The organism is Bradyrhizobium prioriisuperbiae, from assembly GCF_032397745.1.
Classification (GTDB): Bacteria; Pseudomonadota; Alphaproteobacteria; order Rhizobiales; family Xanthobacteraceae; genus Bradyrhizobium_A; species Bradyrhizobium_A prioriisuperbiae.
Genome location: NZ_CP135921.1, coordinates 3522501 through 3578633 on the forward strand (window position 1 = coordinate 3522501; position 56133 = coordinate 3578633).

Annotated in this window: 57 protein-coding genes and 1 tRNA gene (2 of these 58 running past the window's edge); 26 read left to right on the top strand and 32 right to left on the bottom strand. The window is 59.6% G+C overall.

All coding sequences use genetic code 11. The features are described 5' to 3' along the window. Positions 1–1036 carry the 5' portion of an ABC-F family ATP-binding cassette domain-containing protein gene (locus RS897_RS16555; protein ID WP_315837595.1) on the bottom strand. It extends 494 nt beyond the left edge of the window, so the window shows 1036 of its 1530 coding nt (coding positions 1–1036); it begins with the start codon at positions 1034–1036; the stop codon falls past the left edge of the window. Between the two features lie 538 nt (positions 1037–1574). On the opposite strand from RS897_RS16555, the gene RS897_RS16560 reads away from it, so the two are divergent. Next, complete coding sequence (locus RS897_RS16560; protein ID WP_315837596.1) at positions 1575–2195, top strand: hypothetical protein; 621 nt, start codon at positions 1575–1577, stop codon at positions 2193–2195. Positions 2196–2329: 134 nt separating this feature from the next. After that, positions 2330–3643 carry a M20/M25/M40 family metallo-hydrolase gene (locus RS897_RS16565; RefSeq protein ID WP_315837597.1) on the top strand — a complete coding sequence of 438 codons (1314 nt, stop codon included), beginning with the start codon at positions 2330–2332 and terminating at the stop codon, positions 3641–3643. A gap of 109 nt (positions 3644–3752) precedes the next feature. Here RS897_RS16565 and RS897_RS16570 read toward each other — a convergent pair whose 3' ends face one another. Both RS897_RS16570 and RS897_RS16575 read right to left on the bottom strand, forming a co-directional pair. Further along, positions 3753–4841 carry a Zn-dependent alcohol dehydrogenase gene (locus RS897_RS16570; RefSeq protein WP_315837598.1) on the bottom strand — a complete coding sequence of 363 codons (1089 nt, stop codon included), beginning with the start codon at positions 4839–4841 and terminating at the stop codon, positions 3753–3755. 126 nt (positions 4842–4967) lie between these two features. Then, positions 4968–6221, bottom strand: coding sequence for a M20/M25/M40 family metallo-hydrolase (locus tag RS897_RS16575; RefSeq protein ID WP_315838661.1), 1254 nt, complete (start codon positions 6219–6221; stop codon positions 4968–4970). A 251-nt stretch (positions 6222–6472) separates the two neighbouring features. Here RS897_RS16575 and RS897_RS16580 point away from each other — a divergent pair, with 251 nt between their 5' ends. Continuing rightward, a complete protein-coding gene (locus RS897_RS16580; protein WP_315837599.1) occupies positions 6473–7057 on the top strand; it encodes a methylated-DNA--[protein]-cysteine S-methyltransferase in 585 nt (194 codons plus the stop codon). After that, positions 7057–7905, top strand: coding sequence for a helix-turn-helix transcriptional regulator (locus RS897_RS16585; protein ID WP_315837600.1), 849 nt, complete (start codon positions 7057–7059; stop codon positions 7903–7905). The genes RS897_RS16580 and RS897_RS16585 overlap by 1 nt, the downstream gene beginning before the upstream one ends. A 23-nt stretch (positions 7906–7928) precedes the next feature. Here the strand turns inward: RS897_RS16585 and RS897_RS16590 are convergent, their stop codons facing one another. After that, positions 7929–8411, bottom strand: coding sequence for a MarR family winged helix-turn-helix transcriptional regulator (locus RS897_RS16590; RefSeq protein ID WP_315837601.1), 483 nt, complete (start codon positions 8409–8411; stop codon positions 7929–7931). A 109-nt stretch (positions 8412–8520) separates the two neighbouring features. On the opposite strand from RS897_RS16590, the gene RS897_RS16595 reads away from it, so the two are divergent. The 3 genes from RS897_RS16595 (at position 8521) to RS897_RS16605 (ending at position 9850) form a co-directional block, all read left to right on the top strand. Further along, positions 8521–8928, top strand: a complete 408-nt coding sequence (locus tag RS897_RS16595) for a VOC family protein (RefSeq protein WP_315837602.1) — start codon at positions 8521–8523, stop codon at positions 8926–8928. A gap of 148 nt (positions 8929–9076) precedes the next feature. Continuing rightward, entirely contained in the window at positions 9077–9439 is a 363-nt protein-coding gene (locus tag RS897_RS16600; protein WP_315837603.1) for a VOC family protein, read from the top strand. 12 nt (positions 9440–9451) lie between these two features. After that, on the top strand, positions 9452–9850 hold the full coding sequence (locus RS897_RS16605; protein ID WP_315837604.1) for an SRPBCC family protein: 399 nt from the start codon (positions 9452–9454) through the stop codon (positions 9848–9850). Between the two features lie 46 nt (positions 9851–9896). Here the strand turns inward: RS897_RS16605 and RS897_RS16610 are convergent, their stop codons facing one another. The 5 genes from RS897_RS16610 to RS897_RS16630 all read right to left on the bottom strand — a co-directional run bounded on the left by RS897_RS16610 (position 9897) and on the right by RS897_RS16630 (position 14111). Then, entirely contained in the window at positions 9897–10664 is a 768-nt protein-coding gene (locus RS897_RS16610; RefSeq protein ID WP_315838662.1) for a transporter substrate-binding domain-containing protein, read from the bottom strand. Positions 10665–10705: 41 nt separating this feature from the next. After that, on the bottom strand, positions 10706–11323 hold the full coding sequence (locus RS897_RS16615) for a glutathione S-transferase family protein (protein WP_315837605.1): 618 nt from the start codon (positions 11321–11323) through the stop codon (positions 10706–10708). Between the two features lie 32 nt (positions 11324–11355). After that, positions 11356–12198, bottom strand: coding sequence for a fumarylacetoacetate hydrolase family protein (locus RS897_RS16620; RefSeq protein WP_315837606.1), 843 nt, complete (start codon positions 12196–12198; stop codon positions 11356–11358). 96 nt (positions 12199–12294) lie between these two features. After that, positions 12295–13140, bottom strand: a complete 846-nt coding sequence (locus RS897_RS16625) for an MBL fold metallo-hydrolase (RefSeq protein WP_315837607.1) — start codon at positions 13138–13140, stop codon at positions 12295–12297. A 188-nt stretch (positions 13141–13328) separates the two neighbouring features. Then, positions 13329–14111 carry an SDR family oxidoreductase gene (locus RS897_RS16630; protein ID WP_315837608.1) on the bottom strand — a complete coding sequence of 261 codons (783 nt, stop codon included), beginning with the start codon at positions 14109–14111 and terminating at the stop codon, positions 13329–13331. A 356-nt stretch (positions 14112–14467) separates the two neighbouring features. On the opposite strand from RS897_RS16630, the gene RS897_RS16635 reads away from it, so the two are divergent. From RS897_RS16635 to RS897_RS16660, 6 genes are all read left to right on the top strand, one after another. Then, positions 14468–14544 (top strand) — tRNA-Met (locus tag RS897_RS16635). Positions 14545–14798: 254 nt separating this feature from the next. After that, the gene (locus tag RS897_RS16640; protein WP_315837609.1) at positions 14799–15656 is read left to right on the top strand and encodes an alpha/beta fold hydrolase; all 858 of its coding nucleotides are present in this window, start codon (positions 14799–14801) and stop codon (positions 15654–15656) included. A 70-nt stretch (positions 15657–15726) separates the two neighbouring features. Beyond that, entirely contained in the window at positions 15727–16230 is a 504-nt protein-coding gene (locus RS897_RS16645) for a TetR-like C-terminal domain-containing protein (RefSeq protein ID WP_315837610.1), read from the top strand. Between the two features lie 282 nt (positions 16231–16512). After that, positions 16513–16653, top strand: coding sequence for a DUF4260 family protein (locus RS897_RS16650; protein WP_315837611.1), 141 nt, complete (start codon positions 16513–16515; stop codon positions 16651–16653). Between the two features lie 20 nt (positions 16654–16673). Next, entirely contained in the window at positions 16674–17456 is a 783-nt protein-coding gene (locus RS897_RS16655) for an alpha/beta fold hydrolase (protein WP_315837612.1), read from the top strand. Positions 17457–17576: 120 nt separating this feature from the next. Next, the gene (locus RS897_RS16660) at positions 17577–17963 is read left to right on the top strand and encodes an ester cyclase (RefSeq protein WP_315838663.1); all 387 of its coding nucleotides are present in this window, start codon (positions 17577–17579) and stop codon (positions 17961–17963) included. Between the two features lie 97 nt (positions 17964–18060). Here RS897_RS16660 and RS897_RS16665 read toward each other — a convergent pair whose 3' ends face one another. The 5 genes from RS897_RS16665 to RS897_RS16685 all read right to left on the bottom strand — a co-directional run bounded on the left by RS897_RS16665 (position 18061) and on the right by RS897_RS16685 (position 23034). Next, complete coding sequence (locus RS897_RS16665; RefSeq protein WP_315838664.1) at positions 18061–19377, bottom strand: recombinase family protein; 1317 nt, start codon at positions 19375–19377, stop codon at positions 18061–18063. A gap of 112 nt (positions 19378–19489) precedes the next feature. After that, complete coding sequence (locus RS897_RS16670) at positions 19490–19915, bottom strand: hypothetical protein (RefSeq protein WP_315837613.1); 426 nt, start codon at positions 19913–19915, stop codon at positions 19490–19492. Positions 19916–19924: 9 nt separating this feature from the next. Continuing rightward, positions 19925–20179 (bottom strand): type II toxin-antitoxin system prevent-host-death family antitoxin, encoded by a 255-nt coding sequence (locus RS897_RS16675; protein WP_315837614.1) that lies wholly within the window; start codon positions 20177–20179, stop codon positions 19925–19927. A 913-nt stretch (positions 20180–21092) separates the two neighbouring features. Continuing rightward, positions 21093–21689, bottom strand: coding sequence for a phosphotransferase (locus RS897_RS16680; protein ID WP_315837615.1), 597 nt, complete (start codon positions 21687–21689; stop codon positions 21093–21095). A gap of 361 nt (positions 21690–22050) precedes the next feature. After that, positions 22051–23034 carry a GlxA family transcriptional regulator gene (locus RS897_RS16685; RefSeq protein ID WP_315837616.1) on the bottom strand — a complete coding sequence of 328 codons (984 nt, stop codon included), beginning with the start codon at positions 23032–23034 and terminating at the stop codon, positions 22051–22053. A 92-nt stretch (positions 23035–23126) separates the two neighbouring features. Between RS897_RS16685 and RS897_RS16690 the strand changes: the two genes are divergently transcribed. The 4 genes from RS897_RS16690 (at position 23127) to RS897_RS16705 (ending at position 28042) form a co-directional block, all read left to right on the top strand. Then, complete coding sequence (locus tag RS897_RS16690; protein WP_315837617.1) at positions 23127–23834, top strand: DJ-1/PfpI family protein; 708 nt, start codon at positions 23127–23129, stop codon at positions 23832–23834. A 161-nt stretch (positions 23835–23995) separates the two neighbouring features. Then, positions 23996–25246: an ABC transporter substrate-binding protein gene (locus RS897_RS16695; protein ID WP_315837618.1), complete on the top strand. Its 1251-nt coding sequence runs from the start codon at positions 23996–23998 to the stop codon at positions 25244–25246. Between the two features lie 17 nt (positions 25247–25263). Continuing rightward, the gene (locus tag RS897_RS16700; RefSeq protein WP_315837619.1) at positions 25264–26055 is read left to right on the top strand and encodes a creatininase family protein; all 792 of its coding nucleotides are present in this window, start codon (positions 25264–25266) and stop codon (positions 26053–26055) included. Positions 26056–26680: 625 nt separating this feature from the next. Beyond that, positions 26681–28042, top strand: coding sequence for an LLM class flavin-dependent oxidoreductase (locus tag RS897_RS16705; RefSeq protein WP_315837620.1), 1362 nt, complete (start codon positions 26681–26683; stop codon positions 28040–28042). A 31-nt stretch (positions 28043–28073) separates the two neighbouring features. On the opposite strand, the gene RS897_RS16710 is transcribed toward RS897_RS16705, so the two are convergent. The 4 genes from RS897_RS16710 to RS897_RS16725 are packed head-to-tail and all read right to left on the bottom strand — an operon-like array spanning position 28074 to position 31789. Continuing rightward, positions 28074–29309, bottom strand: coding sequence for a M20 family metallopeptidase (locus RS897_RS16710; protein ID WP_315837621.1), 1236 nt, complete (start codon positions 29307–29309; stop codon positions 28074–28076). Between the two features lie 13 nt (positions 29310–29322). Beyond that, positions 29323–30504, bottom strand: coding sequence for an acetylornithine deacetylase (gene argE / locus RS897_RS16715; RefSeq protein ID WP_315837622.1), 1182 nt, complete (start codon positions 30502–30504; stop codon positions 29323–29325). Next, positions 30501–31178 carry a DUF1028 domain-containing protein gene (locus tag RS897_RS16720; RefSeq protein WP_315837623.1) on the bottom strand — a complete coding sequence of 226 codons (678 nt, stop codon included), beginning with the start codon at positions 31176–31178 and terminating at the stop codon, positions 30501–30503. The genes argE and RS897_RS16720 overlap by 4 nt, the downstream gene beginning before the upstream one ends. A gap of 29 nt (positions 31179–31207) precedes the next feature. Next, entirely contained in the window at positions 31208–31789 is a 582-nt protein-coding gene (locus RS897_RS16725) for a phosphate/phosphite/phosphonate ABC transporter substrate-binding protein (RefSeq protein ID WP_315837624.1), read from the bottom strand. A 515-nt stretch (positions 31790–32304) separates the two neighbouring features. On the opposite strand from RS897_RS16725, the gene RS897_RS16730 reads away from it, so the two are divergent. The 3 genes from RS897_RS16730 (at position 32305) to RS897_RS16740 (ending at position 34911) form a co-directional block, all read left to right on the top strand. Then, the gene (locus tag RS897_RS16730) at positions 32305–33816 is read left to right on the top strand and encodes a 4-hydroxyphenylacetate 3-hydroxylase family protein (RefSeq protein ID WP_315837625.1); all 1512 of its coding nucleotides are present in this window, start codon (positions 32305–32307) and stop codon (positions 33814–33816) included. A gap of 4 nt (positions 33817–33820) precedes the next feature. Next, complete coding sequence (locus tag RS897_RS16735; protein ID WP_315837626.1) at positions 33821–34378, top strand: flavin reductase family protein; 558 nt, start codon at positions 33821–33823, stop codon at positions 34376–34378. Between the two features lie 122 nt (positions 34379–34500). Next, positions 34501–34911, top strand: coding sequence for a RidA family protein (locus tag RS897_RS16740; protein WP_315837627.1), 411 nt, complete (start codon positions 34501–34503; stop codon positions 34909–34911). Positions 34912–34935: 24 nt separating this feature from the next. On the opposite strand, the gene RS897_RS16745 is transcribed toward RS897_RS16740, so the two are convergent. From RS897_RS16745 to RS897_RS16760, 4 genes are read right to left on the bottom strand one after another with little or no spacing between them, the layout of a single operon-like run. Beyond that, positions 34936–35733 carry an ABC transporter permease gene (locus RS897_RS16745; protein ID WP_315837628.1) on the bottom strand — a complete coding sequence of 266 codons (798 nt, stop codon included), beginning with the start codon at positions 35731–35733 and terminating at the stop codon, positions 34936–34938. A gap of 1 nt (position 35734) precedes the next feature. After that, positions 35735–36580 (bottom strand): ABC transporter permease, encoded by an 846-nt coding sequence (locus RS897_RS16750; RefSeq protein WP_315837629.1) that lies wholly within the window; start codon positions 36578–36580, stop codon positions 35735–35737. A gap of 5 nt (positions 36581–36585) precedes the next feature. Beyond that, complete coding sequence (locus RS897_RS16755) at positions 36586–37662, bottom strand: ABC transporter ATP-binding protein (RefSeq protein WP_315837630.1); 1077 nt, start codon at positions 37660–37662, stop codon at positions 36586–36588. Then, entirely contained in the window at positions 37659–38675 is a 1017-nt protein-coding gene (locus RS897_RS16760) for an ABC transporter substrate-binding protein (protein ID WP_315837631.1), read from the bottom strand. Before RS897_RS16760 ends, RS897_RS16755 begins: the two co-directional genes overlap by 4 nt. A gap of 247 nt (positions 38676–38922) precedes the next feature. Here RS897_RS16760 and RS897_RS16765 point away from each other — a divergent pair, with 247 nt between their 5' ends. Beyond that, positions 38923–39663, top strand: a complete 741-nt coding sequence (locus RS897_RS16765; protein WP_315837632.1) for a class II aldolase/adducin family protein — start codon at positions 38923–38925, stop codon at positions 39661–39663. A gap of 21 nt (positions 39664–39684) precedes the next feature. Here the strand turns inward: RS897_RS16765 and RS897_RS16770 are convergent, their stop codons facing one another. The 10 genes from RS897_RS16770 to RS897_RS16815 all read right to left on the bottom strand — a co-directional run bounded on the left by RS897_RS16770 (position 39685) and on the right by RS897_RS16815 (position 50857). Then, the gene (locus RS897_RS16770; RefSeq protein ID WP_315837633.1) at positions 39685–40680 is read right to left on the bottom strand and encodes a LysR substrate-binding domain-containing protein; all 996 of its coding nucleotides are present in this window, start codon (positions 40678–40680) and stop codon (positions 39685–39687) included. A 48-nt stretch (positions 40681–40728) separates the two neighbouring features. Beyond that, the gene (locus RS897_RS16775; RefSeq protein WP_315837634.1) at positions 40729–41175 is read right to left on the bottom strand and encodes a hypothetical protein; all 447 of its coding nucleotides are present in this window, start codon (positions 41173–41175) and stop codon (positions 40729–40731) included. Positions 41176–41573: 398 nt separating this feature from the next. After that, positions 41574–42185, bottom strand: coding sequence for a glutathione S-transferase N-terminal domain-containing protein (locus RS897_RS16780; RefSeq protein ID WP_315837635.1), 612 nt, complete (start codon positions 42183–42185; stop codon positions 41574–41576). A gap of 50 nt (positions 42186–42235) precedes the next feature. Continuing rightward, a complete protein-coding gene (locus RS897_RS16785; protein WP_315837636.1) occupies positions 42236–43171 on the bottom strand; it encodes a 2-hydroxyacid dehydrogenase in 936 nt (311 codons plus the stop codon). Continuing rightward, positions 43171–43620, bottom strand: a complete 450-nt coding sequence (locus RS897_RS16790; protein ID WP_315837637.1) for a type II 3-dehydroquinate dehydratase — start codon at positions 43618–43620, stop codon at positions 43171–43173. The genes RS897_RS16785 and RS897_RS16790 overlap by 1 nt, the downstream gene beginning before the upstream one ends. Positions 43621–43689: 69 nt before the next feature. Beyond that, the gene (locus tag RS897_RS16795) at positions 43690–45063 is read right to left on the bottom strand and encodes a dihydroorotase (protein WP_315837638.1); all 1374 of its coding nucleotides are present in this window, start codon (positions 45061–45063) and stop codon (positions 43690–43692) included. Further along, entirely contained in the window at positions 45060–47411 is a 2352-nt protein-coding gene (locus RS897_RS16800; protein ID WP_315837639.1) for a molybdopterin guanine dinucleotide-containing S/N-oxide reductase, read from the bottom strand. The genes RS897_RS16795 and RS897_RS16800 overlap by 4 nt, the downstream gene beginning before the upstream one ends. Before the next feature lie 80 nt (positions 47412–47491). Further along, positions 47492–48097: a glutathione S-transferase family protein gene (locus RS897_RS16805; protein WP_315838665.1), complete on the bottom strand. Its 606-nt coding sequence runs from the start codon at positions 48095–48097 to the stop codon at positions 47492–47494. A 2-nt stretch (positions 48098–48099) separates the two neighbouring features. Further along, a complete protein-coding gene (locus tag RS897_RS16810) occupies positions 48100–49230 on the bottom strand; it encodes an S-methyl thiohydantoin desulfurase (RefSeq protein WP_315837640.1) in 1131 nt (376 codons plus the stop codon). 13 nt (positions 49231–49243) lie between these two features. Next, a complete protein-coding gene (locus tag RS897_RS16815; RefSeq protein ID WP_315837641.1) occupies positions 49244–50857 on the bottom strand; it encodes an S-methyl thiourocanate hydratase in 1614 nt (537 codons plus the stop codon). A gap of 145 nt (positions 50858–51002) precedes the next feature. Here RS897_RS16815 and RS897_RS16820 point away from each other — a divergent pair, with 145 nt between their 5' ends. From RS897_RS16820 to RS897_RS16840, 5 genes are all read left to right on the top strand, one after another. Further along, positions 51003–52916, top strand: a complete 1914-nt coding sequence (locus tag RS897_RS16820; protein ID WP_315837642.1) for a LysR family transcriptional regulator — start codon at positions 51003–51005, stop codon at positions 52914–52916. 214 nt (positions 52917–53130) lie between these two features. Then, on the top strand, positions 53131–54273 hold the full coding sequence (locus RS897_RS16825) for an ABC transporter substrate-binding protein (RefSeq protein ID WP_315837643.1): 1143 nt from the start codon (positions 53131–53133) through the stop codon (positions 54271–54273). Between the two features lie 108 nt (positions 54274–54381). Beyond that, positions 54382–55251 (top strand): branched-chain amino acid ABC transporter permease, encoded by an 870-nt coding sequence (locus RS897_RS16830; protein WP_315837644.1) that lies wholly within the window; start codon positions 54382–54384, stop codon positions 55249–55251. Continuing rightward, complete coding sequence (locus RS897_RS16835) at positions 55248–56099, top strand: branched-chain amino acid ABC transporter permease (protein WP_315837645.1); 852 nt, start codon at positions 55248–55250, stop codon at positions 56097–56099. Before RS897_RS16830 ends, RS897_RS16835 begins: the two co-directional genes overlap by 4 nt. Next, a protein-coding gene (locus tag RS897_RS16840; RefSeq protein ID WP_315837646.1) for an ABC transporter ATP-binding protein crosses the window boundary here: on the top strand, positions 56096–56133 show its 5' portion. 721 nt of this gene lie beyond the right edge of the window; only the first 38 of its 759 coding nucleotides appear in the window; its start codon is at positions 56096–56098; its stop codon lies off the right edge, out of view. The genes RS897_RS16835 and RS897_RS16840 overlap by 4 nt, the downstream gene beginning before the upstream one ends.

Consider the following 56133-nt stretch of genomic DNA (forward strand, 5'->3'; position numbering starts at 1 on the left):
CGCCGCGGATCAGATTGACCAGGCGTGTCTTGCCGCAGCCGTTGCGGCCGAGCACGACAATGCGGTCGCCCCGGCAGATCCATTGTTTTCCGGTCTTGAACAGCAGCGTCCCGTCCGGAGTATTGACCGCAACGTCGTCGAGGGTAATCAGGATCTTGGCGTGGGTGCCGCGGTTGGCGAGCCTGATCGCACCTGCTGAGCGGTCACGGTGCGCCGGCCGCGCGGCTTCTTCCAGACGGCTTGCGCGCTGCTTGAGCTGCTTGGTCTTGACCGTCAACAGGTCGCTGCCGGAATTGATTGCGATGTTGTTGAGCTTGGCCGCCTGCCGCCGCAGCTGCTGGGCGGTCTTGACGTCGCGCTGATAACGCCGTTCGTCCGCCGCATCGGTTTCAGCAAGGGCGGTTCGCGCAGGGCTATAAGGCAAGGCAAAAACCTGCGAATGCTCGGGCCGCAGGAACAGCGTCCGGTTGGTGGTGGCGTCGAGGAAGGCGCGGTCGTGGCTGCAGATCACCACCGGCACATCCGCGGGCAGCGTGGCGAGCCAATCCTCCAACTGGGTGATTTTGCCGAGGTCGAGATGGTTGGTCGGCTCGTCGAGCAGCAGCATGTCCGGCTCGCTCGCCCAGGCATGAGCCAGCAACGCCAGCCGCTGCCATCCGCCGCTCAGGCGGGACAACGGCCGGGCGCGCAATTCATGCGGCACCTCGAGTGCATCGAGCACGACATCGGCTCGCCACCCCTCGGTTTGGACCTGCTCCGCCGGCAGTGCGCGGCGAACCATGTCATCGAGGCGCAATTCGCGCAGCGTCGTCGGCACCTCCTGCGCAACGTGTCCGATGCGCAATCCGCGCGAGCGGGTGATGTTGCCCGTGGTCGGGTCGATTTCGCCGGTCAGGCAGTGCAGCAGCGTGGATTTTCCACGGCCGTTGGCGGCGACAATGCCGAGGCGGTCGCCGGTACCGACCACAAGATTGAGATTGACAAAGAGCGGAGTGCGCCGTGTGACGCCGACGTTTCTCAGGCTGATCAAGGCCATCATTGGTCTCTGGTTTGCCGGGAGCCGTCCTGCGCGAGGGCGGCGATGACCCAGTGGCTCGTATCAAGTCGGCGAGCTGCTCACGCACAAAGGTGCGGGATCGCTGACCATGGGGACGGGCAAACCAGAAGAGACGAGGATGAAATCTCCGGTCAGCCCTGCAAACGCATCTGCAGGGCGTGATTCGGGCCGCGCCGATGGTGGTGATTCAAAAATGCGAACACGCGGCCCTCCTTTCTCAAGATATGAAATTGCAGAGATATTTTAGCGCCGGCCATACGTGCGCGCAATCCCGCTCATGAACGGCGACGACGTCATGCGCCTCCGCGAGGGCGCAACGGAACCTCAGTCTGGCAGAAACATTACGATATTGTCAGGATTATCAGGGGGCTGCGCTCAGGCTCGGTTCATGTTCCGCTTGCTTCTCTCTGGGCGGCCATACCGACGGGGTCTGGATTTTTGAACCGTTCCGGTGCGATGGCCGACGAACTGAACGGCTCAAGACATGACAACTGCAAAAACTGCAAAGGACACCACGATGCGCACTTTGATTCCCACCAGGCGGGCCGCTTTGATGGTCACGTGTTTCGCGCTCGCTGCCGCCGTCGCGTCGGGCGGCACTGCATTCGCCCAGGCCAAGAAGGATGCGCCGAAGCAGGCCGCGCCGGCCGCGGCTCCCGCCGCCGCACCTCCGGCCGCTGCTCAGGAGCAGGCGCCGGAATTGAAGCAGATGGCGCTGACCGACAAGCAGATCGAAGGTGTGCTGGCGTCGCAGAAGGAAATGGACGCCATCACCGACAAGATTCCGGAGGCACAGGCCGATAAGCCGAATCCGAAGGTGCAGGCGCAGCTCGACGGCGTCGCCAAGAAGTACGGTTTCGCGAGCTACCTGGAATACAGCGACGTGGTCGACAACATCAGCCTCGTCCTGTCCGGCATCGATCCCAAGACCAAGGAGTTCCTGCAGCCCCCGGAGGCGCTGAAGAAGCAGATCGCCGCGCTGCAGGCCGACACCAAGACGCCGGCGAAAGACAAGAAAGCCGCGCTCGAAGACATGAACGAGGCGCTCAAGAGCACGCCAACCGTGCAGTTTCCCGACAACGTTGCGCTGGTGACCAAGAATTACGACAAGCTGAGCGCTGCGCTGCAGGAAGACTGATCGCTCCGCAGAATTCTCCTCTCATGACCCAGCCTCCGCGCCTGTTCCGGCGCGGAGGCTTTTTATTGCGGCCGGTCTCCCTTTTTCCGGGACATGCATTAATCTGCCAACCGAAACTCGTGTTGGAGGGCGCCATGATCTCGTTCAAATTGTCAGTTTTCGCCGCGTCGCTGGCCTTGCTTGCGGTGGCGTCGTCGGACGAAACACGCGCGCAAGCCCCGACTGAGGCGGCGACAACCGCGATCCTGGCGAATGCTAAGATCGCCAAGGCCTTCACGGATATCAAGGACGACGATGCCCGTGCGCTCGAGGAACAGAAGCGCATCACCGAAATTCCCGCGCCCCCCTACAAGGAACGCGTGCGGGGCGAATATCTCCTCAAGCGGTTCCAGGAGCTTGGCCTCAAGGACGCCGCGTTCGACAGCGAAGGCAATGTGATCGCGCTGCGCAAGGGAACGGGCGGCGGCCGTCCCAGGCTCGTGGTCTCGGCGCATCAGGACACGGTGTTTCCCGAGGGCACCGACGTCACGGTGAAGGAGAAGGACGGGCTGGTGCTGGCGCCCGGGATCGGTGACGATTCCCGTGGTCTTGCCGCGCTGCTGTCGATGATCCAGGCGCTGAACACCAATCAGATCTCAACCGTCGGCGACATCATGTTCGTTGCGACCGTTGGCGAGGAAGAGCTCGGCAACCTGCGCGGGGTCAAGGCGCTGTTCCGCGATCACAAGGATATCGACGGCTTCATCTCGATCGACGGTCTCGGCATCACCCGGGTGGTCAATCAGGCCACTGGCAGTCACCGCTACGAGATGATTTTCAAGGGCCCCGGCGGTCACAGCTTCCAGGAGTTTGGTCTGCCGAGTGCGAACCATGCGCTTGGGCGCGCCATCGCCAAGATCGCCGAACTGCAGACCCCATCCGAGCCGCGCACCACCTTCACGGTGGGCACCGTCTCCGGCGGTACCTCGGTCAATGCCATCGCCGCGGAAGCCCGCATGGCGGTGGACATGCGCTCGAACTCCACCGAGGAGCTGCTCAAGCTCGAAGCGCGGCTGCTGGATCTGGTGAAGGATGCGGTGGTGGACGAGAACAAGCGCTGGAACACCGACAAGATCAGTGTCGAGATCAAGATGATCGGCGATCGGCCCGCGGGCATCGTGGCGGAAGACTCACCGATCGTGCAGGCTTCGCAACGTGCGATCACCGTGCTCACCCGCGCCCCGCGCGTCACCTTCGCTGGTTCCAGCACGGACTCCAATCTCGCGATGTCGCTGGGCATTCCGGCCGTGACCATCGGCGGTGGCGGCGAGGGCGGCAACTGGCATTCGCGCAACGAGTGGTACAAACCGGTCGATGCCTGGCTCGGTCCGCAGAACGCGTTGCTGACCGCGGTGGTGCTGACCGGCCTCGACGGGGCGACGCAGCCGCTGTTGAAGACGCGGAAGTAGGATCATCAATATCGTAGCCCGGATGAGCGCAGCGATATCCGGGATGATCTCACCCGGATGTCGCTGCGCTCATCCGGGCTACAGGCCTTAGAATGAGAGTGCGTCGCTCTCAACTATCGAACACCACGATGCTGCGCAGCGTCTTGCCGGCCTTCATGTTGGCGAAGCCGTCGTTGATCTCGGACAACTTCAGTTTCGCCGAGATCCAGTCCTCGAGATGCAGCTTGCCCCGCATGTAGAATTCGATCAGGCGGGGCATGTCGACGCGGAAATGGTTGGAGCCCATCGATGAGCCCTGGATGCGGCGTTCGCGCAGGAAGTCGAAGCCGTGCAGCTCGATCTTCTGGCCGTACGGCACCATGCCGACGATGGTGGCGGTGCCGCCGGCGGCAAGCATGGCGAACGACTGCTCCGCGGTTTCCTTCGTGCCCAGCACCTCGAAGGCGTGCTGAACGCCGCCGCTGGTCAATTCCTTCACCTGGGCGACGGGATCGCCGTCCCTGGGATTGACCAGGTCGGTAGCTCCGAGCTTGGTGGCGAGCTGCAGCTTGGCCGGATTGGTGTCGATCGCGATGATGCGTCCCGCGCCGGCGATCGCTGCGCCATTGATGGCGGCCATGCCGACACCGCCGCAGCCAATCACCGCCACGGTCTCGCCGGCGGTCACTTTTGCCGTGTTCACAACAGCGCCATAACCGGTGATGACGCCGCAGCCGATCAAGGCTGCGAGTTCGAGCGGCATGTCTTTGCGGATCTTCACAACGGCGTTCTCATGCACCAGCATCTGCTCGGCAAACGACGATAAATTGATGAACTGGTGCATCAGTTCGCCGCCCTTCCAGCTCAGCCGTTTCGACTGCCCCGGCAGCATCTTCACGTCGGTGTTGGTGCACAGCACGGTGCGGCCGGTCGCGCAATTGTCGCAGGTGCCGCAAAACACCGAGAGACACGTCACGACATGGTCGCCGGGCTTCACATAGGTGACGTCGGCGCCGACTTGCTCGACCACGCCGGCGGATTCATGCCCCAGCACAGCGGGCAGCGGATGCGGATAGAGCCCCTCCATGAAATGCAGGTCGGAATGGCAGAGCCCGGCGACACGGGTGCGGATCAGCACCTCGCGTGGTCCCGGCTTCTGCAGGCTGACGTCTTCGATGGCCAGTGGCGTGTTGACGGCGTGCAGGACGGCGGCCTTCATGACAACGATTTCCTTCCAGTTGACTGATTTTCTTGGTTTTTCGACAGGGGCCGAGTTTGGCCCGGCCCCTGGGATGGGGATTGCGTGCAGTGGCTATCGTCTTCGCAGGGCTGACCGCCGCCGCAACTATTTCTGGCCCAGTTCGGTGAGCAGGCGGGTCATCAGATAGAGCCGCGGCACGATCGACTCCGTGACGATGTATTCGTCGTGGGCGTGATAACCGAAACCGGCGAGGCCGAGGCTTTCCAGCACCACGGCCTTGCCGCTGCGGCCGGCGAAGCCGGCGTCTGTGCCGCCGCCGGTGGTCTCGGCGATATCGAGGGGACGATCGATCTCCGCATAAATCGCCTGTGCGCGCTTGGCGAGCGTCCGGCTGGCCTCGCCGCCGACGAAGGCCGGCCGGCCGTTCTCCATCTTGATGGTGGTCTCGGTGTCCGGCACCAGCTTGCCGGAATTCACCTTGTCCTGCAGCGCCGTGCGCAGCTTTGCGACGCCGTCGTTCACCGTCAGGCGCACATCACCGGTGGCCACAGCCTTGTCGGGAATCTGGTTGCGCACGGTGCCGGCCTGCGCGACCGTCCAGTTCAGCTGCACACCGGGAATGCTTTTCGCCACGTCGCGGGTTTGCAGCAATTGGTGCGACAGCTCGATCAGTGCATTGCGACCGAGATCCGGATTGACGCCCGCATGCGCGGCGCGACCTTTGACCTCCATCACCACCGATGTGGTGCCGCTGGCCCCGAGCAGCACGGACTCGTTCTTGTTGGCGGCGCCAGCCAGCGTGGGTTCGCAGGACAGCACCACGTCGTGCTGGTCGGCGATCTCCGAGATCAGTTCGCCGGAGCCGATCGAGCCAACTTCTTCATCCGGATTGAACATGACAGTGAGTTTGGCGTAATCGCGCCAGCCGTTTTCGCTCAGGATCTTCAGCGCATGCAGGATCACGGCGAGTCCACCTTTGTCGTCGGCGATGCCGGGGCCGAAGATCTTGTTGCCGTCCACGCGATAAGGCTGCGCCGCCAGGATCCCCGGCTGATAGACCGTATCCATATGGCCGATCAGCATCAGCTTTTTGGTGCCGTTGCCTTCCAGCGTGCCGATCACAATGTCGGCCCCGGCGCCTTTGGTCACCTTGCGCCGCTCGGTCCTGAAGCCTAGCGCCTTCAGCCGGCCCTCGGTCAGATCGGCCATTTTGGCGAGCCCCGCCACGTCGGAACTGCCTGACTCGATCAAAACCATGTCGCGCAGGGTTTCGATCAGCGCCGGCTTTGCCTGTTCGGCGGCCGCCTTGAGTTTGGCATCGGGAGCCGCGAGCGCTTGCGCCGAGCAGAGAAGGCCGACGGCCGCTGCAAAGGCCGGAAGAAGATTTCGAGAGTTCATCATGATCTGTGTCCCATCTGCGCCAGAGGCTTGCAGGCTAACAGCTGGGTCGCCATTTTCCAGAGAGCGAGCAGGGCCGCGGGCGCTGCTTTGCGGTCCCGGGAACCTGCACCGGTTGGCTGTGCATGCATCGACGGGGTGTCGCTTTTCGGGTGGCGGGACGGCTGCAGGAGTTCCAGAATAAACGGGATCCGAGAGCAAGATTCTCCAAGTGTGCGTTGCAGCACTCCATGGTAGTCTCAGGGACGGTCATGACCCAGGGTTTAGGATATACGCTGTTCGACACTGCCATCGGCCGATGCGGCATTGCATGGGGCGAGCACGGCGTCGTGGGCGTGCAGTTGCCGCTTCCGAAGGAAGCGCAGACACGCACGCGTTTGCTGCATCGCTGTGAAGGCGCCGAGGAGACGCCGCCGCCACCGCACATTCGCGATGCCATCCTCGGCATGGTCGCTCTGATGAACGGCCAGCCGCGCGATTTCACCGACGTCGTCCTTGATACCGCTGGCGTGCCGGACTTCAATCTAAAGGTTTACGAGATCGCGCGCGGCATCGTTGTCGGCAAGACGCTGAGTTATGGCGATATCGCCAAACGACTCGGTGGCGTCGAGTTGTCGCGCGATGTCGGCCAGGCGCTTGGTCAGAATCCCTATCCGATTATCGTGCCTTGCCATCGCGTTTTGGCGGCTGGCGGCAAGCCGGGCGGTTTCTCCGCCAATGGCGGCACCGTCACCAAGCTGAAAATGCTGGCGATCGAAGGTGCTTACGTGAATCCCACGCCGTCGCTGTTCGACTTCCCGGCCAACGAGCCACGCGCTAGATCGGGTCCGCACTGATGTCCGGGGTTGTGCTTCAAGACGGACCGGTGTCCGTGTTCGACTATTATTGCGACCTCGGGCCGCACGACAAGCCGTTTACCGAGGTGCACGGCGGCTTTTCGATTTCCTATGTGCGCAAGGGCAGCTTCGCCTGCGAGGCGCTCGGCCGCTCCCATGATCTGGTGGCCGGATCGTTAATGGTTGGTCGCCCCGGCGGCGAATATATCTGCAGTCATGAGCACCATGCGTGCGGCGACGAATGCCTGAGCTTTCAGTTCGCGCCTGACCTCGCGGACACGATCTCCGGCGATGACAGCATCTGGCACGCCACTGCCGTGCCACCGCTGGAGGACCTGATGGTGGTCGGTGAACTGGCCCAGGCGGTAGCGAAGAATCGCAGCGATCTCGGTCTCGACGAAGTCGGGCTGCTGCTGGCGTCGCGTTTCGCCGACGCGGTGTCCGGAACCAAGCGCAGGAGCGGCATGGTGCGCAGCGCCGACCGGCGCCGCGTGGTGGAAACCGCGCTGTGGATCGACGCTTATTCGCACCGCGCGATCGATCTCGCGATGGCTGCGAAGCGGGCGGAGCTGAGCTCGTTTCATTTCCTGCGCCTGTTCACCAAAGCGCTCGGTGTCAGCCCGCATCAGTATCTGGTGCGGTCGCGGTTGCGTCATGCCGCGCGGTTGCTTGCCGATGATGCGCGCGCCATTACCGATGTGGCGTTCGATGTCGGGTTCGGCGATCTGTCGAATTTCGTGCGCACCTTCCATCGCGCTGCCGGCGTGTCTCCCAGCGGATTCCGCCGCATGGCCAAGGGAGATCGCTCCATGGTGCAGGAGCGGCTGAAGGCCGTCCTGATCCAGTAACAGCGGGTGCAGATATCAGCGCCTTAAAGTGCGGCAATCAGCTTTTTGAGCAGGGCGTTCAGCTTGTCCTGTTCGGCCGGGGTCAACACCGACAGCAAGCGTTCCTCGTTTGCGACATGGCGGTCGATGGTCTCATCGATGACCCGCTTGCCGGCCTCGGTCAGCGCGATCAGCTTGCCGCGGCGGTCATTGGGATCGGGGCGCCGCTCCACCAGCTCGGCCCGCTCCAGGCGGTCCAGCCGGTTGGTCATGCCGCCCGAGGAAATCATGGCGGCTTCATACAGCCGTGTCGGAGAGAGCATATAGGGCTCTCCAGAGCGCCTCAGTGTCGCCAGCACGTCGAACTCGCCGGGCTGCAGTCCGACTGCTGTGAACAGCGGGTTCATGTGGTCGCGCATCACCCGCTCGGCTGCGTCGGACAGGCGCCCGAAGATCGCCATCGGCAGGCTGGGAAGATCCGGGCGTTCGTGGGCCCATTGTTCGACAGCCGTATCGGCGCGGTCCATGGCAGATTCCTCTTGACGCAATGTATCTTTGTATTAAGATACATTGCGTACGGTAACATAACATAAAACTACATTACCCTGACTCGAAACGTTATTGAAGGAGGAAGTGATGACCAAGATGATTTTCGTGAATCTCCCCGTGCGGGATCTGGCGGCCTCGACGGCATTCTACTTGGCGCTGGGCGGCACGCTGAACCCGCAGTTCTCCAGCGACCAGGCATCGTCCATCATGTTCTCCGACACGATCGTCGTGATGCTGCTGACTCACGACCATTATCGCCAGTTCACCCAGCGTCCGATCGGCGATGCCCGGCGCGAAAGCCAGGCGCTGATCGCGCTCAGCGCCGAGAGCCGCGACGCCGTCAACGCGACAGTGACGCAGGCCACCGCCGCCGGTGGCCGGGCCGACCCCAACCCGGCGCAGGATCATGGTTTCATGTTCGGCCGCAGTGTCGAGGACCTCGACGGCTATGTCTGGGAGATCATGTGGATGGACATGAGCGAGCAGGGCGCGTGAGCTGACCGCTTCGACGACAAGGGCATTCGACTTATCGCGGATGCCCTTCGGCGCCGTTGTTTCCCGTGCGACGGCGGCCGCAAGATTGTCCAAGCCGGCCACGAAATGCCGCGCCTAGAGTGATCTCCTCGCACACCAGGAGATCGTCATGTACGACCATATCGGCCTCAAAGTGAAAGACCTCGGCGCCAGCGTGCGCTTCTATGAAGCGGCGTTGACGGGGCTGGGGCATGTCTTGTGCTCGCGCGATGCATCGGGGGCCGGTTTTGGCCCGAAGGATGCGCCGGCGCTGTGGCTGCATGCGGCGAAGGCATCGCCGAGCGCGGGTGCGCATGTCGCGTTTCAGGCCACCAACCGCAAGGCGGTCGATCGTTTCCATGCGGATGGCGTCAAGGCTGGCGGCAAGGACAATGGCGCGCCGGGCCTGCGCGCCGATTACAGCCCGACCTATTACGCCGCCTTCCTGATCGATCCGGACGGCAATAATGTCGAAGCGGTCTGCCTCAAGTAACGGAGCAGTTTCATGGCATCACTTCGCAAGGAATTTCTTGTGGCGGCGCCGGCCGACAAGGTCTGGGCCGTGCTCGCCGATTTCGGTGCGGTCGACAAACTCGCGCCGGGCTTCGTGACCGAATGTCGTCTCGACGGAGAAGGTGCGCGCAACATCACGTTCAGCAACGGCTCAACCGCGCGCGAACTGCTGGTCGACAGCGATGCCACATCGCGGCGGCTGGTTTACGCCATCGTCGGCGGTCGGCTGACCCACTACAACGCCTCGGCTCAGGTGCTGTCGGAGCCTGACGGCAGCGGCCGATTCGTCTGGGTGGTGGATTTTCTGCCCAATGAGTTCGCCGGTTACATCGACGGGCAGATGGAGCTCGGCGCAGCCGCCATGCGGGGTGCGCTGGAGAAGGTTGCCTGAACCGCGGCGTGGCTTGCGCTTCTCCGGGTGAGAAGCGCGGCGCGCGTCAGTTGAACCACTTGTCGTAGATCTTCTTGTAGCTGCCGTTTTCAATGCTGATATGCAGCCACTGGTCGACGAGCGCCTTCAGCGCGATGTCGCGCTGCATCCAGTAAGCCTTTTCGGCGAAGTCGAACGGCTTGTCCGGATGCACCGCGCAGAGCACGCCGGGGTGCAGTTTCTGCTGATAGCGGGTTTCCGACGAATCCGTCATCATCAGGTCGGCATTACCCTTGGCGATTTCGTCAAAGATCGTGACGTTGTCCGGATGAACCTTGATCTCGGCGTTCTTGACGTTGGCGCGGGCGAAGCGCTCGTTGGTGCCGCCGGGGTTGACGATGACACGGGTGCCGGGCTTGTCGATGTCGGCAAGCGTATCGAACTTTGTGGTGTCCGTGCAGCGCGCGATCGGGGTCTTGCCCTCGCGCATGATCGCGGTCGAGAACAATCCTTTCTTTTGCCGATCCAGCGTGATCGAAACCCCGCCTGCCACCATATCGAAGGTGTTGGTCTCGAAATCCTTCATCATGGTCGGCCAGCTGGTCGGCACGAATTCGACCTTGACGCCGAGCGCCTGGCCCAGCGCTTCCGCCATGTCGACGTCGAATCCCTCGAATGTCGAGGTCGTCTTGTCGAGATAGGTGAAGGGACGGTAGTCGCCGGTCATCGCAACCCGCAGCGTGCCGCGGCTGATGATCTCGTCGAGCCGCGAGGGAGCAGGCGTTTGCGCCTGTGCGGCGCTCGCGAGGCCAACTGCAACGAGAACACCGATCATCCATCGCACGAGGCGATCTCCCAAAAATTCAGACAGCTGCTTCAGGCGGCCGGCGGCACCGTGTCCCTGACCGAGGGACGCATCATCATGGTTTCGTAGAATGTCTTGAGCTTCGGAAAATGATCGCGCCAGCCGCAGTCGGGAAAGCGGAAGTCGGCATAACCGAGCGCGCAGGTCAGCGCGATCTGGGTCACGTCCAGCGGGCGCGACAGCGTCTCCGGGCGCTGTTCGAACATTGTGAAGCCGGTCCAGGCTCGGTCCCACTGGTCGTCGTACCAGGCCTGCCAGCGCAGATTCTCCGGCCGCAGCAGGTTTTCATAGCGGCACAGCAGCATCGCATCGAGCATGCCCTGCAGCATGGAATGCTCGGAGCGCCGCTGCCAGCGCGCGAGGCCGGAGGCGGGCATCAGTTTGCCGCCGCCGGCGAGCTCATCGAGATATTCCACGATGGTCAGCGAATCGACCAGCACCGTGCTGTCGTCGAGGATCAGCGCCGGCAGCTTGCGCACCGGGCTGACCGCCGTCGCATATTCCTCGTTCTTCTTGGTCGGTGTGACCGATGCCGGAACGAACTCGATCTGGTCGATCAGGCCGAGTTCGATCGCCGCGATCTTGACCTTGCGCGCGAACGGTGAGGCCGGAGAAAACGTCAGTTTCATGCGCAAGCTCCTGCGATCGGACGTGGGCGTGGTCAGGCTTCGACGATCTGCTGGCGCTGGGCGCCAAGTCCATCGATGCCGAGGGTGACGACGTCACCGACATTGAGGAACTTCGGCGGCTTCATGCCGGCGCCCACGCCGGGCGGGGTGCCGGTGGTGATGACATCGCCGGGCAGCAGCGTCATGAACTGTGAGACATAGGAAATGCACTTCGCCATGGTGAAGATCATGGTCGAGGTATTGCCGGTCTGCCGTCGCTCGCCATTGACGTCGAGCCACATGCCGAGCTTCTGCACATCGGCGATCTCATCCCTGGTGACCAGCCAGGGGCCGAGCGGGCCGAAGCTGTCGTGGGATTTGCCCTTGGTCCAGGTGCCGCCGCGCTCGAGCTGGAAGTTGCGCTCGGAGACGTCGTTGCAGACCGCATAGCCGGCGACATGCTTCAGCGCGTCGGCCTCGCTGACGTATTTGGCCCGGGTGCCGATCACAGCGGCGAGTTCGACTTCCCAGTCGAGTTTGCTCGAGCCGCGCGGCTTTTCGGTCGCGTCGGTGGGGCCGCACAGGCTGGTGTTGGCCTTCAGGAAGAAAATCGGCTCGGGCGGAATCGGCATGCCGGATTCCGCGGCATGGTCGGCATAATTGAGTCCGATGGCGACGAATTTCGAGATGCCGCTGATCGGCGCGCCGAAGCGCGGGGAGCCATCCACCAGCGGCAGCTTGGCCGGGTCGAGGGCTGCGAGTTTGGCCAGGCCTTCGGGCGAGACGGTCTCACCGGTGAGGTCTTTCACATGGGCCGAGAGGTCGCGGATCTTGCCGGCGCTGTCCAGCAGTCCCGGCTTCTCCTGGCCGGCGGCGCCAAAGCGTACAAGTTTCATTTTTGTTCTCCCGTTGGCATTTTGCTGCGGATTGTTTGGAACAGGCGGCGTGAAAATTCAACAGCGCCGGTAACGTCTCAGAATGTGGGATCGTCCCTACACTTTCATTCGGAAGGCATCTCCATCGCGCACGACGCGTCCGGCGCTGAAGTGTCCGCCGATCACCCGCGTCGGAGTATCGGCAAATCGTTCGAACAGCGCGCGCCGGGTGCGGGCGGCTTCCGCCGGATCGTGGTCGGCGGTGGAGGACCAATCGAGATGCATCATCTGCACCGGATGGTGAGCGGCATCGCCGGCCAGCAGCATCTCCTCGCCCTGCGAGTGCACCAGGATGCTGAGATGGCCTGGGCTATGGCCGGGGGTGGGAATCAACGTCAGCTCATCGCAGACACGGTAATCGCTGCCGATCAGGTCCGCGCGGCCGGTATCCACGATGGGCTGGACGGAATCACGAAATGACACTGGTGGATGCGCCGGATCGTCCTGGTGCGCGGCCCAATGGTCGTATTCGGTCCGGCCGAACAGATAGCGCGCATTGTCGAAGGTCGGCACCCAGCGGCCGGCAACCAGACGGGTGTTCCAGCCGACGTGGTCGACATGCAGGTGAGTGCACAGCACGAGGTCGATGGAGTCGGCCGGATAGCCGGCCTCGGCGATCTGCGTGAGGTACGGCGTGTTCAGCCCGTTCCAGGCCGGAACGCTGCGGCCCTGTTTGTCGTTGCCGAGCCCGGTGTCGACCATGATCCGGTGTTCCGGTGTTTCCACGATCAGGGAATGGATCGTCATCTTCAGGCGCCCCTGCTCGTTGGCGAAATCCGGCACCAGCCACGGCATCTTCAGGATTTCTTCGGTCGAGGCCTGCGGCAGGATGAACCGGGTTCCGCCGATCGATTCCACCTCCACGATTTTGGTAATTTTGACCCTGCCTACAGTCCATTGCATCCCGGCACTCCCTCACAATTGGATGCAGCATGGAACATCGGCGGGGCCGACGACAAGGCTCCGATGCGGGCCGCAGAAATGCGGTTGGCGATCGGGCGTTATCGGGGCTGAGCCAACAACGAGCTGAACTCAGGCAAACAAAAAGGAGCGGGCGCTTGGCCCGCTCCGCATATGAATGTGGGTCTTATTTACAGCGTGCCCGGGAAGGCGCCGCCGTCGAGCAGAATGTTCTGGCCGGTGATGAAGCCGGACTTGGCACCGCACAGGAAGGCGCAGGCGAGGCCGAATTCCTCGGGATCCCCGATGCGGCCGGCCGGGTTTTCCGCCGCACGCTTCTTCAGGATTTCTTCTGCCGTGGTGCCGGCTGCCTTGGCCTGGTTGGCGCTGACGGTGCGGATGCGGTCGGTGTCGAACGGCCCCGGCAGCAGCGCATTGATGGTGACATTGTCCCGCACCGTTTTGCGCGACAGGCCGGCGACAAAGCCGGTGAGGCCGGCGCGGGCGCCGTTGGACAGGCCGAGCACGTCGATCGGCGCCTTCACCGCGGCCGAAGTGATGTTGACGATGCGGCCGAACTTGCGTGCGATCATGCCGTCGACGGTCGCCTTGATCAGCTCGATCGGGGTCAGCATGTTGGCGTCGATCGCCTTGATCCAGTCGTCCCGGGTCCAGTTGCGGAAATCGCCGGGCGGTGGGCCGCCGGCATTGTTGATCAGGATGTCCGGGTTCGGACAGGCCGCAAGTGCTGCCTCGCGCCCCGCCTGTGTGATGATGTCGCCGGCCACGATCTTCACGTCGATCTTCGGGTTGGCCTTGCGGATCTCGTCCGCGGTCCTGGCCAGGGCCTCCTCGCCACGGGCGGTCAATGTGACATTCACCCCCTCGGCGGCCAGCGCAATGGCGCATGCCCGTCCCAGACCCTTGCTGGCTGCGCAAACGAGCGCGTTACGACCTGAAATTCCTAAATCCACTGCTGGTACTCCCGCATGTTGTTATGGCGACCCGCCGTCCTCGCCGCTTCAGACAAGCGGTGGCGTTGCGTCGCGCGCCATGCTTCATGTTTTTATTCCGGCCGCAAGGGCGAAATAAAGTAAATAATATCAATTGGTTGTGGACCGTTCCGCCGCAGTGACAAAAACATGAAAAAGATCGTCCATGCCCCTTTCCAAAGCGGATATCGATTGGTACATACCGCTCGCACCGAGGGCACATGCCCCGGCGGCCTTCTCTGGAACCCCGGATAAGTTCGATCGGCGCCTTGATCTCAAGGCCGCTGCTATCGGTCTTCTCCAGATCAGGTTCAAGGAAGGGCGAAGCACAGGTTTATCGCGGGGTGGAGCAGCCCGGTAGCTCGTCAGGCTCATAACCTGAAGGTCATAGGTTCAAATCCTATCCCCGCAACCAAGGAAACAAAAGCCCTTGAAATCATGAAGATTTCAAGGGCTTTTGCATTCCAGTTCCGCCAAACCCGCAACCAACCGCGACGACGAATGGAGCAGCACAAGAGCTCCTTCCTCGCCCCGATTCCGTCCCTTCTAATCAGTTAGGAAAAAACCCACGTCCACTTGACAGATAATCGCTCTGTTGCCCCTTGACGCTCGGAGGTTATCTATAATAACTTTAAGGTTACTGATATTAACAAAGGGGTAAGAGAGCGCGTGGCCGATCAGAAGAGTAAAAGTGAGTTCGTGGACATTGGCAGCGGGCGCATTGCCTTCGACGTGATCGGGCAAGGACCGCTCGTGGTCCTGTCTCACGGCATGGGTGATAACCGTAGCGCCTACCGCTTTCTCGCGCCGCTAATCGCGCACGCCGGCTATCGCGTCGCGAGCGTTGATCTTCGTGGGCATGGGAAATCCAGTATAGGCTGGGCCTCTTACACCCACGCAGACTCTGCAAGCGATCTGATTGAGGTTATCCGCAAGCTAGACGGTGGCCCGGCGACTATCGTCGGCCAGTCGTTTTCAGGTGGCGTCGCGACGATCGCGGCGGCGAAAAATCCTGATCTGGTGAATGCGATCGTGGAGATCTGCCCTTTCACCCGCCCTCCAAGCTTCAGCCTGCCCGGACTTCTAAAAAACGCACATCACCGTCGCGGTGCACTTCTGCTGATCCGATTCCTCATTAGCGGAAGCGTCAAAACTTGGTTGAAGTATCTCGACGTTGCCTATCCCGGGAGCAAGCCGTCCGACTGGAATGCCTGGCTGTCCGCGCTGGAGATGAATCTGCGAGAGCCGGGCCGGGTGAAGCCAGTCCAAAGCATGGCGGGCGGGAAGTTGGCGGAGGCAGGCGCGCAATTGCCCAATGTCCGCTGTCCGGCGCTTGTGGTGATGGGCAGCGATGATCCGGACTGGCCGAATCCCGAGGCCGAGGCCGCGGCGATTGTTGGCCTGTTGCTGGCCAGTCGAGCACGATACGTGATGATCGAGGGTGCGGGCCACTATCCTCACGCGCAGTACCCGCAACAGGTTGCAGACGCAGTTCTGCCATTCCTTGCGCAGTTGACCAATGCCTAGGGCTGGCTTGACCAGTTCGGGGGTGGTCGCCTCGGCTGCTGATCTCGCCGACGAAGCTGGAATCGCCTCAGTGAGCCTCGTCGCCGTCGCCGGGCGACTGGGCGTCAAAGCGCCTGCGCTCTACAAGCACGTAAATGGCATCGATGACTTGCGACGCCGCATTGCGACGCTGGCGATGACCGAACTGGGCGAGGTGCTACGGGACGCGCTTCAAGGCAAATCAGGCGCGAACGCGATAGGCGCCTTTTTCATGACGATCAGGGCGTACATCGCCAAACACCCGGGGCGCTACGAGGCGACCACGGGAGCGGATTTTCGTGGAAAGGACGATCCGTTGTTCATCGCGGCCTCGCGCGTAATTGGCTCAATGCGGGCCGTATTGTCGGGTTACGGCATCCAACCAGGCGATCTCGATCACGCGATCCGCGTGCTCCGTTGCACGATCCACGGCTACGCGATGCTTCAGGCCGCCAACGGTTTCCAGTGGAGCAACGACCCGGATGAGAGCGTCAGATGGATGATCCGCTTCTTCGACGCCGGGCTGAACGCAGTCGTGGCCACCACCCCGGATTAGAAAAACTCAAACAATCAAGGAGATCCCGATGTCTGGTGAACCGACAGGTGTCGTACGCATCTTGCTTCGTCTTGAAGGTCTGGTCGTACTCATTGCGGGTTGCGTGACTTACGAAATTTGGTCTCGGCTGGGGAACATTCGCGCTTTTGTTTCTGGCACCCGATCTCTCGTTTTCTGGCCTCCTCGCAGGGCCGAAGGTCGGATCCGTCGCCTGCAATTCGGTGCACTCATACATCGGAGCTATCTGCGGTATCGGCGCAGGCCTCCTTATTTCCGGGGCCGATGCTTCTCGCCGTGGGAATGATCTGGTGCGCCCATATCGGCTTCGACCGTGCCTTCGGCTACGGCCTCAAATACTCCGCCGGCTTTGGTTTCATGCACCGCGGCCGCAAAGGCCAGAAGACCGTCGTTTCGCCAACTTAGCCGAGTGAGGTGCAGTCGTGATGTCGTCGGAGCCAACATTTCTGAACTGGGTGCATACGGGTCCGAGTGAGAAGGCCACAGTAGTTCTCATACATGCCGTCGGGTTGGATCTTACGTATTGGGAACGACAGATTGACGCGTTGCGGTCGAACTTCCACGTGGTCGCGTTCGATTTGCCTGGCCATGGTCGCTCACGCGGAGACGCCGAGTGGTGGAGCTTCGACAATGCCGTGACTATGACTTCGGAGTTGATAAAGGCTGTTTCCGCTCAGCCCGTGCACTTGGTCGGCATTTCTTTTGGCGGCATGATCGCGCAGTCTGTCGCGATTGCCAGGCCGGAACTCCTTCATTCTCTGACCTTGCTCGGAACAGCTTGTGCCTTTCCGTCCGAGGTCAGACGGGGTTTTCGGGCTCGCGCCAAAAGTATTCGCGAAGGCGGCATGGAAGCCGTGCTGGCGGCCAGTCTGGATCGCTGGTTTACCCCGAATACCAAGCTATCCCGACCAGACGTTATTGATCGCGTCACGAAGACTTTGCTTGCTGATGACCCGATGGTTCATGCCGCAATCTGGGACAAAATCGCTGATTTTGATGTTCACGACCGGCTAGGAGAGATCGGATGCCCGACGCTTGTTCTGGTTGGGGAAAATGATCCCAGCACTCCACCAACTGCCGCGTCCGTCTTGGTCGATGGCATCCGCAATTCCAGAATGGTCGTTATCCCGCAATCATCCCATATGATTTCAGTGGAGTCGCCAGACGCCGTGAATTTGGAAATGAACCGCTTCCTGCGGGGCCTGTGATTCTATTGATTGCTGATCGCGGGCGAAGGCACGGTCGCCCTTAAACGCCAGAGCGGCTACCGATATTCAGGCATTCCCTTCTCCAGGGAAGTCTTTGACGAGAGCGAGACTGGGAATCATATGAATTACGACGAATTGTGCGACAGATACCGCGACTATATCGATTGCCTCAACCAGCAAGACTGGCGAAAGCTGGACGCACTGGTCGATGACGACGTCGAATACAACGGAGCCGCCTTGGGGCTTAGTGGCTATCGCAAAATGCTCGAGGAGGATTTTCGGGCCATTCCCGATCTGCATTTCACAATCGAACTTCTGATCTGCGATCCGCCACGCATTGCTAGCCGTCTGTATTTCGACTGCACGCCGCACGGTATGCTGTTTGATCTTCCAGTCAACGGCAAGCGTGTCAGATTCGCTGAGAACGTCTTTTATGAATTTCGCGACGGGAGAATTCGCAAGGTATGGTCGGTGATCGATAAGACTGCGGTTGCGCAACAGATTTGAAACTTTCCAGTCACTTCCATGCTGGATTTTTCTAATCGGGTTGACTCAACATCCGCTATTCGCGGTAAGGTGCAACAGGGTGCGCAATCGCAAATCCCTATAAGCGTAGAGAAATCACAATCGGCGAAAGTCTGTGAGGGCGTCTGTTGCGCCTCCCCGCAACCACCGATACCGAAACTCCCGCAGCGAAAGCTGCGGGAGTTTCGCGTTTCCGAGTCTTTCCAACGGCTTGTGCTTCGATCCATCCGAGGATCGTGCCCAATTCGCCGTGTAGGGTGGTGCGTTGGATCTTCGCCAACTCCGAGCGGTGGCCTTCGCCGCTGGCGCGGCGTTCGCGGTTGAGTCGGTTCATTTCCTCGGCGTAAGCGCGCATCGCCTCGGCGGCCATCTCCGGCGCCATCATGCGATCCTTGAGCCCGGCAAGCACACGCTGCTCAAGGTCACTCCGTGTGATCGTGCGGGTGTTCGCGCAGGAGCCATTGGTAACACGGGCCGAACAGGCATAACGGTCCTGACCGCGTAGCGAGCAGGGACCACCGCAAACGCCGCAATGGATCAACCCGGAAAACAGCGCCTTCGGTCGGCGCAAGCCGTTCAGTCGGTTCGATTGCGCCTCTCGCATAGCCTCGGTGACGTTGACATACTTGTCCGCAATTTCGCCCTGACGCGCTTTTACCGCCTGCCAGAGGTCATCGTCGATAATCCTCAGTTCCGGAACCTCGGCGACGATCCACTCCGATTCCGCGTTCATGCGCGACACCCGCCGTCCAGTGCTCGGGTCTTTGACGTAACGCTGCCGGTTCCAGACCAGCCGGCCGACATACAGCTCGTTGTTGATGAGGCCGGTGCCGCGCTTTACGTGTCCGCGGATCGTCGAGTCATTCCATAAATTCCCATCGGGACCGACGATACCTTCAGCATTTAGCGTTCTCGCGATCGCGCGCGGGCTGATGCCAGATGCAAACTCCCTAAAAATGCGACGAGCAACAATTGCATGCGCTTCGTCGATCCCGCGATCGCCGCGGATTAGATCGCCGCGCTCATCTAGCTTTTTGACGACACGGTAGCCGTAGCAGAGGCCACCGCCGGACTTGCCGTCCTCGATGCGACCACGCAGGCCGCGATGGGTCTTCGCAGCAAGGTCCTTCAGGAATAGGGCGTTCATAGTGCCCTTGAGCCCAACGTGCAGCTCGCTGATTTCGCCCTCGGCCAGCGTGATGATCGGCACACCTGCAAAGCGGAGATGCTTGAACAGCGTGGCGACATCCGCCTGATCGCGACTGATGCGATCTAGCGCTTCCGCCAACACGACGTCGAATTGTTGGCGCTGAGCATCCTGCAAGAGCGTCTGGATGCCCGGCCGCAAAATCATGCTAGCGCCGGAAATTCCTGCATCCTTGTAAGTGCTGACGATCGCCCACTTCTCGCGCTCAGCCTTCTCGACGCATCGCGCTGATTGTCAGAGGAATAGCGAGCATACAGGGCAACGCGGGTCATCGGAGGCTTCCCCTTACATCCATTCGCAATCAGCGGCGAACCGCGCCGCTCTTGTTCTGTCGAGCGAGCTCGAGGAACCTGGCTTTGATCTGCGCGAACAAGCCGGGCGGAATAAAGCCATAACCGAACACGCCCGGCTTTCCCGGAATCGGTGAAAGACCGGCGTTCGGCCATTCGTCGATGTTGTGCTCGGATACGATGACCCAACTCCGCGCATCGTCGAGACCAATTGCCTGTTTGACCTTCGCTGGGATCTCAATCCCGATCGTATCGCCATCGGGCGCCGTGTGGGTGATCGGCAACAGGACCAAAAAACGTGGCCTTGTCTGGCTGTCGCTCGCGGCGACGAGACAGGCCGGACGGTCCTTTCCCTGATCACGTCCCGCTGCGGCTTCATGGGTCCAAAGATAATCATAGCGGACGACGAAGCCCGGCTTAGGCTCAGGAAAGGCCACTTGGCCGGCTCACTTGAGCAGTTCGTTGAGGGTGGCATGTTCAGGGTCCATCTCGGCCCGTTCAACAGCGTCGATCACCACCTGGGTCGCATCGACCGTTCGGTAGGTGCGCTTGGCGGCCGCCGTTAGCCAGTCATAATGTTCGGCCGACATCAGCACGAACTCCCGCCGGCCGTGGCGCGTAATCTCTACGGGCTCTCGCTGAGCCTGATGCTGAAACTCGCCGAATTTGCGCTGGAATTCCAAGGCGCTGGTCTGAACCATGATGGGGTATCTCGTTTGGGCTGTTGATCAAGTCCGCATTATACGTATAATACGGGCGCGCGTCAACTGCTATCGATTATCATGGCGACTTTCCGCGCTTCATAATTTCAGCTGCTCCTTTTATTTTTTTCCGTTGCGGTGTCGTGGCTCGAACTCCTCGCGGGCTATCTGACGGCCAATCAGGCGGGCTAGGCGCAGGGTCGCGTCTTCGAACCGAACACTAACCGCCAGGCCGGGTGCTTCCGGTGCGGCGGGAGCAAGCGGCTCAATCGGGGCCCTTTCGTTCTTTGCCGCCATATTCCCATGCCTCTAGCCAAATCGGATTATCGACATGGAAACCGACGCGTGCGAGGCGGGAAAGGGCGATCCAATGTTCGTGCGGGATTTGGATAGCTATGGCGTTGAAATCGGACGGGGGATTCAAAATACAATGAGATGATCGCAATCGTAATTGCGACTCCGAGCGTCCAGACTACGAATCTGAGGGTCGGACGTTCGAATCGTTCCGGGCGCGCCTAGGGAGCGCCATAAAATTCAACGACTTAGAGCTGGTGCGGAGAAGTCGTCGAATATCCGTTGAATAAGCGTCGGCGAACGTTGGCGAACTCCGCCACAGTGATCCCGCCAGGCAGATTGGCGCGCATTGAGCCGACACTTCCGTCGAGATTCGAACGGCAGTGACAGGCGCAAAGATATGCAATCCGTCTCAAACGCGCGCGAGCGCTTGCGGCTGTTGACCGCGCTCTATTCGTTCCATGCGCGACGTCTACCGTACCGCAAAGCGAAGGCTTCCGCATCTTCGGTGGTGCGACCGCGTTCGGCGCGACAGGAAGAAGACCGCCCACGACGGCTCGACGATCCGAGCTTATATTTTCGTAAGTCGTGGTGTTTTGTCGGTTACGCGCGCCGGCCTTTACGCAGCGTCGGGCGTCCGACGGGCCGCCGTCCGGAGATGCTCGTCGGCCAATTGACCGATGATCCGGTCCGCCAGGCGGTAGGCATGCACCCGGCGCTGTTGGCCCTCGGCATCGTCTCCGTCGTACGACGCCTTCCGGAGCAACTGCAGTGCGACGACGACCGGGTACTCCACGTCCGAGAACTGGACGGTGAACGCCGTCTGCCGGATGTAATGCAGCGCATCGAGGAGGTTCGCCGCATCCCGTTCGGGGCGCGGCGGCACCGCAGGCGTACGCAGCGCCTTCAGCTCATAGACCTCGTCGGCCAGCCGCATCCAATCGTCGCCCGCGACGAGCCGGGTATCCATCATCAAGGACACGTCCAACGCTGCGGGATCCACGGTCAGCGGCCCGTAGTCGACCGACGCGAAATCGATCAGGATCGCGTCCGCGCCGGCGATGCGGACGTTGTTGCCGTGAAGGTCGCCATGCGTCGTTCCGTAGCGGTATCTGATCGCCGGCAGCGCCAGGAACTGCGCCTCGGCCTCTTCGACGTCTCGTCTCGCTCCGGGGCGCCCGGTATCCGAAGAATGAGAGCTACGCTTGAGATCCATCGCCCGCCGGACGCCGGCCTGCGCGAACGCCCGAACTAGACTGCCGCTCGGCGCATCGAACGAATGCTCGCGCAGCTAGCCCAGAAACACGTTTTCGTAGGGCCTGACTTCTGCAGGAGCGGCGGCCAACGCGGCGCGCATCGACGCGTTGGTGTGCCAGCCCAGGCCCCGGGCGAGGGCTTCGACCTGTGGGACGATTTGACGTCCGAGAGCGATGCCCGCAGGGCATCCTCTAATCGTCACGACGTGCATTCCAACCATCCGCAGATTTCATTCCGGTCGACGTTCAGGATATGATAATTTTGGTGCGGTCTGTCGCGTCCGTCCTTCTATTGCGGATATGCTCAGTCCGCTTTCGGGACTATGGATCGTTTCGATGAAACCTGGCTCGATACTCGTGCGGTAACACGTTCAGTCGCCGGCGAAAGGCGCGTCGCAGGTGCTCTTCGCTCTGGAAGCCGGCGCGAGTCGCGATTTCCTTGATGCCGACGTTGGACTCTTCCAAAGCTCTGCGGGCGGCTTCGACGCGAAATTCCTCGACGGCCTTCCCGGGTGACCGACCCGTTCTTTGTCGGAAAACGCGGGCGAATGTGCGGGGGCTCATTCCGGCCTTCTCGGCGAGGCGCTCTACGCGCAAATCGCGTCCCAGGTTGCCTTGTATCCATGTCGAGATTTCTTCGAACGATCTATCGTCGGCGGACTGCACCGAAAGAGGTACGCTGAACTGAGCCTGTCCCCCGGGTCGTTTTAGAAACACGACCAGCCGGCGTGCTACCCTCATCGCTTCGCGGTGGCCAAGATCGTCTTCCAGCAGGCTGAGTGCCAGATCGATGCCCGCGGTGACGCCCGCCGATGTCCAAATTCCCCGGTCGTGCACAAACACCGGGTCGACCAAAACGGAAATTTCCGGATGTCGGGCACCAAGCAGTTCGCAAGAACCCCAATGGGTTGTCGCTTTTCGTCCGCTCAGCAAACCGGCTGCCGCCAAAACGAAGGTGCCCGTACAGACCGAACAGACACGCCTTACGTTCGGCGACGCTGCGTGCAACCATTCAATGAGCCGGGGGTCGGCAGCGGCACGGTGAACTCCAGGTCCGCCGCCAACGAATAATGTGTCGATATCGGTCGGATCACAGTCGGCAACGGGTGTCGTCATCAGTTCCAAGCCTGCCGAGATCCTTATCCGTCCTCCCTTCGACGAGCAAATCTGCCAAACATACGGCGCGTGCTTACGTTCATAAGTTTCGCAAGCTAATTCAAAGACTTGCATGGGGCCGGCGAAGTCGAGCAGCAAGGCGTCCTCGAACAGCACGAAAACCAGGCGTCGGGGAGAAGATGATGTCATGATCAGCCTTGGCAGAAATTGCGTGTATTATGACATTTCGGCAAACCCGCTGGACTGTCAACGTCGCTCCGCTCCAACCCGCGAGGTGACAGATGTCCAGCAAGCCAATCGAGATCGGTATCGTTTTTTTCCCCGGAATGACTCAGCTCGATGTCACGGGACCTTTCGAAGTGTTGGCTCGCTTGCCAAATGCTCGCGTTCATCTCTTGTGGAAGCGCATCGAACCGGTGATCAGCGATGTCGGCCTTCCGTTGCTGCCGACCACCACGTTCAGCGACTGTCCGGATTTGGACATTTTCTGCATCGGCGGCGGCCCTGGCATGACGTCGATCATGGACGATGATGAGGTCATCGCGTTTGTTCGCGAGAAAGGAGGCGCGGCGCGCTTCGTCACCTCAATCTGTGCCGGCTGTCTGATCCTCGGTGCTGCGGGGTTGCTCACGGGTTATAAGTCTGCGTGCCATTGGCTGATGCGGGACATGCTCGCATGCTTCGGGGCGATCGCGGTTCACAAGCGTGTTGTTGTCGATCGCAACCGCATTTCCGGCGGCGGCGTTACAGCTGGCGTCGACTTTGCCTTCCAGGTCGCCGCGGAGGTCTGCGGTGAGGACGTCGCCAAACGGCTTCAACTTTTCCTCGAATATCAACCGGAGCCACCGTTCGACATCACGGTGCAGAATGCTCCTCCCGAACTGCTGGCAAAGCTTCGCTCCGATTCCGTTCCTTGGCTCCGTGACCGTCAAGCAGCAGTTGATCGCGCGGCCAGGAAGCTTGCATCCCGGGAAACCGTATCGGCTTAAGCGCTCAATCGAGCTCCGATATCGGCGTGCGGCAATCAAGTGTCGTGCGCCAGATGGTCTCGAGGATCGCGTCCTGCGATTCAGATCCGGAACGCTCCTCACCAGCAAATCACGAGCACAATGAGAGGCTTTATGTCGAGGGCAGTCGAATGACGTGTGGAATGAGCTTGAATGTGTTGCCAGGGCGTTGCCCGAAGCGAGCCCAAAGCAGGCTCGTACTCTTTTTTGCGCTGGCGACAATACTAATCGCTCCTCAGGCGCTCGCTGCCGAGTTCTCGGATGGTGTCGTCCGGATCGGCATCATCAACGACCAGGCAGGACCATTGTCGGATTCGAATGGCCGGGGATCCGTTATCGCTGCGAAATTGGCAGCAGAAGACTTTCAGAAGACATCACCGTCGATCAAGGTCGATATCATATCGGCGGACCACCAGAACAAAGCAGATATCGGCGTAGGTATTGTTCGCAAGTGGTTCGACGTAGATGGCGTCGACATGGTCGCTGATGTGGGTAACTCGGCGGTTGGATTGGCAATTCAATCGATAGCTCGAGACAAGAACAAGATCGTCATTTATTCATCAGTTGCCACGACCGAACTGACTGGCAAGCAGTGTGCCAAAACGGGTCTCGCTTGGCTTCACGATTCCTACAATCTGGTTGCCGGTCCCATTCGCACGCTTGTCTCGCAGGGATACGATACCTGGTTCTTTATCGCGGCCGACTACGCGTTTGGAAAGAACATGGTTTTGGAATCGCAGCGCGCGCTTGCGGCCGCAGGCGGCAAGTCGTTGGGCGCGGTGTTTCACCCGCTCGGAAATGCCGACTATAGCTCGTTTCTTCTGCAAGCCCAGGCGTCGGGCGCCAAGGTCGTCGCCTTTGCGAATGCTGGAGAGCAGCTTGTAACTTCGATGAAGCAATGGAACGAATTCGGCATGAATGTTGGGCCTCAGAAGCCCGTAGCCGAGTTAATGTTCATCACCGATGTGCACGCCATGGGTCCGGAAACGAGCAAGGGCCTGACCAGCTTGACCGCGTGGTATTGGGCACGAAATGACGAGACAAGAGCCTTTTCTCAGCGCTTCTACAAGCTGCACGGGGCGATGCCGACGGAACCCCAAGCAGCCGTCTATTCTGGCGTGTTTCACTATCTGAAATCCGTCGTTGCCGCTGGCACAGACGCCACAGACTCGGTTCTAGAAAAGATGCGCTCGACACCGGTCGACGATTTCTACGCGAGAGGGGCAAAGATCCGCGAGGACGGAAAGCTGATTCACGATTTCTATCTCGTTCAGGTTAAGGAGCCGTCCGCGATAACGGCTCTTTGGGAATACTATAACGTTTTGAAAACTGTCTCGAGCACGGATGCCTACCTGCCCTTAGCCGATAGTGAATGCCCGTTGGTCAAGAAGTAGTAGGGTGGATATCTTCTATGGCCGAGATCAACTGGAGTCGCCTGAACGCGCAAGCGTTAAGGGCGCTGGCGGCCCAGGACGCTGTAGTTCTCTTGCCGGTAGGATCTACCGAACAGCACGGTCCCCACCTCCCGACAGGAGTGGACGACATGCTTGTGACGGCGGTGTGCCGTCGAACGGCCCAACTATTGTTGTCCGACATCCCTGTGGTGGTAGCGCCAACCGTGTGGTGCGGACTCGCTGACCACCATCTATCGTTCGGCGGAACGTTTTCGCTCAGCCTCCAAACGTATCATGCGCTGCTTCGCGATCTGTGCCGCTCTATCCTTAATGCAGGGTTCCGAAAAGTGGTGCTCGTTAATGGGCATGCAGGCAACATCGCCGGCCTCGCCGCAATATCCGCGGACTTGACACGTGAGCTTAACGTGCCAATTGCGACGGTGACCTATTTCATGGTTGCGCCAAATGAGATCGCGAGCTTGTTGGAGGACCAGAAGGGCCTCATGCACGCCTGTGAGGCAGAAACTTCCATGATGATGGTAGTCGCGCCAGAGCTAATCGACATGGCGCGGTGTTCAGAGGCACAGGGTCCGTCCTTCGATGTTGCCGCCTCTCTCTTGCCTACGCTCAGACGTTTTATTCCATTTGATGAGGTAACCAGCTCGGGCGTCGCCGGCGATGCAAGGCGCAGCTCGAGCCTCAAAGGCGAGGCTCTACTGGGGGCTTGTGCAAGTGCGTTAGCCGAGAGTTTGAAGGGCGGGGAACCTTGGCAGACAGCGGCATTTCCGTTCGGTGCGGCAAAGCGCTAAAATTTTAAGATCGATGTTGATCGTTGTCCTCCTGGGCTTTCCGTCTGTATTGCTAATAGGGTACCGGACGACGGTAATTGCGGAAGCAAGGGGCGGGGCGACGCCAGTCGGTATGGGCGAAGATGCCTTAAGCATGATAACGACATTGGCCAGAGCGATCGGGTAGGCACACAATGGCACACGACCGCTGCGCGCGCACAAGTCACTGAGCGCGATTTGGTGCAGATGGCGCGCCATTCAGAATAAAACTGCGAACTCGTATACCATTGAAATCATTATATAAAATTGACCTTCTTTCACGGCGACTGCCTGACATGAGAGGAAACCGATCTAACGAATCTGCTTCCCGCGCAGTAGAGCGTGACTAACATCGGGTTGCCCAAGGGCAAATCGTTACCCGCGCCTCAGAAATTATCGCCGAACGAGACGATGGTAGGGTCGATCGGTGCCGAGTCCGCGCGATACGCCCGATGGCGTCTCTCGAATAGCCTATCCACAACCAAGAAATTTGCGAAGTTACGAGGGGCTGCGACCGGCTTAGACTCGTATGGGTGCCGTGGTCCGGCCACCCGGCACCCTCCAATCTTCACCGAGCCAGAATATAGAGCCGTCGAAAGCGTCGAACATGCGAAAGATCCTGCTCAATGCATTCAACATGAATTCGGTCGGTCACATTGCGCACGGGCTCTGGCGCCATCCTCGGGACAATTCGACCGACTATAACAGCCTGGAATACTGGACCTCGTTGGCGCAATTGCTCGAGAAGGGCAAGTTCGATGGCTTGTTCATGGCGGACGTCGTCGGCGTGAACGACGTCTACGGGGCGTCACCGAAAGACGCCTGCAAGGAGGCTGTGCAGATTCCGATTGGCGATCCCGTTCTGTTGATATCGGCCATGGCAGCTGTAACACGCAACTTAGGCTTCGGCGTCACCGCGAATCTTTCCTACGAATATCCATATCTGCTGGCTCGCCGCTTTTCGACGTTGGATCATCTGACCAAGGGTCGGGTCGGCTGGAACATTGTTACGGGCTACCTCGACAGCGCTGCGCATGCAATGGGTCGAGACGGTCAAACCGAGCATGCCCAACGCTATGAACTTGCGGAAGAGTTCATGCAGTGTGTCTACAAGCTTTGGGAAGGTAGTTGGGAGGACGGCGCCGTTCTGCGCGACCGGCAGTCGGGTGTTTTTGCCGATCCCTCCAAAATTCACACGATCAATCACGCCGGGCAGTTTCTTAAAATGAACGCAGTCCATCTTTGTGAGCCGTCGCCTCAGCGAACGCCAGTCCTCTATCAGGCCGGCTCATCATCCAGTGGGCAGTCGTTTGCCGGCAGACATGCAGAATGTGTCTTCCTGGTCGGACGATCACCATCCGAGACAGGAAAGATGGTTGCACAGCTCAGACAGCGAACGGCCGATGCCGGGCGCGACCCGCGGGGCGTCCTCGTCTTCCTTGGAATCGTCGTTGTCGTCGGAAAGACGTCGGCCGAGGCTCGCGAGAAGTATGACGAGTACAAGCGTTTTGCCAGTCCCTATGCGGGGCTCGTCCACCTCTGTAGCTCGACAGGAATCGATTATTCGCAATATGGCCTGGACGATCCGATCGTAGCTGAAAACACGAACGCTATGGTTTCTGCTGTGGAGGCCATCACCAAGAGGAACCCCGGCGGAGCGCTGACTGTTCGCAAGCTTTTGGGTCAGTTGGAACTCGGTACCCGCATTGCGGCTATCGTCGGCGACCCGATCGAAGTAGCGGACGCCCTTCAAATGTGGGTCAAAGAGGCTGACATCGACGGCTTCAATCTTATCCGGACAGTTACCCCGGAAAGTTTCACCGACTTCGTCGAGCTTGTCATTCCCGAGCTGCAGTCGCGTGGCGTGTACAAGCTGGAGTACGCGCCCGGTACGCTGAGGGAAAAGCTGTTTCAGATGAATGCGGGCTTACCATCAGACCATTTCGGGAGCCGCTTCCGACACGCCTGAACCTCCGACACGTCGAAAGCGCATGCCGCCGTCAGGCGGCACACACCTGAATAGCCGTAAGCGCCATGACTTTCGCCACAGTTTCCATTTCACTAATGATGACGCAGGCGCCTTCCGGACCTGCCGCTGCGAATTCAGTCAAAGGTCCGTAATTGACGGCAGCAATGCCAGCTTTGCAGAGCCAAGATGTATCGCACGCCGAATAGGATGTCGGCAGGATGGCGCCAATCCGATCTATGTTTTTGCCCGAAACCGATCGGTACGCACCGGCAATCAATTGAACGATCTCGGCCTCCTCCGGAACCTCTACCGGATCCATCACCAACCGACGTCGGCCCTTGATCGAAGGCGGCGGCGGCACCTCGATCTGGTAATTGAACTCTGGAATATCACACTTAATGCCATCAAGGACCGACGTGATGTCGCTGAGCACGTCACGAACTGTTTGACCCGGCACGAAATGGACATCGACAACGATGGTGCAATAGTCCGGAATGTAGGGTGGTTCGGACAGGTACTCCGGACCGCGACCTCCAATGATGCTCCCCACGTTGAGACGCGGCAAGGCAGGCAGTGCCGGGAACGGCGGGCAGGAAAAGGTCATTCGGTCGAGCCGCCGAAGAACCTCAGCCATGTTGTTTACGGCATGAACCGTATCTTCTCGACGGCTTAGATGTCCTGAGCGCCCGAGGACGTGTATCGCAAAGTGAACGATACCGCTATGAATGGTAGCGATGTTGTTGGCGCCGAACGGCTCGGCAATGATAGCCATATCGGTGCGAAAGCCGCGATTCATCAGGTGATGCATGCCTTCGCCGCCCTGGGTCTCCCCCACGACGAAAGCAAGCACCAGATCGCCAGCCAAGGGAGCGCCTGACTGGCGGACCGCTTCGGCGGCCACCATGATGGTCGCGAGGCCGCCCTTCATGTTCTGCACGCCATGGCCATAGAGCTTGTCCCCCTCGACCCACGCCTGCCATGGATCGCGATCCCAGCCGCGCGTGAGCGAATTGATATCGGTGTGCCCGTTCAGCATCAGGCTACGGCCGCCGCTACGCCCTTTGAGCGTCGCAATGACCTGCACACGGCCGGGCTCGACCTCATCGAGCTCCACGGAATATCCGCGCTGCTGGCACCATTGGGCGATAAACATCCCGACAGGTGTTTCTTCGCCTTTAAAACTCGGTATCGCGACGAGGTCACGTGCGACACCGATAAGTTCGTCACGCTTGACCAGGGAGACGACGGCATCTGCCGGAACAGTCATTTGAGATTCCATATCAAGAGTAGATCGGGTGCCATGCGGGGTTGGTCAGCTTCAGCATCAGGTCACGAAGAAACGTGTCGCATGCTGCCAATTGCGACAGCTCGATATATTCTTCGGATCGATGGGCTTGTTGAACGCTGCCTGGCCCGCAGACCACCGCAGGAACGCCGAGCATCTCGGCGTAGAGACCCGCTTCCGTGCCGAAGGACACCTTTGACGGGCCCGATTCTCGGGCGAGTCCGTTCAAAAGGCTCTGTTCGCCGCCGGAAGAGGCTCTGAGTGCAGGATACGAATTGGAGATTTCGATATCGATTGCTGCTAAAGGCTGCGTCGCTTGATACCGTGCGACAATCGCGTTTGCCGCTTTGCTGAGCTGCTGCAGTATGCGAACCGGGTCGTCTCCGGGAAGATTGCGTATCTCGAAGTCGAAGCAGCACGAAGGTGGTATGACGTTCAAAATGGTCCCGCCGTCAATTCGTCCAACATGGACAGTGCTGAACGGTACAGCGAAGCCTTCGTCAATATGCTTGGATCGCCGGAGGTCATTCTGTAGCTTCGCAAATTCTTGCAACAGCTCGCCTGCCATCATGATCGCATTGGCGCCATCGTCCGGATCGCTGGAGTGGCCGGGAACACCTTGGCAACGCACCCTGCCCAATAGCTTTCCCTTGTGTGCTGTGACGAGAGACATTCCGGTTGGTTCGCCTATGACGCAGATCGTGGGAGCGCACGGCAAGCGGGCAATTTCCGGAAGCATTCTACGGACGCCGACGCAGCCAATTTCCTCATCGTGGCTGAAGGCCATATGGATGGGACGTTGCAGCCGTTGCGTCTCAATATTGGATGCAAGATTGAGTACGCAGGCGACGAACCCCTTCATATCGACGGTTCCACGGCCAATGGCCTTGCCGTCCATCACGCGCATCACAAACGGATCGTCGAGCCAGTCCTGGCCGTGCGTCGGCACGACATCGGTATGGCCCGAAAGCAGCACGCCTGGCTTGTGGTCCGGACCGATCGTCGCGTAGAGATTCGCCTTGCGCCCGTCTTCACTGAGGATGGTTTTTGCTCGAATCCCATAATCAGCGAGATATTCCTCAACATAACTGATCAGGGCGATGTTCGATTCGCTGCTGACTGTTGGAAACGAGACCAGGTCTCTCAGGATCGATAGACTATCGGGGCTATGGCTCACGGAGCGACGGCCTCCACATCGGTCGTTGGCGCTTCCGCGGGCCGAAGCGCGCGTGCGAGATAGATTGGCATTCGCGGTTCCCAGATATTCCAAAGATCCTGCAAGCCACCAATGGGGCACCCCTCTGTCCAGTCGACGCGGAGATCGACGATGGCCCAAGGAAGCTCGTGTACGACCACCAATCCGGCAGAACGCACCGGTTCGATTTCTCCTCCTGCCTGCAGACCGGCCTGCATCGCACGGATCAGGCGGTACGCCAGATGGCCACTCGCGCTGTCGAACGACTCGACCATCGCCGAAGGAATTGACACAGAGGCAAGCAAATTGCCGACGGCAGCCGCGTCCGATGTAACCGCAGATCCGGTCAGATCCATGCATTTAGCGCCGGTAAAGATTGCGGGCGCACCCACCTTCCCTACGGCTGCAAGCTGCCGATATTCGCGGTCGTTCGCGGTCGCGGAAATGATCTCGATCGTTTGCGTAGCGTTCGCACCTCGTTCCATGAGATCGAGGCCGCGGCGACCTAATGTCGGATCGGTAAAGTTCTGCGTTGCGAAGGCTCCCACATCCGCGCGGACATGAGCACAGCGTGCGGCCACCGATGGCGAGGACGACGATACGGCCATCCCCAGCATTCCCGTTGATGAACATCTCGCAACGATACTGAACGTCATTCCTTTAACCTCACCGCACTCGCGCTTAATTACTGGAGCTCTTCGTAACCGCGCCTCGCGGCTTCACGTTCGTAGTCAGAGAGCCGCTCATATGCCGCGACATCCGGCGCCGCCAGCCCCATCAGGCCGAGCACATCCAAGGTAGGGCGCAGGTGAGGATCTCGCACGATCTCGTGCAGGACATCGGTCAGCACTTTCACCTCGTCCTCAGGCGTACTCACTGACGTCACAAATGGCAGCGATGGGCTCGGGACCGTTTCGTCAAGAACGCGAAATTGCCTCCCGATCGATGCGTCGTGATGGCCAAGGAGCCCCCAGGTCACGCAGTCAATCGAACACACATCGATCGCCTTTGAACCGAGTTGCTCAACGCTCGCACCATGGCTACCGGTCATTTTGACGTCCGAGAAGAAGTGCCCGAAGCCGGCGAGGCGCGCCAGCGTCAGACGCGGCAAGTTCATTCCGGAATTCGAGAGATGGTTGTTGCAGCCAAATATCCGGCCCCGTAGATCGCCGAGCGTTTGCGCGTCATCATCGGTCCTGACGATGAAATAACCCCGGTGCGTAGCTCCCTCGCAACCCGCCCAGCGATAGCAGGGGACAGCCAGCATGCGAGCCCGGCTCCGAAAGCGCTTAAAGAGTGGATACCCGCAAATCTGCGTTAGAAAAATCTCTTCCCCGACATCTGGCGGAACCGCATGCCGCTTATGATCGAAGGCTATCTCGCTGGTATCGAGCCCACGATCGCAGAGGCGGCCTTTAACTATCGACCATAAGGCCTCGTTGGCTTTCGCTACTTCGCCAAAGCTGTACATGGGGAAACTTGCCGTTCGCACGCGTGCTTCTCATCATCGATCTCGGCATATTGCCGAGCGCCGGCCATCCAACTGCAGGCTTCTGACACGGACATTTGACGTTCGTACTATGCGCGCAACTTAGCCTGGCTCCAACTACGGTCTTTCTTTCCATTGGATCGCATTTTCTTAAGCGATCGACCCGCCCGGCAACTCCGCCAGTCAGGTTACGCGGCATCAGGAATTCCAAACCAACAGGCTCGAAACCCGTATTTCCCTTCGCCGCGCTCGTTGCCCATTGTCAGCACCAGACATCGATTTTGGGAGCAGTCATGATCCGTACGGGCGCGCAGTATCGAGATTCACTCCGGGATGGACGACACGTCTATGTCAGCGGAGAACGTGTGCGTGATGTTACAAAACATCCGACGTTCAAGCCGCTGATTGACATCCGGGCGCGATTCTATGACATGCAGCATGACGCCGCGACGCGCGACATCATGAGCTACGAGGACGATGGTAAGCGGAACGCGATTATCGCCAAATTGCCGTACAGCCAGGGCGATTGGTGGGACAAACGACGGGCAACCGATACGCTTCTCGAGGAGGTTGGCGGGATCGTTACGCGCGTCGGCGATGAAACTCTGGGCGAGATGTGGTCGCTGTTCGACGGCCAGGACGTCCTGAACGAAGTCGACCCCCAATTCTCCGCCAATATCCGCAACCACATCGCCAAGGTGCTCCAGGCCGATCCGTTTCACGTTTCGGCAAACACCGATCCGAAAGGCGACCGCTCCAAAGCCCCGCAGGATCAGGACCCCGATATGCTGTTGCATGTCGTCAAGGAAACCGATGCCGGCATCATCGTGCGTGGCGCGAAATACGAGACCGCGGCTGCCTACGCAAATCAGGCCTTCACCAAACCAACCATTGCGAACTGGGCCAATAACGCCCTCTCGGACTATGCGGTTGGGTTCATTTGCGACCTCAGCTCGCCGAATCTCAAATTCATTTGCCGCACGGGATTTGCCGGCCGCGCATCGGATGATGACTATCCGCTGTCAAACCGCTTCGACGAGGTGGACACGCTGGTTATCTTCGACAATGTACTAATTCCCTGGGAAAACGTTCTATTTTATCGGCACACGAAGGCTGCAACCTACATCAGGTCGACTTTGCATCGCTATTCGGCGTTCGCATTCATCCAGCGCAACATCAAGCTCGCCGATTTGATGATCGGCGCTGCTCTGTTCAACGCCCGGCAGACCGGTGTCGAACGGCAGCAAGCGGTCCAGGAAAAACTCGCGCAACTTGCCGTCTATCGCGAAAGCATCAACGCGCATCTGACCGCATCGATCGCTCTTGCAGAGCGTAGCCCCGGCGGTCTCATGATGCCCAATCAGTCGCTGCTCTATACCGGCCGTGTGCTGGCGTGTTCCCAGCTGCACGAAATGATGCATATTGCGCGGGAACTTTGCGGCGGCCAGATTTGCGTCACACCGGATGGTGCCTCCTTCGCCTCTGCTGAGACGGGACCCTGGCTCGAAAAATTCTATACGATCAACGAGAACTGGGTTTCCGGCGATCGCCGAAAGCTTCTGGCATTCGCGCGGGATCTGCTGAATTCGGATTACGCCGGACATCGTCTGACCTTCCAACTTTTCGCGCAGTCGCCGCCCTATGCGCACCTCGGTGCGGTCTACCGGACTTTCGATTGGGAAGGCTCCCTCGCCTTTGCTCACAAGGCCGCCGGACTTTCCGACAAGGTCTTTCCCAACAAGCCGCGCAAGAGCAGCGACAAAGCCTATCAACAGTGGGCCAGCCTCAACGGGCAGGTTCGGTGAAGCCATGACACAGACGTCGATTGCGAACGAAATGCCTCTCCGCGAGCGTTTCCTGCAAGGAATGAGCCACGCTGCCTGCACGGTCAATATCGTCGCCACGGATGGGCCGGCCGGGCGCTACGGCCTGACAGTGTCGGCGATGGCTTCGGTGACCGCAGACACCCCTCATCCCACCTTGCTGGTCTGCGTGAACGAAAGCAGCCAGGCGGCGCGGGCTATCGTGACAAACGAGCGCTTCGCCGTGAACATCCTGCGGGATGATCAGTTTCTCGTATCCGACCGCTTCGCCGGGCGATCCAAGTCGCCCAACGGCGATAAATTCTCCAATGTTGACATTACGCCGGACGCTCTGGGCTGTCCGCGGATTATCGGCTCCCTCGTGTCGTTCAGTTGCAGGCTGGCATCGTGGCAAACCATCGGCACACATCTGGTTCTTATGGGCAGTGTGGAGGACGTCGTTATGGCGGGATCCGGCTCTCCCCTCATCTACGCCAATCGCAGCTATGGCCGGCCGATGCCGCTATGGCGCGATTCCCGGGAAACCGCTGCTCAGCAAGCATGAGTTCGCCTCCCGGTCGGGGCCCGTGCGTGGCCTCTGGAGAGCGGCACGGCGACCGCGCATGGGCGGGCGCAACATGATCTGCGACGCCTTTCGTCAATTAAACCACTGCCACAGGACTCACGATGCACAAACGGATCAGGCCTTTCAACACAAAGGATACTTACCCCGAGCAAAAGCTCGACAATGACCTCTGCCAGGCTGTCGTCGCGCGCGGCACCCTTGTCTTTCTGCGCGGGCAAGTCGGCCAGCAGCTGGATGATGGCAGGAATGTTGCCGTTGGAGACGCCGCCGGCCAGGCCGACCAGGCGATGCTGAACGTCAAGCAGCTACTTACCGAGTGTGGAGCCAAGCTCGAAGACATCTGCAAGATCACGATCTACCTTGTTGATCCGCGCTACCGCGAGGTTATCTACCGTTCGGTCGGCGCGCATTTGAAGGGCGTCTTCCCCGTATCCACCGGGGTTGTGATTTCAGCGCTCGCCCGTCCCGAATGGCTGGTTGAGATTGACGTTACCGCTGTAATCCCCGATTAGGTCGGGGTCAACTTTCCTATTCTCTTAATGGGCTTTGACCACGTTATCGAGGCCGATCGCTTTCTGCACGAGCAGGACAGCCACCAGCGTAATGATCGACAGCAACGTCGACATGACCGCGACAAGGGGGTCATCAAAATCCCGGATATGCTGGTAGGCCGTGATGGATAAGGTGTCGCTGTTCAGATCCGTCAGAAACGCGTTCACCGAAAAATTGTCGATGACCTCGACGAACACAAACACCGCGCCGGCGAGAAACCCGGGTTTCAATTGCGGAAAGGTCACGTTGAGGTAAGCTGCGAAAGCACCCGCGCCGAGATCGCGCGCAGCCTCTTCCGTCGCGGGATCAATATTCTGATAATTTGCGGCGATCGCACGCAGGGCAAACGGCAAGCAGACAACCAGCATCGCGATCATCATGCGTACAAGCCCGCTCTCGATGCCGGCAAGCCGAAAAACGCTCAGAAACGCTATGCCGGTGACGATGCCAGGAACAACCAGGGGTGAGAGTGCGATCGCGTCCAACAAACGTCGGGATCGAAGCGAACCGCGGGCCATCACGTGCGCGGTTCCGAGAGCAACCAGCAGGCAAACGGGCGTCACAATGCCCGCGAGAATTGCGGTCCGAATCATCGCTGACTGGAACTTGGACGACTCAAAGAAGAGCGAGTACCATTTCAGCGAATAGCTCGCGATGGGAAACTGGAAATACTTTGAGGGTCCGAACGAATAATACGCGGTGAAGATCGTCGGCGAGATCACAAAGACCAGGATGGCGGCGCAAAACAGGATCCAGGGTAGACGGGCGACAGATTGCTTCATATCAAGGCTCCCTCCTTACGACACGGCCGGCGGCGCGCTCGAGCATAAACAAGGCGAAGAGACTGCCGATCGCCACTGTCAGAAAGGCGGTCGCCGCCGCAGCCGCATAAGGAAGATCGAAAGACACAAATATCTGATCGTAGATATAGTTCGATGCCAGGCGAACACGGCCGCCGCCAAGGAGCAGGGGGTACGCAAATGCGCTCATCCCGAGGGCGAATACGAGTGTCGCGCCGCTTACAATGGCTGGCAGCGTCAGCGGCAATGTAACTTTGGTGAACGCCTGAAAGGCAGTCGCGCCGAGGTCGCGCGCGGCTTCCTCGGTCCGCCTGGAAAGCGAGCGGATCGAACCGAACACCGTCAACACAAAGAAGGGAAGCGTGAAATGAAGCAGGGCAATGAACACGCCCGCATTGTTATAGACAAGCGCTATCGGCCGATCGATGATTCCCGCGGCGAGCAGGATATCATTGACGAGGCCCCGCCGGCCCAGCACGATAAGCCAGCCGTAGGCACGGCTGATACTCCCTGTCAGAAACGAGAGCACAAGCGCTCCGAGGAGAAGATGCCGCGCAAGTTTGGATTCTGACCGTGCGATCACATAAGCGGTCGGATACCCGAGCAGGACACTGGCGACCGTGATCGAGCAGGCAAACACGATCGTTGTTCCGAACGCTTCGAGTGCTCCCCGATCCGTCGCCAGACGCAGATAGTTGGCGAGCGTCCACGGTCCTTCGTAGCCAGGCGTGCCCGGAGCCGAATGCAGGAACCCAACACCGCCAAAAACCAAAAAGGCGCCGAAGAATATTCCGGCAAGGACCCCGGCTGGCAGCAGCAACAATCGCATGAGACTTACTCTTTCAAAGCGATCAAGTTTTCCGACCTGACGGCGAGGCCGACGATATCGCCAACGCGAGGGCCACCTGTCGAGCGCGGTGTCACGACCGACAATGTCATCGACCCAATCTCCACCTCATAGCTCATCGCACTTCCAATGAGGCTCGCGAATTCGACCTTGCCTCGAAACACAGCATTCGGATCGGACGTCTCCACAATGGCCAGGTTTTCCGGCCTAATCGCGATATGCGCGAAACGCTGCGCGCAATCGCCGGGCATCATTTCGACCTTTTCGCCGTTGGGCAGTCTGAAGGCGCGATTGTCACTCTCCCCGATCGGTTCCCCGGGGATAATGTTGGTCACCCCCATGAACGACGCGACGAAACGGTTGATGGGCCTGTCATAGACCTCAGCTGGAGCTCCCCATTGCACGATCTCACCGGCATTCATAACGGCGATCAGATCAGATAGGACCAGGGCTTCGTTTTGATCATGCGTAACGACCACCATCGTGACGCCCAACTGCTTTTGCAGCTTGCGCAATTCCGTCTGCATCTGGTCGCGCAACTGGCGGTCGAGCGCACCGAACGGCTCATCCAGAAGGAGGATTTCCGGTTCGAGGACGAGACAACGGGCCAGGGCAACCCGCTGCTGCTGCCCGCCCGATAATTCGGCGGGAAACCGCCTGGCAAGACCTTCCATCCGAACCAAGGAAAGCGCGTCGGCGACTTTGCGTTTGATCGCAGCTTTGTCCATTCGACGCAGCTTCAAGCCAAACGCAACATTGTCAAATACCGTCATGTGCGGAAACAGAGCGTAGCTCTGAAACAGCATGGCTGTCGGCCGGCGCTCCGGGCGCAGGTTCGTCACACTGCGCCCGTTGACAATGACATGCCCGCTGCTCGGCTCAACAAATCCGGCGATCATGCGAAGCAACGTGCTTTTGCCGCACCCCGAAGGGCCGAGGAGCGTCAACAGCGCTCCTCGTGGCAACTTCAGGGACACCTCGCGCACAACGTCTGCCTCCGTAAACCGCTTGCGCAAGCCAACGAGTTCGAGCATTGGCCGCTGAGCGTCCTCGGCAACGGTCATCGAGCGATCTCGGCCTTGAACCGCTCGTTCCAGGCCGCGACATTCGCGTTGATTTTTGCTTCGTCGAACGTCACCTGGTCCGCTTCGGATGGCAGGGCAGCCGCGAGTTGGGCGGACGGCACGACCATGTGGTTCACCGGCCCCATATCGAACATTGTCGAGATAATCTTCTGCGACTCCGATGAGATAACGAAATCCATGAACTGGACGGCCATATCCTTTTTGGGCGTGTTGACCAACGCCATCACGTCAAACAGGATGACCGCGGGCTTCGGCGTTTTTACCACCACGTCGACGTTATCGTCGCGAAGCGGCTTCGCCTGCGACGGCGGGCCCACCATGGCGGTGATCTCGCCTTGGGCTAGCGCTCTCCGGACGTCTGAATCGGATCCGTAGAACATCGCGATATTCGGCTTCAACTCCTTGAGAGCGGCAAAGCCGGGCTCAACATTGTCGATGCTGCCACCGTGAGTCAGAGCCGATAGCAACAACATACGCGCTTGATAGGTCTGCACATCGGGGACGCTGAGAGCACCTTTGAATTCGGGCTTCCAGATGTCCGTCCATGCGTTAATCGGGGCCTTCACCAGCTTCGGCCGATAGATGACGGAGAGCGGGTAATAGTAAGCGCCAACCCATGTGTCCGACTTTCCGCCGGCAACCAACGACCCAAGGTTCGTGAACTGCTGCTCCGGAATCTTGCTGAACATCTTTTGATCGGTCGTCACGCGCGCGGCAAAGCTCGAGGTCGTGAACCATACGTCGATCTTTGGCGCATCGCGCATGCTCTGCAGACGCGCAAAGCCATCAGCCGATCCCGACTGCGTCACAGGCACAACGTGGATGCCGGTCTTCTTCTCGAAATTAGTCGCGATTTGCTGAAGACCTTGCTCCCACGCCGTGCCCCAAGCCTGTACGGCGATCTCACGTTCGGCAGTCAATCCGGGCCTCGCGTCCAGCACAACGGTAGTTACGCAGGCGATGGCAAGCCAGAGCTTCAGAGCGGTGCGCATACGATCTCTCCATGAGTTTGCAATTCATCTCCTATCTGCATGACGTGCCCGGACGATCAGATAGCCATTGCATCGCACCATATCGTTTGGCGTTCCGCCAGCTTTTCGCAAGTTTTGTCACCCTGCATTTTACTAAGCACCTCTTTTGTTTTTCATCATTGCCTCAGAGGCTCCAAACCCATTTTAAGATTGGCGCGAGGTTTGCGCGCAGGATAGCGGGCCAGTATGGATATGTCGGAGGACCACCTTGTCGAACTTCAAGAGTGATGAATGGCAGCTGCGCGTCGATCTTGCTGCCGCTTTTCGAATGGCAGCACTTCTCGATTGGCATGAGGGGATCGCCAATCACTTCAGCGTCGCCTTATCGAACGACGGCCGCCGCTTTCTTATGAATCCGAAATGGCGACATTTTTCACTCGTCAAGGCCAGCGAACTGGTTTTGTTCGACGCCGATGACGACAAGACAATGGAGCAGAACAATGCTCCAGATCCGACGGCCTGGCACATACACGGCTCAATCCACGCGAAGCTTCCGGCGGCGCGCTGCGTCATGCATCTCCATTCGCCTTACGCCACCGCGCTATCAACCCTGAGCGATCCCGAACTAAAGGCCATCGATCAAACGACCGCACGCTTTCATCAGCGGGTCGCGCTTGATCTCGAGTACGGCGGCATGGCCGATGATCAGGACGAAGGTCTGAGGCTGGTTGCCGCTCTCGGTAACCACCAGACCCTGCTTATGGGCAATCATGGTGTGCTCGTCACCGGTCCAAGTATCGCAGAGACGTTCGACACTCTCTATCATTTTGAACGCGCCTGCCGAACCCTCATGCTTGCCTATGCCTCGGGACGTGACATCCGCTTTTTATCGGACCACGTTGCCGAGAAGACCGCACAAGCGTGGCAGCGAACCGCCCATGCGGGACTTACCCATTTCTCCGAGATGAAGCAGGTCCTGGACCGGCGAGACAGCAGCTATGCAACGTAGCCGCGTAGACATGCCGACAGCCTACCGTTGCCCAATATCCGCTTCACTTGCGACAGGCGGGGCGCTTGGCACGCGCCTTACCCATCGCTCGGAGTCGGGTGCGACCATTCCGGGGATATAGGAATCGGAGATGAATGCCTGGCAATGGCTTCTGAAAACCTCGATGATCCGGGAACGTGAGAGCTGCGAAAGGGTCGCGACACCGACGACCATTGGCCTGTGATCTCCCGCAAGCCGGACCCGAACGACGCGGCGGCCGTCAAGCGCAAGGTCCGATCGTGGCCGAACGTTTGCCAGCGTATATCCGTAACCGTTTGCCACCATTGTGCGAATGACATCCTGATGTTCGGACCGGGCCCTAATGTTTGGCTGTAGTCCCTCCTTCATGAACATGGCGAGGAAGTATTCCCGACTCAGAGGCAAGTCTAACAACAGCAACGGTTCTGCGGCCATCTCCGCGAGGCTAACCGATCCCTTGCCTGCCAACGGATGCGCCTCGCTGAGGACGACGTGCATCGGCAAACGTGCGAGCGGCAGAAAGGATATGCCCTCGGTCAGGTCCAGATCATAGGTGATCACCACATCGATTTCGGCTCGCCGTAGACCATCAAGCAACCTTTCCTGGTTCGTTGCCAGTTGTCTGACTTCAGCGCCGGGATATGCCGTCGTAAATGAGTGTGTCAGCTCCGGCATCACCATGGGAGCCAGAGTGGTCAGGCAACCAACAACGAACTTGCCCCTGATCTGGTCGCCGGCTTCGGACGCGACCGTATAGAGGCCTTGTGCTTGTTCGATGACGCGCTTGGCTTCAAGTAGGAGGGAGCGGCCTGCGGGCGTCAGCGAGAGTCCGAGCGCATGGTGACGGACGAACAGTTGAGTGCCGAGCTCCTGCTCCAGATGAGAGATCGCCGTGGATATGGAGGGCTGCGAGATATTAATTCGCTCCGAAGCCAGAGTGATGCTCCCTGTTTCGCCGGCAGCGACAAAATACTCCAACTGACGAAGCGTAAATCGCATCTCTCTAGGTTCTTTTCGTTCTCTAGCGCCTAAGTCAGGAGCACGCGGTTAGCTGTTGCGGGTGTTCTTCCAGGGAGCAGGCGGTTCCTGTCGAAGTCGTTTGTCCGGACGAAAAGGCTCTGACGACACGATGACAACGAATGTAACGATCGACAGCACCATTGTGTACCAAATGGGCGCCTGCGGCCAGATCTGTGGCGACCGGTAGATCAAGGCAGCCGGAAAAAAAGCGCCGAGGGCCACGATGCCGAGACCACGTTCGAAGCGCGTTCGACCGCCGGCGTCCGGCGTGAAAAGGGCCGCCAGGTCGCCTGCCGCGGCTCCAAACAGGCAACCCGTCAAGACCGAAAGGAAGACCACCACAAACGCCGCCATGGTCTCCGTCGGCACGGCGCGAAGCGCCCAGAGCAACGGGTGGGTAGCACGGCAAGGAGAAGCAGCGTCGCGACCAAAATCTCCACTTTTCGATCTTTTGCTGCTTTGAATGACAGCCATGTCGAAACTCCGACGCCGACCAGAACGAGGGCTATCGATGCAAAGCCAATCCCATCGTGGTGGATGGGAACCCAGCCATCATACATCGGGGTCAATGCAAGCAAGATGCACGCCAAGGCCAGGGAGAGCATGACAAGCCGAGCGTCGTCCAACGCTCCAGGGCTGGGATTTGCTCTGCTGGCGTTCATGAGCCGCCTGTTCCTACGCTCGATACTTCGACCTCTTGCCCAGCGCGAGCCACCGTTCCAACCCTGGAGCAGGCGTTCCGAAATTAGGCTGGTATACTGATTAATGTAGATGGATCCCGACGCTGCCGCCTGACGATAAGGTAGCCAACGCGGGAGCCATTCCGCCTAAATCGAGAGCAGTGCAGATATGTCGCATGATCCAAGCGAGCCTCATCGCGGCGGTGCAGTGAGCCGCATCGAGCTGCGCGCGGCGAAGGCCTCGAACCATTGCTCAAGAGCGGGTCGGCCGCGTCGCCATCCGATATCCGGAAACCTGTACTCAAGATAACCAACGGCGCAACCCGCCGCGATCTCGGCGATGGTAGGGCCATCGACACGCAACGAAGTCCCTTCCAAACGATCGAGGCAAGCGGTCACCTTGCCGAGCTGAAACGCCGACCAGTTCCGCCAACGTAGGGGTTCCGGCCGCATGACGTTTTCTTGCCGCGCGGTGATCGCGGCTTCCATCAGACCGTCGGCGAGAGCCTGTACAGCTAGCGCTTTCCAGCGCGTAGTCGGATGAGCAGGGAAGATCGAGCCGGTCACGCTGGCTCTAAACTCCAGGACCTCGCAAATGACTGGACTGTCGTAGATGGCATCTCCGGACTCGAGCACCAACGTGGGCACCTTTCCGGTTGGATTGTGATCAGACGCAATCGAACGCGACAGGGGTTCGCTCGCCGGCAGCGGGATGAGTTCGAGATCTCCCTCGATGCCAAGCTCGTGCGCCACTACCAAAACTTTCCGGACGAAAGGCGACGTTGGCGCGTAGTACAATTGCATCCTGCCCCCTGTGTTCTGAACGCCCATCATTCCCAAGAGCGGCACGACCTTCAATAGCCCTTTGCGGGATCGACACTGAAAGAAGCGGGCCTTCCGTTTCGCAGACGATCGATGTTGTCAGCGATCTGCCGAGCCGCCTCTTTCGGATGAGGTCGCGCCGCCAGATGCGGCGTGATCAAGACATTTGGCATGTCCCAGAGTGGACTCTCTTCGCCAAGCGGCTCGACCTCGAATGTGTCGAGTGTCGCACCGCCAACATGTCCGCTTCGAAGTTCCTCGATCAGAGCCGCTTCGTCGATCAGACCGCCTCGACCGGGATTGATGATTTTCGCGCCACGCTTGAGCAGCCTTAAACGGCGATGATCGAGAATCTTCCGCGTTGTGGCGGTGAGCGGCAAGAGCATGACCAAAGCATCGAGCTCCGGCAGAAACGCATCGAGCGTGTTCATGCCGTGGCTGCAAGTGACCCCTGGCAGCTGCTTCCCGCTTCGCGACCAGCCGCGCACGTCGAAGCCATGTCTTGCGACTTCAAGTGCCGACGCGCCACCCAATTCGCCTAGCCCCATGAAGCCAACCTTGAATGATCCCGCGTCGCGCTGATGGATAAACTTCCATTGGCGACGCTTTTGTTGGCTTTCAATTTCGGGCATGTCGCGGGCATAACGCAGCACCGCAAATGTCACGTAGCTGACCATCATGCGGACCATACCGGGATCCGATAGCCGTGTAATCGGCCTATGGACAAGATCCGTGCGTCCCAACAGGTGATCGACACCGGCTCCCAGATTGATAGCAAGCTCAAGGTTCTCAAACTGATCGAAAAACTGCGGGGGCGGACTCCCCGTCAGCGTATACTTGACCAGCGCCGGATCGGGCACATCGCCTGTCAGAATGACTTTTAGATCCGGCACTTCGCCTTCCAGCGCCGCCCTCCAGTCCTCGTACCGGTGGTATTCGCTATGGAAGACCATCAATTGCGTTGCCATCACGCCCGCTCAACGAGTTGGGAAATGATCGTTATCGCGGCTTCGTAACCAAGAACGCCGAGGCCGGCGATGACACCTGTCGCCACCCGCGACACGTAGGAATGATGGCGAAAGGCCTCGCGTTTCCAGATATTGCCCATATGCACTTCAATGATGGGGCCTGAAAACGCAGCAAGAGCGCCGAGAATGGAGACCGAAGTATAGGTCAGTCCGGTCGCATTGATTGCGATAGCCGCGGCGCGGCCTCGTGCCTCCTGGATCCAGTCAACGATCTTGCCTTCATGGTTGGACTGCAGAAATTTCAGCTGCAGTCCGACCTTTTGCGCGGCTTCCTGACACCTGTTTTCAAGTGTCGCGAAGCTGTCAGGTCCGTATGTTCCGGCTGCATCCAGCCCGTACAGGTTCGCGTTGGGACCATTGATAAAATAGATCACCGGCTTGTCTGACATCCGATCCGCCTTGTTACCGGTTGATCAGAGCAGCTTCGTCCGCATATTCAATTCGTGAATCTTGATGATCTACATAGGATGTGGCGACGCTGGGCTCGGCCTGACGAAGCGGCCTTCGCCCGCCTCGGACTTAACGGTCTTGCCGTCGAAAATGGCTCTCCCGCGTAAATATGTCGCGACCGGGCGATAGGGCAGCTCCATTCCTTCGTAAGGGCTCCAGGTCACATAATTGTGGCCTGAGGCGGAAGGATCATAACGGCGAGGGTCGTGCGCCATGACCACGAGGTCCGCGTCCCGGCCGGGTTCGATCGCGCCCTTACGATGGCCGATGCGGAAGAGGCGGGCGGGGTTGGCCGCGAGCAGCCTGGCGGCGTGACTGACGTCAAGATTCCGCTCGGTCAATCCTTTCATCAGCAGTGCGTACAAAACTTCGAGCCCAGGCGCGCCGGAGGAGTTCTTCAGCATGTTGGGATCGTTCTTGCGATCCTCCGACCAGGATACATGATCGGTTGACACGACAGTAATGTTGCCGCCAGCCAGATGCCGCCAGAGCGCCTCGACTTCGGCACGCGGGCGGATTGGCGGATTGATTTTCGCCTTGCCGACGAGCCGGGCGACGTCGTTTTCCTCATCAAGCGTCAGATAGTGAATGCAGGCTTCGACAGTCGCGTCGAATCCCTGCCGGCGGTAACCCTCGCAGAGGTCGTACCCACGCCCGACAGAGCAATGCACAACATGGGCGGAACAACCGGCCTGTGCGCCAAGCTCGTAGACCTCCGCCATCGCGAGGGTTTCCGTCACAGGGGGACGCGACAGGCCATGGGCGCGGTAGTCCGTGATTCCGGACGCCTCGACGGCCGCGATCGCGGCTCGCACCATTTCGTCATTTTCGTTGTGAACGCCCGCGGCGAGCCCATGCTTGCCGATCTCGACAAAACACTCGTACAGGACCTGCGGCGCAATGCGCGGAAAACGCTTTGAGTCCGTGTTGAACGTGGAGAACTTGAAGGCGCATGCGCCCGCTTCCACCATTGCCGCGATATGCTTCGCACCGTCTTCTGGCGCAATCGTCCCATAGAGCGCGTAGTCGACGCGCGCTTGAGCGCCGGCTTCCGCGATTTTTTGACGTACCCGGTCGCCCGTGCAGACGAGGAAACCGGCATCGTAGGGCATATCGACGACAGTGGTGACGCCGCCGGCCGCGGCAGCTCGTGTGGACCAGACGAAGTCTTCTTGATTGAGCTGCGACTTCGAATGAACCTGGGCGTCGATAGCGCCGGGCATGACGTAGGCATTGCCGAAATCTTGCCGATCGGTTGCTGATGGCGCCGCACCAGATCCGACGCGCTCGACCACCCCTCCCCGAATAGCCACGTAACCCTTATCAAGGACGCGGTCTGCCAGGACCACACGCCCGGTTACGACCAGATCGAAATCACTCATGGGATTGTTCCGTTTTCGAGGGGATTTGGCGAAATCGCCGGTGGTTGAAATGCCGTTATTTCTGGCGAAGCTCGGTCGAATCGCACCACCTGTACGAGCGTCGAATTGCAGCTTGGCCCCTGAGCTAAGCGCGAGGATCCGCGGTCTGGGGTCAGAACGTTGGGGTTGCCATGTTTCTCGATTGATGCAGGGACGTTTGGGTCGGAGGGGTCGAACCAGGCTCCGGTGGGCAGTTGGACAACGCGTGGCAGCAAGGCGTCGGTCAGGACGACACCAGCAAGACACGCCCCGCGTTCGTTAAAGACCTTCGCGATGTCGCCGCTCTTCAGTCCTCTCTCGGCAGCGTCACTGGGATGCATCCTCAACGGAGCACGTCCTGCGACCTTACCGTTGCGGCTTACCGAGCCGTGATCGTATTGGCTGTGAAGCTTGTCAGCCGGCTGCGGCGACAAAAGGTGTAACGGATAGTGATCGGCCATCGAACTGCCGAGCCATTCCTTTGGCTCGAACCAGGCCGCATGCCCCGGGCAATCATCGTAGCCAAAGGATGCGATTTTCTCGGAGAACAGTTCGATCCGGCCAGAGGGCGTTCGCAAAGGCTGGTGTTCGGGATACTCGCGGAATGCTTCCAGAAGTGTGTGCGAGTTGATCGCTCGTTTGACTTCGGCATAGCCCTTCTCCCAAAACTCCGCGAAGGGAGGGAGCTCGATAGCGCGGGCCGCGGCATTTTCCTTTGCCTCGGCATACATCGCTTCAATCCACGCGAAAGCCGTGCGTCCCTGTGTAAAGGACTGTTCGTTTCCAAGGCGCGTCGCCAGGCCAGAGAAGATTGCGAAATCATCACGAGCCTCGCCCACGGGCGCGATGACCTGCTTCATGGCAACGATCAGGTTTTCTCTGTTTGCAAACGCCAGATCGTTGCGTTCGAGCGTGGTGGTAACCGGCAGTACGATGTCCGCGTGTTTTGCGGCGGCGGTCCAGTAAGGCTCGTTCACGATGATCGTGTCGGGACGTTGCCAGGCCTCGACCAGACGATTCAAATCCTGATGGTGATGAAAAGGATTGCCGCCAGCCCAATAGATCAAGCGGATATGGGGATAGGTCAGTGATTGACCGTTGAACTCGAATTGTTGCCCTGGATTGAGTAGCATATCGGCGATGCGCGCCACGGGGATGAATGTTCTGACTGGATTTTGTCCCTGCGGAAGGGACGGCCAGCGAAAGCCCATATCCGGGCGTCCCGCTCCGTTGGTGCAGGAGTAACCGAAGCCAAACCCTCCGCCCTTCAGTCCGATCTGGCCGAGCAACGCCGCCAACGTCACGGCCATCCAGTAAGGCTGCTCGCCGTAATCTGCACGCTGGATGGCCCAGTTCACCATAATCATGGTGCGCGCGGCGGCCATCGCCCTTGCCAGCGATGAAATGCGCTCGGGGTCGAGACCGGAAAGAGAGCCTGCCCAGTTGGGTGTCTTTGCCACGCCGTCTGAATGTCCCAGCACGTAATTGCGGACCATATCGAAGCCAACGCAATGGGTCTGGAGGAACGCGGAATCGTGCAAATTCTCCGAAATCAGCACGTGAGCCATGCCGAGCATGACCGCAACATCGGTTCCCGGCCGCAATGGTACCCATTCGCAACCAGCCGCTTCGGGACAATCCTCCCTCGTGGGGGACAAAGTGACGAACCGGACGCCGCGCGCGGAAGCTCGCTTGATGGCGCCGAACGCTTCGTGCTGGCCGAGCCCTCCGGCCTGCACCTGAGCGTTGCGTCGTGGCAGCCCGCCGAACGCGACGACCAGTCGCCCTTCTTCGGCAATACCATCCCACGTCGAATGTTGACCGACGAGGCCGTCCATACTTCCAATGATATGAGGAAGAATGACTTCCCCGGCTGCCGATGAGTAGGTCAGCGCCGAATTGGTATAGCCGCCGATGAGACCGAGGAAGCGGTGTATCTGGCTTTGGGCGTGATGAAAGCGACCGGCGCTCGCCCAGCCATACGAGCCGCCGAAGATCGAGGTGTTGCCGTGCGTTGAAATGACCCGCTCGAGCTCCGAAGCGACGAGGTCGAGCGCCTCATTCCAGGAAACATGGACAAACGAGTCGGCGCCGCGGCGCCCTCGGGGAGACAACCCACGCCCCTCGAGCCAGCCTTGCCGGATCGACGGACGGCCCACACGGAGCTGCCCGTCCACCGCGCCGACGAAAGATCGGCCGATAGGAGAAGGGTCGGGATCCTTCTCCCACGGCCGCACCTTTTGGATACGGCCGCCAGCCTCGCTGACATAGTAGGTACCCCAGTGAGAGGTTGTCAGCGTTTCCTTTGACGGGAGATCTGTGCCGGACATGACTGGCTCATATTGGGACCAGCCGCAGCCGCATCACCTTCGAGATGAAGCGTAATGCGAGATGCGGGATCCGTGTGGGATCAATCTTCGAACAACGGCTTGTATCCGGGCTGCTCGCGAACGCGCTCGAACCAGGCCAGGACGTTCGGGAAGTGCTTCATGTCGAACTCGCCTTCGTGCGCCACGCTCGCATAAGGATAGAGCGCGATGTCCGCGATCGAATACTTGCCGTCGACGAAGAACTTTGTCTTGGCCAGATGGTCGTCCATGATCTGGAGCGACTTGTAGCCGGCTTCCCAGCGTTGCTTGATGAGTTCGATGTTGGCTTCCTTCGCCTTCTTGATGCCGATGAAGAAGCGGGGATGCGCCAAGTTCAGCATCACCTCGGCTTGCTCAAAGAACATCCACTGCGCAACGCGCGCCCTGCAAAGCTTGTCCTCCGGTAAGAACGGAGTGCCGGTCGCGAAATACATCAGGATGGCGTTCGACTCAAAGAGGGTCTCCCCGTTGTCGAGCTCGACGACGGGAATTTTGCCCTGCGGGTTCTTGGCGAGGAACTCTGGCAAATAGGTCTTGCCTTCGGGCAGCGCGAACGTAACACGCTTGAGGGGAATGCCAAGGTTACCGAGCAGAATTCTTACCTTCCAGGAGTTTCCGGAAAGCCTGCTGTCGTAAAGCTTAATCATTTTCAAACCCTCGCTTTGGAAGTTGCAGTTGGTGTCTCGTGAAGCGCGTAGCTCTTGAGATCAACATTCATGGCCTGTTCGATCTCGTCATAGGCCGCGGGATCCAGAACCCCCGATCCCAATGGAAACGTTTCCTTGCGTGCTGCAACGACGGCAACATCGACGCCTTCGCGCAGTTCGGACACTTCGAGCGCAATTCCGGTCTTGGGATCGACCGTCGCGATGAGGTCAGGAAACGTATGCGCGCGACCATCAACGCCATCCGCGTACATGTACTCGTTGCACACGCCGAGACGAACGATGCGTCCTCCGTCGATATCGATATGGCCAACATCGAAAGCGCCGTCAAAGGCGACGCTGTTTGCCTTGACACGCCCAAGGGCCAAAATATCGCCCTTCAGAAAATGCGCGACGGCATCGAGCACGGGCTTCGATGAGGACGCTGCATCAACGATCGTGCGCCCGAGATCGATCTGAAAGCTGAGCGCTCCCGCCGCACCTCGTTGGCGTATCCAATCGACCGCGAAAGGCCCCCGGCTCGCCAGGATGAGGCCGCCGTTGGACACCGCGGCGTTACGCATGATCTCCGACGTCGCTGAAAGATTGCCGCGCGCGAGCAGGGAGAGAGGCGGTTCTCCCTGACCTCCCCCAACGGCGGCCTGCGTGAGCGCGACATCGGGGCTTGAGGCAAGCCCCATAGCCCCTAACTTCGGCGTCGGGTGCCCACGCCCATTCGTCGCCGCATCGAGAAGGCCTAAACCCAGCACTGAAGCAACAAGCCAGGCATTCATGCCGGGAACGTGAGCGGGCATGACGGCCGCCACATAGCACTTTGCGTCTTGAATCAGGAGGCGCGCGCTTTCCACCGCATGACGCGGCTCGGTGCGCGGCTTCGACGAAGCCGGCGCTCCGATGCCGCTCGTGACGATGGCCAGATCCTCCGCAGAGAGCTCTTCGGCTTGCACCAGCCTCACGCCGCTATAGGCGAGCGCCATTTCGCCGATAAAGCGATTACGCGCGATTCCAGAGCCACCGCTACCGCCAGCCGATAAAAGCAGGCCGCCAAGAACTGCGGCCTCAACATCGTCGCGGGTGAGACGTCGTCCAATCTCTTGGCCTGCAGGAGCATACATCGGGACGACCTCCCTAGGGCTTCAGTCCGTGACCCGTACGCGTTTCACGCGCCTTTTCGACGCCGGCCTCCGCGTGACGAACGATGCCCATTGCCGTGTCGCCGTCCATCACCGCCGTGATGCGGGCTTCGGCAAGCTTGCTGCCATCGGCGACGACCGTTTGCCCGGCGCTTTGCCAACGATTGCCGTGCGAATGAACGGCGACAAGATCCGCCCCCCCCGAACACGCGAGCAGCGCGTTAAGAATAGGCCAGTCGGAGATAAAGTCGCTGCCGTCCGGCATGTGTTCGGTCTCACGTAACGGATACGCGACCGAACCGGAGTCGAGATGATCGCGCGTGAACGCGATAGGGCCGGACAGCTCACCATTGGCGACCGCCGCATTCACCAATCGTGCGAGCTTGCTGCGCTCGCCGTAGCCGAGCCAACCGATGCGCGCAGGCAACCCTTCCGTGGGCATGTATTTCTGCGCGAGCGAGATCCAGCGGCTAATGGCCTTATTCTCGGGGAATGTTCGCCTCACCAATTCGTCGACATGTGCGATGTCTTTGCTATTGCCTGTGGCAGCTAGCCACCGGAACGGGCCCTTGCCCTCGCAGAAGAGCGGGCGGATGAAGAGCGTGATGAAGCTCCCCATTTCCAACGCCTCCGTGAGGCCGGCGTTGGCAGCCCGCTCGCGCAAGTCATTTCCGTATTCAAATACGATCGCTCCGCGGCGCTTGAATTCCAGCATGGCCTCAACTTGCTTCACGAGCGATTCCAGACCGCGCTTGGCCGTCCCCTCCGGATCCGTCTGCATGGCTTGGAAGGCTTCATCCGGGGTCATGCCACTCGGGATGTATCCCCGGTACGGGTCGGTGTTGACCTGGTCGGTAACGACGTCCGGCTGAAAGCCGCGCGCCAGCAGAAAGGGATGGGTATCGGCGGCATTTCCGACCAGGCCGACCGAAAGAGCAGCCTTGGAACGTCGCGCCTCTTCGATCAGCCGGATGGCCTCATCGACGCTTTCGGTCATTCGATCGCAATAGCCGATATCCACGCGCCGACGGATATTCTGAGCGTTCGGGTCAACGCAAAGGATGGCGGCACCCGCAAGCTTACCGGCGAGCGGCTGCGCCCCTCCCATGCCGCCGCATCCTGCGGTCAAGATGACACGACCGGCCAGATCACCGCCGAAATTCTGCTCCCCGGCCCCCATGAAGGACTGGTACGTGCCCTGGATGATCCCTTGGCTCCCGATATATTGCCAAGCGGCAGCGGTCATTCCGGGGTAGAATGTCAATCCTTTGCGCTGCAATTCATAATAATTCCGATCATCCGCCCAGCGGCCGAGAACGTTGCCGTTCGCCATCACTACGCGGGGGGCGCGTTCGTGCGTACGGTGGCGGAAGATCGGTTTGCCTGATTGGATGATCAAGGTTTCGTCGTCGGCCAGCGACTTCAGAGACTCCACGATCCGGTCGTAGGACTCCCAGTCTCGCGTCGCGCGGGCGCCCGTGTAGACGATGAGAGCGTCCGGGATCTCCGCATTCTCGAGATTGTTCTCCAGCATGCGCAGGATGGTCTCCTGCCGCCATCCCCGGCAACGCAATTCGTTTCCGCGTTGAGCCTTAATGTTACGCGCCACTTTAATCTCCGCCGGGCGATAGATCGATGCGTGATCATCGCGGTCCGGGAGCCGCCGCACCAATACTTGCTTGCGATGGATGGCATAACTATCATTGAACTCCGCCCTGCCGCGCTCAAGAAGGCGCTTGGATTTTGGAGACCCAATGGAAATCCGGCAGCTGACCTACTTTCTGAAAGCGTGTGATTACGGAAATATCGCGTCTGCCGGCGAACAACTTGGGACGGTTCAATCCAATATCAGCATGCAAATTAGCAAGCTGGAACATGAGCTTGGCGCCGGATTGTGCAAGCGGACACATTCCGGCGTCGTGCCGACGCCGGCAGGCGAACACCTTTATCGGCTGGCGCGCGACATCATAGCCGAGGTCGAGTTCATCTCGCGATACATCCGCTCATCGTTGGATGAGGACCCTGTAAGAATTGCATTGGCCGCGCCTGTTGCCCCGCGCGGGAGTTTGCTGGCTGGCGCATTGCAGACCGTTGCGTATGCGTTGGGAAAGAGACATCCGCACGTTAAGCTAAGATTGATCGACTTTCTCGGCGGCCCGGTATCGACGAACGACGAGGTGGGCGCTGTAGCAGAGGCGCGGGATAGCCGGGACATGTTCGACCCGCTCGAGGTGCGCGACGATTGGGGTCTCATTTCGAGGCGCGGCGAAAGTGCATTAACTGCGGGGAAGCTTGCGGTAACCGACTTGGAGAGATTTGCGGGACAGTTGCGTTTCGTGATGCCCAAGTTCCCGCCGTCAATCGCAGCACTTGGCGGCGACTTCGCGAAGTCTGCCGGCATCTCCGTTGCCTCCGAGGACATCGCCATAGACCAGTTGGAGACGCTGTTTTCCAATCCGGCCACAGCCGTCATCATGCCGCTGAGTTGCATTCCCGGATTTGCCTTCCAGCAGCGTTTCCAACTTTCCTATGTTGGCTCGCAAACCGGTGGCATGGTGTGGCGGATCAAGCGGGTCGGTAATGCGGACCGACTTCTGATCGGCGCGATCACAGAATTGTTCAGTGATGAACTGCGCGCGGCGCTCGACTGGGCGCGGACGCGGTCTCACACGGCGCCAGAACGTCTGACGAGACCTGGAAGGCGAACCGGGCCCGCAAACGGCGACGGGGATGATCCCTTGTCGCTCCGCGAACTGCGGACGTTCGATATTGCCTATGATCGGGGAAATATCAGCCGGGCCGCGGCCGATCTCGGGGTGTCGCAGCCCGCTCTCAGCAACACCCTAAAAAAGCTCGAACGCGCCATCGGGCATGCACTGTTTGTCCGTACCGCGCACGGCGTTGCGCCAACCAAGCGCGCAATAGCGCTGCGACGATTGTGCGAACCTGTCTTATCCGACCTCGCGGAAGCACGACTTCAAATTCGTGAGATCGGGCTCAGGGAATTGCCACCGATACGATTTGGTGTGCTACCCGTGCTCGATGACGAGAGCCTTCTTGCTCAAACTGTGTCTGGAACAATTTCCGACTGGATGCAGCTTTCAAACGGTTGCAACCTGCGGCTCACGGAAGGATTCAATGAAAGCTTGCGTCGATGGACCGTTCAGGCGCTCCTCGACTTTGCCGTTGTGGACACGGAAGCAAGACAATCCGGACTGATCGTCACCCCCCTCGCGCGCGATTCCATGGTCGTCATAACAAATCCTCGCCTGGGCGTGCTTCCGCCGGGGCCCGTGAAAGCGGCGGATATCCGGCATTTGAGGCTCATATTGCCGTCGGTAAGGCATGGATTGCGGGGCCTCATTGACCGCGCCTTCAATGAGGCGGGGCTCAGTTTGGTGCCACTTTTCGAGGTGGACTCGATGGCCATGACGCTAAACTTGGTGGACTCTGACGATTGGGCCACAATCCTTCCAATCAGTGCCATCCATAAGCGAGCAAAGGCCAACAAAATTCAGGTCAATAATATCATCGAGCCCGAGATCAATCGTTGCCTGTCGCTTATTCGGCGTGCAGGCTCTACGCCCTCGGAGAATGTGAACCGCTTCTTGGAGCTACTGATGAAGCGCGTCAACGAGGCAAATGTGTCAATGCGCGGCCTGATCTAACGGCTTCAGCAAAATTTATGCCTTGCGTCACTCAATGATATTTTAACATGTGACATCGCTAAGACACTCTGTTCCCCGCGACACGTGTTGCAGGACGGGGTTTGACTTAGCGGGGCGGTGAACCCACTATATTACCGCAATCCCTCTGCCTCATTAGCGATTCCGTTAGCTGACTTCAACTGTCTAACATTTGGCCACAGAGGGAATCGAAGCAATGAAGCTTCTCTATGCATGCAGTGCTGCGCTGGTGACGTTGGCGAGTTCCTCGGGAGCGTGGCCCGCAGCGGCCGATGAGATCAAGTTTGGCCTGCTCGCACCTTTGACGGGTTTCGCTGCTGCAGACGGCAAGTCCGCCCGCATCGCGGCCGAGATCGCCGTGGACGACCTCAACAAGGCGGGTGGTGTACTCGGCGAAAAGATTGCGCTGAAGGTTTACGACGATCAGGCGCAGGGTTCCCAGGCCGTCGTTCTCGCGAAGAAGATGATCGGCGAAGATCATACGCAGTTCGCCATTTCGGGGAGCTATTCCGAGCCGACGCGTGCTGCGGCCACTGTTTTTCAAGAAGCTCACATTCCGTATATTGCCGCCTATGCCGTGCATCCCGATGTGACGAAGGCTGGCGACTACGTATTCCGTACGTTCCAGCTGGCGCCTCCGCAAGGACGAGCAGCCGCGTCCTTCCTCGCCGATAAGCTGAAGGCCAAGCGCATATCGGTCGTCAGCATCAACAATGACTTCGGTGTCTCGCTTCTTGCGGGCTTCAAGCCCGCAGCTTCCAAGCTCGGCCTTGAAGTCCTGAACGAGTACACCTATTCCCCGAAGGATCGTCAGTTTGGATCCATTGTTGCCGGCGTGAAGCGCGACAACCCCGATGCGCTGTATGTCACGGGCTACGCCTTCACGGGCGGCCCGCTGGTTGCGCAGCTGCGCGCCGCCGGCGTGACCGTCCCCATTGTCGCCGCCCAGGCGTTCGACTCACAAACGTTCATCGATATTGCAGGGCCCGCGGCGGAAGGCGTCTACATCGTCAACGCCCTCAACCGCGACAACTCGTCGGCGTCCTTTAAGTCCTTCATGGCGGAGTTGAAGGCTCGTCACGGGGACGACGCCGAGAGCACAGCCGCATCCGTCTACACGGCGATCACCCTCGCCGCCGACGCGATCAAGCGCGCCGGCAGCATCGATCCGGCAAAAGTACGCGACGCCCTTGCTGCGACCAGGGATTTCCCGGCGATGCATGGCAAGCTCAGCAGTTTCGATGGCCAGCGCGAAATCGTGATGTCGATGCCGGTGATCGTCATCAAGGATGGAAAGTTCATCTACTTCTCAGACATTAGCGAAGGCGCATTCAACTAGAGACGATTTGAACGGAGGGGCTTTCCATTGAGCAGCTCCTCCGTTCCCCATCACGCGTACATCCGCGGCCGGTACCCTACCTTGCGGCAACGATCTCGAGGATCTGACTTGTACTATATCGACCTCCTTGTGACCGGCATCATCAATGGATGCATGTATGCCCTCATGGCCATGGGTCTTACGATGGTCTACGGGCTTCTCCGAATTCTGCACATCGCGCACGCTGCGATATTTACGTTGGGTGCATTCATTGGAATCGTTGTCGCCAATGCCACGGGTTCCCTCTGGCTTGCGTTTCCGGCTGCCATTCTGCTGAGCGTGCTTGTCGGTATTCTGATCTACAGGCTCATCTATCAGCCTCTTCTGAAGCATCCCCCCTTCGTCGCACTTATCGCGTCGCTGGGCGTGCTCCTGATCATGGAAGATGGTTTCCGCATTGCGTTTGGTGAAAACGGTATCCCTTTTCGCTACAACCCGTACTCGCTCGCAACAAAGAATATCTTCGGAATTGTTCTCAACGAGACGCAGATAGCGCTCGTTCTTACGACGGCCGTTCTCCTGGGGCTTTTGTACATCTTTCTTGAAAGAACCCGGATCGGCATCGCCTGGCGCGCCACCGAAGCGAATCCGCGGATGGCCACAAGCTTCGGCGTGAACGTCCTCACTGTGCGCTACACGAATTTCGCAATTGGCTCTGCGATCGCGGGCATCGCGGGCGTGCTGGTCGCACTGCTGAACAATTTCGTCGAGCCATCCTTTGGCGCGGTGGTCAGCTACAAGGCTTTGGCCATCATCGTGCTTGGTGGGCTCGGAAGCACACGAGGCGCGCTCATCGCGAGCCTGTTGCTGGGCGTCGCAGAATCATTCGGCACCGTCGCTGTCGGCGACTATCTGGATCGAGATGCGATCGCTGCAATCGTGCTGATTGTCATTCTCATGATCCGCCCGCAGGGCCTTGGCGTAAAGGGCGGCGCATGAGCAGCTATATCGTAGGTTTGGTGACAATCGCAGGCATCAACATCATCCTCGCTTTGAGCCTCAACATCATTACCGGCTTCTGCGGCCAGGTGAGCCTCGGCCATGCAGCGTTCTACGGGATTGGCGCGTATGCCACGGCGCTGCTTCTCCTCGCTGGTGTTCCGCTTCTTTTCGCGTTGCTGTTGAGCGCGATCATTGCGGGGACGGTCGGCGTTGCAGTCGGCCTTGCCTCGCTACGCGTAAAAGACGACTTTCTGGCCATCACGACGATGGCTGTCGGCTTCCTCTTTCTTGGTGTTGTGCGCAAGCTGTCGGTCGTTGGCGGGGAACTTGGACTTTCCGGCATCCCCGCATCCGGATTCGGCGAGGGCGGCGACGCGGTCCTTGTTCTCGCAACCGCGGCCCTAACGGCCGCCTTCAGCTTTTATCTCGGCCGCAATTGGACCGGCTTCGCATTTCAGGCCGTTGCTTCGGACGATGATGCGGCTCGCGCGATCGGCATCAATGTCGGACGGTACAAGCTTGTCGCCTTCGGCATCGGGACCGCCCTGGCCGGGTTCGCCGGCGGCTTGTACACCAATTTTGTCCGCTTCATTGTGCCCGATACGTTTGGGTTTGGCGTCTCGGTGCTTGCTCTTTGCATGGTTGTAGTCGGCGGTATCGGATCAACCTTTGGAGTCATTTGTGGAGCAATCCTTCTCACACTGTTCCCGGAAATCTTCCGGTTCGCGGGCGATTACCGGCTTCTGCTTTACGGGGTGCTTCTGATTGTCGTTATGATGTTCGGTCCGAGTGGATTGTCCGGCCTTGCCACATCATTGTTTCGCTTGCGCGGTGCCCGGACATGAGCCTCTTGCAAGCAACCGACCTCCGGATCGCGTT

Excerpts from the sequence above, each read along its gene's own strand:
- RS897_RS16580 (WP_315837599.1), top strand. The coding sequence starts at position 6,473 with ATGACCCAGGGTTTAGGATATACGCTGTTCGACACTGCCATCGGCCGA.
- RS897_RS16575 (WP_315838661.1), bottom strand. The coding sequence starts at position 6,221 with ATGAACTCTCGAAATCTTCTTCCGGCCTTTGCAGCGGCCGTCGGCCTT.
- RS897_RS16570 (WP_315837598.1), bottom strand. The coding sequence starts at position 4,841 with ATGAAGGCCGCCGTCCTGCACGCCGTCAACACGCCACTGGCCATCGAA.
- RS897_RS16625 (WP_315837607.1), bottom strand. The coding sequence starts at position 13,140 with ATGCAATGGACTGTAGGCAGGGTCAAAATTACCAAAATCGTGGAGGTG.
- RS897_RS16760 (WP_315837631.1), bottom strand. The coding sequence starts at position 38,675 with ATGCGCACCGCTCTGAAGCTCTGGCTTGCCATCGCCTGCGTAACTACC.
- RS897_RS16810 (WP_315837640.1), bottom strand. The coding sequence starts at position 49,230 with ATGTATGCTCCTGCAGGCCAAGAGATTGGACGACGTCTCACCCGCGAC.
- RS897_RS16595 (WP_315837602.1), top strand. The coding sequence starts at position 8,521 with ATGACCAAGATGATTTTCGTGAATCTCCCCGTGCGGGATCTGGCGGCC.
- RS897_RS16740 (WP_315837627.1), top strand. The coding sequence starts at position 34,501 with ATGCACAAACGGATCAGGCCTTTCAACACAAAGGATACTTACCCCGAG.
- RS897_RS16585 (WP_315837600.1), top strand. The coding sequence starts at position 7,057 with ATGTCCGGGGTTGTGCTTCAAGACGGACCGGTGTCCGTGTTCGACTAT.
- RS897_RS16750 (WP_315837629.1), bottom strand. The coding sequence starts at position 36,580 with ATGCGATTGTTGCTGCTGCCAGCCGGGGTCCTTGCCGGAATATTCTTC.
- RS897_RS16770 (WP_315837633.1), bottom strand. The coding sequence starts at position 40,680 with ATGCGATTTACGCTTCGTCAGTTGGAGTATTTTGTCGCTGCCGGCGAA.
- RS897_RS16660 (WP_315838663.1), top strand. The coding sequence starts at position 17,577 with ATGAATTACGACGAATTGTGCGACAGATACCGCGACTATATCGATTGC.
- RS897_RS16615 (WP_315837605.1), bottom strand. The coding sequence starts at position 11,323 with ATGAAACTGACGTTTTCTCCGGCCTCACCGTTCGCGCGCAAGGTCAAG.
- RS897_RS16795 (WP_315837638.1), bottom strand. The coding sequence starts at position 45,063 with ATGAGTGATTTCGATCTGGTCGTAACCGGGCGTGTGGTCCTGGCAGAC.
- RS897_RS16735 (WP_315837626.1), top strand. The coding sequence starts at position 33,821 with ATGACACAGACGTCGATTGCGAACGAAATGCCTCTCCGCGAGCGTTTC.
- RS897_RS16565 (WP_315837597.1), top strand. The coding sequence starts at position 2,330 with ATGATCTCGTTCAAATTGTCAGTTTTCGCCGCGTCGCTGGCCTTGCTT.
- RS897_RS16650 (WP_315837611.1), top strand. The coding sequence starts at position 16,513 with ATGCTTCTCGCCGTGGGAATGATCTGGTGCGCCCATATCGGCTTCGAC.
- RS897_RS16710 (WP_315837621.1), bottom strand. The coding sequence starts at position 29,309 with ATGACTGTTCCGGCAGATGCCGTCGTCTCCCTGGTCAAGCGTGACGAA.
- RS897_RS16825 (WP_315837643.1), top strand. The coding sequence starts at position 53,131 with ATGAAGCTTCTCTATGCATGCAGTGCTGCGCTGGTGACGTTGGCGAGT.
- RS897_RS16720 (WP_315837623.1), bottom strand. The coding sequence starts at position 31,178 with ATGACGTTCAGTATCGTTGCGAGATGTTCATCAACGGGAATGCTGGGG.
- RS897_RS16805 (WP_315838665.1), bottom strand. The coding sequence starts at position 48,097 with ATGATTAAGCTTTACGACAGCAGGCTTTCCGGAAACTCCTGGAAGGTA.
- RS897_RS16800 (WP_315837639.1), bottom strand. The coding sequence starts at position 47,411 with ATGTCCGGCACAGATCTCCCGTCAAAGGAAACGCTGACAACCTCTCAC.
- RS897_RS16560 (WP_315837596.1), top strand. The coding sequence starts at position 1,575 with ATGCGCACTTTGATTCCCACCAGGCGGGCCGCTTTGATGGTCACGTGT.
- RS897_RS16835 (WP_315837645.1), top strand. The coding sequence starts at position 55,248 with ATGAGCAGCTATATCGTAGGTTTGGTGACAATCGCAGGCATCAACATC.
- RS897_RS16730 (WP_315837625.1), top strand. The coding sequence starts at position 32,305 with ATGATCCGTACGGGCGCGCAGTATCGAGATTCACTCCGGGATGGACGA.
- RS897_RS16680 (WP_315837615.1), bottom strand. The coding sequence starts at position 21,689 with ATGGATCTCAAGCGTAGCTCTCATTCTTCGGATACCGGGCGCCCCGGA.
- RS897_RS16790 (WP_315837637.1), bottom strand. The coding sequence starts at position 43,620 with ATGTCAGACAAGCCGGTGATCTATTTTATCAATGGTCCCAACGCGAAC.
- RS897_RS16685 (WP_315837616.1), bottom strand. The coding sequence starts at position 23,034 with ATGACATCATCTTCTCCCCGACGCCTGGTTTTCGTGCTGTTCGAGGAC.
- RS897_RS16820 (WP_315837642.1), top strand. The coding sequence starts at position 51,003 with ATGGAAATCCGGCAGCTGACCTACTTTCTGAAAGCGTGTGATTACGGA.
- RS897_RS16725 (WP_315837624.1), bottom strand. The coding sequence starts at position 31,789 with ATGCTGGCTGTCCCCTGCTATCGCTGGGCGGGTTGCGAGGGAGCTACG.
- RS897_RS16755 (WP_315837630.1), bottom strand. The coding sequence starts at position 37,662 with ATGACCGTTGCCGAGGACGCTCAGCGGCCAATGCTCGAACTCGTTGGC.
- RS897_RS16705 (WP_315837620.1), top strand. The coding sequence starts at position 26,681 with ATGCGAAAGATCCTGCTCAATGCATTCAACATGAATTCGGTCGGTCAC.
- RS897_RS16775 (WP_315837634.1), bottom strand. The coding sequence starts at position 41,175 with ATGGCTGTCATTCAAAGCAGCAAAAGATCGAAAAGTGGAGATTTTGGT.
- RS897_RS16590 (WP_315837601.1), bottom strand. The coding sequence starts at position 8,411 with ATGGACCGCGCCGATACGGCTGTCGAACAATGGGCCCACGAACGCCCG.
- RS897_RS16655 (WP_315837612.1), top strand. The coding sequence starts at position 16,674 with ATGTCGTCGGAGCCAACATTTCTGAACTGGGTGCATACGGGTCCGAGT.
- RS897_RS16690 (WP_315837617.1), top strand. The coding sequence starts at position 23,127 with ATGTCCAGCAAGCCAATCGAGATCGGTATCGTTTTTTTCCCCGGAATG.
- RS897_RS16620 (WP_315837606.1), bottom strand. The coding sequence starts at position 12,198 with ATGAAACTTGTACGCTTTGGCGCCGCCGGCCAGGAGAAGCCGGGACTG.
- RS897_RS16695 (WP_315837618.1), top strand. The coding sequence starts at position 23,996 with ATGAGCTTGAATGTGTTGCCAGGGCGTTGCCCGAAGCGAGCCCAAAGC.
- RS897_RS16605 (WP_315837604.1), top strand. The coding sequence starts at position 9,452 with ATGGCATCACTTCGCAAGGAATTTCTTGTGGCGGCGCCGGCCGACAAG.
- RS897_RS16700 (WP_315837619.1), top strand. The coding sequence starts at position 25,264 with ATGGCCGAGATCAACTGGAGTCGCCTGAACGCGCAAGCGTTAAGGGCG.
- RS897_RS16780 (WP_315837635.1), bottom strand. The coding sequence starts at position 42,185 with ATGCAATTGTACTACGCGCCAACGTCGCCTTTCGTCCGGAAAGTTTTG.
- RS897_RS16600 (WP_315837603.1), top strand. The coding sequence starts at position 9,077 with ATGTACGACCATATCGGCCTCAAAGTGAAAGACCTCGGCGCCAGCGTG.
- RS897_RS16745 (WP_315837628.1), bottom strand. The coding sequence starts at position 35,733 with ATGAAGCAATCTGTCGCCCGTCTACCCTGGATCCTGTTTTGCGCCGCC.
- RS897_RS16785 (WP_315837636.1), bottom strand. The coding sequence starts at position 43,171 with ATGGCAACGCAATTGATGGTCTTCCATAGCGAATACCACCGGTACGAG.
- RS897_RS16610 (WP_315838662.1), bottom strand. The coding sequence starts at position 10,664 with ATGATCGGTGTTCTCGTTGCAGTTGGCCTCGCGAGCGCCGCACAGGCG.
- RS897_RS16675 (WP_315837614.1), bottom strand. The coding sequence starts at position 20,179 with ATGGTTCAGACCAGCGCCTTGGAATTCCAGCGCAAATTCGGCGAGTTT.